This is a genomic window from Aerolutibacter ruishenii (genome assembly GCF_007830115.1).
Taxonomy (GTDB): domain Bacteria; phylum Pseudomonadota; class Gammaproteobacteria; order Xanthomonadales; family Xanthomonadaceae; genus Aerolutibacter; species Aerolutibacter ruishenii.
Genome location: NZ_VLKP01000010.1, coordinates 1 through 55220, shown reverse-complemented (window position 1 = coordinate 55220; position 55220 = coordinate 1). Strand labels below are relative to the sequence as shown.

At 66.4% G+C, this 55220-nt stretch carries 60 protein-coding genes and 1 pseudogene (1 of these 61 running past the window's edge); 11 read left to right on the top strand and 50 right to left on the bottom strand.

Features of this window, described 5'->3' with window-relative positions:
* Together IP93_RS11935 and IP93_RS11930 are read left to right on the top strand one after the other, a co-directional pair.
* Nucleotides 1-852, top strand: partial view of a TonB-dependent receptor gene (locus IP93_RS11935; RefSeq protein ID WP_144815996.1) — the 3' end only. 1341 nt of this gene lie to the left of the window's left edge; 852 of the gene's 2193 nt are visible here — the last part of the coding sequence; its start codon lies beyond the left edge, outside the window; its stop codon occupies nt 850-852.
* A 172-nt stretch (nt 853-1024) separates the two neighbouring features.
* Nucleotides 1025-1576 (top strand): DUF1003 domain-containing protein, encoded by a 552-nt coding sequence (locus IP93_RS11930; protein ID WP_144815993.1) that lies wholly within the window; start codon nt 1025-1027, stop codon nt 1574-1576.
* Nucleotides 1577-1630: 54 nt separating this feature from the next.
* Here IP93_RS11930 and IP93_RS11925 read toward each other — a convergent pair whose 3' ends face one another.
* Together IP93_RS11925 and gltX are read right to left on the bottom strand one after the other, a co-directional pair.
* A complete protein-coding gene (locus IP93_RS11925) occupies nt 1631-2128 on the bottom strand; it encodes a transcriptional repressor (protein WP_144815990.1) in 498 nt (165 codons plus the stop codon).
* Nucleotides 2129-2137: 9 nt separating this feature from the next.
* Nucleotides 2138-3559, bottom strand: coding sequence for a glutamate--tRNA ligase (gene gltX / locus IP93_RS11920; RefSeq protein ID WP_144815988.1), 1422 nt, complete (start codon nt 3557-3559; stop codon nt 2138-2140).
* Nucleotides 3560-3737: 178 nt separating this feature from the next.
* On the opposite strand from gltX, the gene lpxH reads away from it, so the two are divergent.
* Nucleotides 3738-4466 carry a UDP-2,3-diacylglucosamine diphosphatase gene (gene lpxH, locus IP93_RS11915; protein WP_144815986.1) on the top strand — a complete coding sequence of 243 codons (729 nt, stop codon included), beginning with the start codon at nt 3738-3740 and terminating at the stop codon, nt 4464-4466.
* A 57-nt stretch (nt 4467-4523) separates the two neighbouring features.
* On the opposite strand, the gene IP93_RS11910 is transcribed toward lpxH, so the two are convergent.
* The 8 genes from IP93_RS11910 to IP93_RS11875 form a co-directional block, all read right to left on the bottom strand.
* Nucleotides 4524-5324, bottom strand: coding sequence for a ferritin-like domain-containing protein (locus IP93_RS11910; RefSeq protein WP_144815983.1), 801 nt, complete (start codon nt 5322-5324; stop codon nt 4524-4526).
* A 195-nt stretch (nt 5325-5519) separates the two neighbouring features.
* Entirely contained in the window at nt 5520-6989 is a 1470-nt protein-coding gene (gene purF, locus IP93_RS11905; protein WP_144815982.1) for an amidophosphoribosyltransferase, read from the bottom strand.
* A gap of 36 nt (nt 6990-7025) precedes the next feature.
* Nucleotides 7026-7589: a CvpA family protein gene (locus IP93_RS11900; RefSeq protein ID WP_144815979.1), complete on the bottom strand. Its 564-nt coding sequence runs from the start codon at nt 7587-7589 to the stop codon at nt 7026-7028.
* A 36-nt stretch (nt 7590-7625) separates the two neighbouring features.
* Nucleotides 7626-8636, bottom strand: a complete 1011-nt coding sequence (locus IP93_RS11895) for an SPOR domain-containing protein (protein ID WP_144815977.1) — start codon at nt 8634-8636, stop codon at nt 7626-7628.
* Between the two features lie 81 nt (nt 8637-8717).
* Nucleotides 8718-10001, bottom strand: a complete 1284-nt coding sequence (folC, locus tag IP93_RS11890) for a bifunctional tetrahydrofolate synthase/dihydrofolate synthase (RefSeq protein ID WP_144816191.1) — start codon at nt 9999-10001, stop codon at nt 8718-8720.
* Between the two features lie 55 nt (nt 10002-10056).
* Entirely contained in the window at nt 10057-10698 is a 642-nt protein-coding gene (locus tag IP93_RS11885; protein ID WP_144815975.1) for a histidine phosphatase family protein, read from the bottom strand.
* A gap of 245 nt (nt 10699-10943) precedes the next feature.
* Nucleotides 10944-13106 carry a S46 family peptidase gene (locus tag IP93_RS11880; RefSeq protein WP_144815972.1) on the bottom strand — a complete coding sequence of 721 codons (2163 nt, stop codon included), beginning with the start codon at nt 13104-13106 and terminating at the stop codon, nt 10944-10946.
* 237 nt (nt 13107-13343) lie between these two features.
* Nucleotides 13344-15494 (bottom strand): S46 family peptidase, encoded by a 2151-nt coding sequence (locus tag IP93_RS11875; RefSeq protein ID WP_144815970.1) that lies wholly within the window; start codon nt 15492-15494, stop codon nt 13344-13346.
* A 315-nt stretch (nt 15495-15809) separates the two neighbouring features.
* Between IP93_RS11875 and tdh the strand changes: the two genes are divergently transcribed.
* Together tdh and kbl are read left to right on the top strand one after the other, a co-directional pair.
* Entirely contained in the window at nt 15810-16847 is a 1038-nt protein-coding gene (gene tdh / locus IP93_RS11870; protein ID WP_199747201.1) for an L-threonine 3-dehydrogenase, read from the top strand.
* A gap of 149 nt (nt 16848-16996) precedes the next feature.
* Complete coding sequence (gene kbl, locus IP93_RS11865) at nt 16997-18205, top strand: glycine C-acetyltransferase (protein WP_144815968.1); 1209 nt, start codon at nt 16997-16999, stop codon at nt 18203-18205.
* Nucleotides 18206-18483: 278 nt separating this feature from the next.
* Here the strand turns inward: kbl and IP93_RS11860 are convergent, their stop codons facing one another.
* The 3 genes from IP93_RS11860 to IP93_RS11850 form a co-directional block, all read right to left on the bottom strand.
* The gene (locus IP93_RS11860; RefSeq protein ID WP_144815966.1) at nt 18484-19212 is read right to left on the bottom strand and encodes a pseudouridine synthase; all 729 of its coding nucleotides are present in this window, start codon (nt 19210-19212) and stop codon (nt 18484-18486) included.
* Nucleotides 19213-19299: 87 nt separating this feature from the next.
* Nucleotides 19300-19812, bottom strand: coding sequence for a hypothetical protein (locus IP93_RS11855; RefSeq protein WP_144815964.1), 513 nt, complete (start codon nt 19810-19812; stop codon nt 19300-19302).
* A 225-nt stretch (nt 19813-20037) separates the two neighbouring features.
* A complete protein-coding gene (locus IP93_RS11850) occupies nt 20038-21129 on the bottom strand; it encodes an OmpA family protein (RefSeq protein WP_144815961.1) in 1092 nt (363 codons plus the stop codon).
* Between the two features lie 363 nt (nt 21130-21492).
* Here IP93_RS11850 and IP93_RS11845 point away from each other — a divergent pair, with 363 nt between their 5' ends.
* The 3 genes and pseudogenes from IP93_RS11845 (at nt 21493) to IP93_RS11835 (ending at nt 25048) form a co-directional block, all read left to right on the top strand.
* On the top strand, nt 21493-23523 hold the full coding sequence (locus IP93_RS11845; RefSeq protein ID WP_144815959.1) for an NADPH-dependent 2,4-dienoyl-CoA reductase: 2031 nt from the start codon (nt 21493-21495) through the stop codon (nt 23521-23523).
* Between the two features lie 332 nt (nt 23524-23855).
* Entirely contained in the window at nt 23856-24314 is a 459-nt protein-coding gene (locus IP93_RS11840; RefSeq protein WP_144815957.1) for a cell wall hydrolase, read from the top strand.
* 117 nt (nt 24315-24431) lie between these two features.
* A pseudogene (locus IP93_RS11835) lies at nt 24432-25048 on the top strand (glutathione S-transferase family protein).
* A 258-nt stretch (nt 25049-25306) separates the two neighbouring features.
* Here IP93_RS11835 and prpC read toward each other — a convergent pair.
* From prpC to IP93_RS11800, 7 genes are all read right to left on the bottom strand, one after another.
* Nucleotides 25307-26458 carry a bifunctional 2-methylcitrate synthase/citrate synthase gene (gene prpC / locus IP93_RS11830; RefSeq protein ID WP_144815954.1) on the bottom strand — a complete coding sequence of 384 codons (1152 nt, stop codon included), beginning with the start codon at nt 26456-26458 and terminating at the stop codon, nt 25307-25309.
* 252 nt (nt 26459-26710) lie between these two features.
* Nucleotides 26711-27595: a methylisocitrate lyase gene (prpB, locus tag IP93_RS11825; RefSeq protein WP_144815952.1), complete on the bottom strand. Its 885-nt coding sequence runs from the start codon at nt 27593-27595 to the stop codon at nt 26711-26713.
* 132 nt (nt 27596-27727) lie between these two features.
* Nucleotides 27728-29626 carry a propionate--CoA ligase gene (gene prpE, locus IP93_RS11820; RefSeq protein WP_144815918.1) on the bottom strand — a complete coding sequence of 633 codons (1899 nt, stop codon included), beginning with the start codon at nt 29624-29626 and terminating at the stop codon, nt 27728-27730.
* A 364-nt stretch (nt 29627-29990) separates the two neighbouring features.
* Nucleotides 29991-30977, bottom strand: a complete 987-nt coding sequence (locus tag IP93_RS11815; protein ID WP_144815915.1) for a malate dehydrogenase — start codon at nt 30975-30977, stop codon at nt 29991-29993.
* 44 nt (nt 30978-31021) lie between these two features.
* Nucleotides 31022-31378: a glutaredoxin family protein gene (locus IP93_RS11810; RefSeq protein WP_144815913.1), complete on the bottom strand. Its 357-nt coding sequence runs from the start codon at nt 31376-31378 to the stop codon at nt 31022-31024.
* Nucleotides 31379-31393: 15 nt separating this feature from the next.
* Nucleotides 31394-32599, bottom strand: coding sequence for a pyridoxal phosphate-dependent aminotransferase (locus IP93_RS11805; protein ID WP_144815910.1), 1206 nt, complete (start codon nt 32597-32599; stop codon nt 31394-31396).
* Nucleotides 32600-32867: 268 nt separating this feature from the next.
* Nucleotides 32868-33374 carry a peptidylprolyl isomerase gene (locus IP93_RS11800; RefSeq protein WP_144815907.1) on the bottom strand — a complete coding sequence of 169 codons (507 nt, stop codon included), beginning with the start codon at nt 33372-33374 and terminating at the stop codon, nt 32868-32870.
* A 221-nt stretch (nt 33375-33595) separates the two neighbouring features.
* Here IP93_RS11800 and typA point away from each other — a divergent pair, with 221 nt between their 5' ends.
* The 3 genes from typA to IP93_RS11785 all read left to right on the top strand — a co-directional run bounded on the left by typA (nt 33596) and on the right by IP93_RS11785 (nt 37739).
* Nucleotides 33596-35443: a translational GTPase TypA gene (typA, locus tag IP93_RS11795; protein WP_144815904.1), complete on the top strand. Its 1848-nt coding sequence runs from the start codon at nt 33596-33598 to the stop codon at nt 35441-35443.
* A 23-nt stretch (nt 35444-35466) separates the two neighbouring features.
* A complete protein-coding gene (locus tag IP93_RS11790; RefSeq protein ID WP_144816187.1) occupies nt 35467-35937 on the top strand; it encodes a DUF2127 domain-containing protein in 471 nt (156 codons plus the stop codon).
* Nucleotides 35938-36104: 167 nt separating this feature from the next.
* A complete protein-coding gene (locus IP93_RS11785; protein WP_425480051.1) occupies nt 36105-37739 on the top strand; it encodes an amidase in 1635 nt (544 codons plus the stop codon).
* Nucleotides 37740-37815: 76 nt separating this feature from the next.
* Here the strand turns inward: IP93_RS11785 and IP93_RS11780 are convergent, their stop codons facing one another.
* The 30 genes from IP93_RS11780 to IP93_RS11635 all read right to left on the bottom strand — a co-directional run.
* Nucleotides 37816-39204 (bottom strand): class II 3-deoxy-7-phosphoheptulonate synthase, encoded by a 1389-nt coding sequence (locus IP93_RS11780; RefSeq protein ID WP_144815899.1) that lies wholly within the window; start codon nt 39202-39204, stop codon nt 37816-37818.
* Between the two features lie 93 nt (nt 39205-39297).
* Nucleotides 39298-39795, bottom strand: coding sequence for a disulfide bond formation protein B (locus IP93_RS11775; RefSeq protein WP_144816185.1), 498 nt, complete (start codon nt 39793-39795; stop codon nt 39298-39300).
* A gap of 220 nt (nt 39796-40015) precedes the next feature.
* Nucleotides 40016-40387 carry a 50S ribosomal protein L17 gene (rplQ, locus tag IP93_RS11770; protein ID WP_144815896.1) on the bottom strand — a complete coding sequence of 124 codons (372 nt, stop codon included), beginning with the start codon at nt 40385-40387 and terminating at the stop codon, nt 40016-40018.
* Between the two features lie 266 nt (nt 40388-40653).
* Complete coding sequence (locus IP93_RS11765) at nt 40654-41652, bottom strand: DNA-directed RNA polymerase subunit alpha (protein ID WP_144815895.1); 999 nt, start codon at nt 41650-41652, stop codon at nt 40654-40656.
* Nucleotides 41653-41704: 52 nt separating this feature from the next.
* Nucleotides 41705-42334, bottom strand: a complete 630-nt coding sequence (gene rpsD, locus IP93_RS11760) for a 30S ribosomal protein S4 (RefSeq protein WP_144815892.1) — start codon at nt 42332-42334, stop codon at nt 41705-41707.
* Between the two features lie 14 nt (nt 42335-42348).
* The gene (rpsK, locus tag IP93_RS11755; RefSeq protein WP_036137822.1) at nt 42349-42741 is read right to left on the bottom strand and encodes a 30S ribosomal protein S11; all 393 of its coding nucleotides are present in this window, start codon (nt 42739-42741) and stop codon (nt 42349-42351) included.
* Nucleotides 42742-42753: 12 nt separating this feature from the next.
* Nucleotides 42754-43110 carry a 30S ribosomal protein S13 gene (gene rpsM, locus IP93_RS11750; protein ID WP_144815887.1) on the bottom strand — a complete coding sequence of 119 codons (357 nt, stop codon included), beginning with the start codon at nt 43108-43110 and terminating at the stop codon, nt 42754-42756.
* Between the two features lie 315 nt (nt 43111-43425).
* A complete protein-coding gene (gene secY, locus IP93_RS11745) occupies nt 43426-44784 on the bottom strand; it encodes a preprotein translocase subunit SecY (protein ID WP_144815886.1) in 1359 nt (452 codons plus the stop codon).
* Nucleotides 44785-44791: 7 nt separating this feature from the next.
* Entirely contained in the window at nt 44792-45235 is a 444-nt protein-coding gene (gene rplO, locus IP93_RS11740; RefSeq protein WP_199747216.1) for a 50S ribosomal protein L15, read from the bottom strand.
* Complete coding sequence (rpmD, locus tag IP93_RS11735) at nt 45235-45432, bottom strand: 50S ribosomal protein L30 (RefSeq protein ID WP_036137832.1); 198 nt, start codon at nt 45430-45432, stop codon at nt 45235-45237. Before rpmD ends, rplO begins: the two co-directional genes overlap by 1 nt.
* Nucleotides 45425-45964 (bottom strand): 30S ribosomal protein S5, encoded by a 540-nt coding sequence (gene rpsE, locus IP93_RS11730; RefSeq protein ID WP_052108139.1) that lies wholly within the window; start codon nt 45962-45964, stop codon nt 45425-45427. The genes rpmD and rpsE overlap by 8 nt, the downstream gene beginning before the upstream one ends.
* 172 nt (nt 45965-46136) lie before the next feature.
* Nucleotides 46137-46490 (bottom strand): 50S ribosomal protein L18, encoded by a 354-nt coding sequence (gene rplR / locus IP93_RS11725; RefSeq protein ID WP_144815880.1) that lies wholly within the window; start codon nt 46488-46490, stop codon nt 46137-46139.
* Between the two features lie 68 nt (nt 46491-46558).
* The gene (rplF, locus tag IP93_RS11720; protein ID WP_144815879.1) at nt 46559-47086 is read right to left on the bottom strand and encodes a 50S ribosomal protein L6; all 528 of its coding nucleotides are present in this window, start codon (nt 47084-47086) and stop codon (nt 46559-46561) included.
* Between the two features lie 14 nt (nt 47087-47100).
* The gene (gene rpsH, locus IP93_RS11715; protein ID WP_144815876.1) at nt 47101-47496 is read right to left on the bottom strand and encodes a 30S ribosomal protein S8; all 396 of its coding nucleotides are present in this window, start codon (nt 47494-47496) and stop codon (nt 47101-47103) included.
* 111 nt (nt 47497-47607) lie between these two features.
* Nucleotides 47608-47913 carry a 30S ribosomal protein S14 gene (rpsN, locus tag IP93_RS11710; RefSeq protein ID WP_144815873.1) on the bottom strand — a complete coding sequence of 102 codons (306 nt, stop codon included), beginning with the start codon at nt 47911-47913 and terminating at the stop codon, nt 47608-47610.
* 18 nt (nt 47914-47931) lie between these two features.
* On the bottom strand, nt 47932-48474 hold the full coding sequence (gene rplE, locus IP93_RS11705) for a 50S ribosomal protein L5 (RefSeq protein WP_144815870.1): 543 nt from the start codon (nt 48472-48474) through the stop codon (nt 47932-47934).
* Nucleotides 48475-48485: 11 nt separating this feature from the next.
* Nucleotides 48486-48800: a 50S ribosomal protein L24 gene (rplX, locus tag IP93_RS11700; RefSeq protein WP_036137850.1), complete on the bottom strand. Its 315-nt coding sequence runs from the start codon at nt 48798-48800 to the stop codon at nt 48486-48488.
* Between the two features lie 15 nt (nt 48801-48815).
* On the bottom strand, nt 48816-49184 hold the full coding sequence (gene rplN / locus IP93_RS11695) for a 50S ribosomal protein L14 (RefSeq protein ID WP_036137852.1): 369 nt from the start codon (nt 49182-49184) through the stop codon (nt 48816-48818).
* Nucleotides 49185-49198: 14 nt separating this feature from the next.
* On the bottom strand, nt 49199-49468 hold the full coding sequence (gene rpsQ / locus IP93_RS11690; RefSeq protein ID WP_144815868.1) for a 30S ribosomal protein S17: 270 nt from the start codon (nt 49466-49468) through the stop codon (nt 49199-49201).
* 10 nt (nt 49469-49478) lie between these two features.
* The gene (gene rpmC, locus IP93_RS11685) at nt 49479-49664 is read right to left on the bottom strand and encodes a 50S ribosomal protein L29 (RefSeq protein WP_036137857.1); all 186 of its coding nucleotides are present in this window, start codon (nt 49662-49664) and stop codon (nt 49479-49481) included.
* Nucleotides 49664-50077, bottom strand: coding sequence for a 50S ribosomal protein L16 (rplP, locus tag IP93_RS11680; protein WP_144815865.1), 414 nt, complete (start codon nt 50075-50077; stop codon nt 49664-49666). The genes rpmC and rplP overlap by 1 nt, the downstream gene beginning before the upstream one ends.
* Nucleotides 50078-50083: 6 nt before the next feature.
* The gene (rpsC, locus tag IP93_RS11675; protein ID WP_144815864.1) at nt 50084-50830 is read right to left on the bottom strand and encodes a 30S ribosomal protein S3; all 747 of its coding nucleotides are present in this window, start codon (nt 50828-50830) and stop codon (nt 50084-50086) included.
* A gap of 14 nt (nt 50831-50844) precedes the next feature.
* Nucleotides 50845-51180: a 50S ribosomal protein L22 gene (gene rplV, locus IP93_RS11670; protein ID WP_036137913.1), complete on the bottom strand. Its 336-nt coding sequence runs from the start codon at nt 51178-51180 to the stop codon at nt 50845-50847.
* Between the two features lie 10 nt (nt 51181-51190).
* Nucleotides 51191-51457, bottom strand: a complete 267-nt coding sequence (rpsS, locus tag IP93_RS11665) for a 30S ribosomal protein S19 (protein ID WP_144815861.1) — start codon at nt 51455-51457, stop codon at nt 51191-51193.
* Nucleotides 51458-51463: 6 nt separating this feature from the next.
* Nucleotides 51464-52291, bottom strand: coding sequence for a 50S ribosomal protein L2 (gene rplB, locus IP93_RS11660; RefSeq protein WP_144815858.1), 828 nt, complete (start codon nt 52289-52291; stop codon nt 51464-51466).
* A 12-nt stretch (nt 52292-52303) separates the two neighbouring features.
* Nucleotides 52304-52600: a 50S ribosomal protein L23 gene (gene rplW / locus IP93_RS11655; protein ID WP_144815856.1), complete on the bottom strand. Its 297-nt coding sequence runs from the start codon at nt 52598-52600 to the stop codon at nt 52304-52306.
* On the bottom strand, nt 52597-53202 hold the full coding sequence (rplD, locus tag IP93_RS11650) for a 50S ribosomal protein L4 (protein WP_144816183.1): 606 nt from the start codon (nt 53200-53202) through the stop codon (nt 52597-52599). The genes rplW and rplD overlap by 4 nt, the downstream gene beginning before the upstream one ends.
* A 14-nt stretch (nt 53203-53216) precedes the next feature.
* Entirely contained in the window at nt 53217-53870 is a 654-nt protein-coding gene (rplC, locus tag IP93_RS11645; RefSeq protein ID WP_144815853.1) for a 50S ribosomal protein L3, read from the bottom strand.
* A 10-nt stretch (nt 53871-53880) separates the two neighbouring features.
* Complete coding sequence (gene rpsJ, locus IP93_RS11640; protein WP_036137876.1) at nt 53881-54192, bottom strand: 30S ribosomal protein S10; 312 nt, start codon at nt 54190-54192, stop codon at nt 53881-53883.
* A 522-nt stretch (nt 54193-54714) separates the two neighbouring features.
* Nucleotides 54715-55220 (bottom strand): EF-Tu C-terminal domain-related protein (locus IP93_RS11635; RefSeq protein ID WP_242006853.1); only part of this gene is annotated, 506 nt, incomplete at its 5' end.

Sequence of the window (55220 nt, the reverse complement as noted above, 5' to 3'; positions counted from 1 at the left end):
CCCGACCGCGACTTCGACACCACCAGTTTCTCCGCCGGCCTGAAGTGGGAGCCCACCGACCCGGTGCACGTGATGTTCGGCCTGGACCGCGCACAACGCGCCCCGTCCGCCGAGGAGCTGTACTCCAACGGCCTGCACGTGGCCACCGCCAGCCTGGAACTGGGCACCCCGACGCTGGACGTGGAAACCGCCAACCGCGCCGAGCTGGGCGTCCATTGGCACCACGGCCCGTTCAAGGCCAGCGCGTCGGTGTACCACGTGCGCTTCGACGACTACATCTACCTGGCCGACACGGGCCTGGTGGAGCACGAGGTGCCGGTGCGCCTGTGGACGCAGGGCGATGCCCGCTTCAACGGCGCCGAAGCCGAGGCCAGCTGGGCCTTTGCCGACAACGCCAGCGGCCAGTGGGACCTGCGCGTGTTCGGCGACGTGGTCCGCGCCAAGCTGGCCGGCAGCGGCACCCGCGAGGTGGCGTTCACGCTGGAGCACGAAGGGGAACTCGAGGAACTGGTGGCCGCACTGCCGCAGGGCGGCAACCTGCCACGCATCGCGCCTTCGCGCGTCGGCGGCGAACTGCGCTGGGAGCTGGGCCAATGGCGCGCATCGCTGGGCGCGGTGCGCTATGCCGAGCAGGACCGCGTGGCCGCGCACGAGCGGCCCACCGATGGCTACACGCTGGTGGACGCGCACGTGGCATGGCACGTGGATACCGCCGGCGGCAACGGCCTGGAAGTGTTCGTCGATGGCAGCAACCTGCTGGACGAGGAAGCCCGATCCCACACCTCGTTCCTGAAGGAACTGGCGCCACTGCCCGGACGCGGCGTCGTGGTGGGCGTTCGCGCGTTCTTCTGACCGAAGGGCCGGAAGGCATGCCGCCGTGGCATGCCCCCGCACGCTGCATGACAAGGCCCGCCCAATGACGCCGCGACGGTTGAGGGCGGGTATCCGACGGGCCAGGCCGTGGTTCATGCACACGGCCTCGTGGCCGTTCTAGACTGGTCACCACCTGCGGAAGGGCTTGGCCATGAGCGAACAGATCCGCCAGCTTGCCCAGTCATTGCTGGAACACGGGCACCAGGAACTCACTGCACTGGAACGCGGCCTGCTGGAACGCCTGTCGCGCCGTCAGCCGCTGTCGCGCGACCCACATGCGGATTACGAGGAAGGCCTCACATTCGGCCAGCGGCTGGCCGACCGCATCGCGCGTTTCGGCGGCTCCTGGAGCTTCATCATTCTGTTCATGCTGGTGCTGGTGGCGTGGGTGGCGCTGAACACGATCGTGCTGCTGCGCCATCCATTCGACCCCTACCCGTTCGTGTTCCTCAACCTGATCCTGTCGATGCTGGCGGCGGTGCAAGCGCCGGTGATCATGATGTCGCAGAACCGGCAGGCGGAAAAAGACCGCGTCACCGCCGCGCACGACTATGAGGTCAACCTCAAGGCGGAACTGGAGATCATGTCGCTGCATGAGAAAATGGACCGCATGCGCGATGAACAAATGGCATCGCTATTGGTGCAACAGCAGCAGCAACTGGCGATGATCGAGCGGTTGCTGCACGAGCGAACCGCGCGCTGACGGAAGTGGCGGGATGGTCCGGCACCGGGCGAGCCACCCCACCCCGCAGGCCGATCAGCCGATCGACTTGTCCACGGAAGCACACTCCGCGCATACGCCATGCACTTCCAGCGTCTGGCTGCGCGGCGTGAATCCCAGTGCGCGCGCACGCGCATCCAGCGTCTGCACGATGCGTTCGTCTTCCAACTCGGTGGCCGACTGGCACAGGTCGCAGATCAGGAACGGGACCGCGTGCGCCGGCGCGCCGGGGTGGTGGCAGGCGACAAACGCATTGATCGACGCCAGCTTGTGGATGAAGCCGTGTTCCAGCAGGAAATCCAGCGCACGGTATACCGTCGGCGGCGCGGCGGCATCGTGGGTCTGCTTCATCCGGTCCAGCAGGTCGTAGGCCTTCATCGGCCGGCCTGCATCGGCGATCAGTCGCAGCGCGTTCGCGCGGATGGCGGTGAGCCGCAACCCACGCGCTTCGCACACCCGCTCCACCTCGGCCACGTAGGCATTGCCGTCGTGGACGTGGTGCTTGGGGTCGGTGCAAACGTGGGTGTGGCTCATACCCCTGATTTAGGCGCTTGCCGGCAGCTTTGCAAGCGCGGCATCGATGCGCTTCACCGCTTCGGCCTGGCCGGCCAGGTACACCGTATGCGAGATGTCCGGGCTGACCTGGGTGCCGGTGATGGCCACGCGCATCGGCTGCGCCACCTTGCCCATGCCCACGCCGCAGGCTTCGGCGGTATCGTGCAGCGCGGTGGACACCGCTTCGGCCGACCACGTTGGCAACGCGGCCAGGCGCGCGCGCGCGTCAGCCAAGGGCGCCTGCGCGGCGACGGTCAGGTGTTTGGCGACGGCTGCATCGTCATAGGCGATCAACGGCTGGAACCACACCGCCGCACGCTCGGCCATCTCCTTCAGCGTCTGCACGCGGTCGCGCAGCGCGATGACGATGTCCGCCGCCTTCGGGCCATTGGCCAGATCGTAGCCCTGTGCCTTGAGGTGCCACTCCAGGTGCTTGGCCACGGCCTCGGGAGCGTCGGCCTTGAGGTACTGCTGGTTCAGCCAGCCCAGCTTGGCCGGGTCCAGGCGCGAGGCCTTGGAGTTGACGTCCTTCAGGTCGAACAGCTGCGTCATCTCGGCGATGGAGAACACTTCCTGATCGCCGTGCGACCAGCCCAGCCGCACCAGGTAGTTCAGCAGCGCGTGCGGCAGATAGCCCATGTCGCGGTACTGCATGACGTCGGCGGCACCGGTGCGCTTGGACAGCTTGGCGCCTTCCGGGTCGAGGATCATCGGCAGGTGCGCGAAGTGCGGTACCGGCGCGCCCAGCGCCTGGTACAGGTTGATCTGGCGCGGGGTGTTGTTGATGTGGTCGTCGCCCCGCACCACGTCGGTGATCCGCATGTCGAGGTCATCGACGACCACCGCGAAGTTGTACGTGGGGTACCCGTCCGGGCGGAAGATCACCAGGTCGTCGAGCTCGCTGTTGGCGATCTCGATGCGGCCCTTCACCTTGTCCTCCCACGCGACCACGCCGTCCTGCGGGTTCTTGAAGCGGATGACGCGGTTGGGGTCGTCGCAGCGTGCCTCATGGAAGCCGGGCGCGTTCTGCTCGCGGTAGGCGCCGTTGTAGCGCGGCTTCTCGCCCTTGGCCATCGCCGCTTCGCGCATCGCGTCCAGTTCGTCCTTGGACTCGTAGGCGTAGTAGGCCTTGCCGGCCGCGATCAGCTGCTCGGCGACTTCCTTGTAGCGGTCGATGCGGTGGGTCTGGTAGATCGGGCCTTCGTCGTAGTCCAGCTCCAGCCAGTCCATCGCCAGCAGGATGGCGTCGATGGCCTCCTGGGTGCTGCGCTCGCGGTCGGTGTCCTCGATGCGCAGGATGAACTGGCCGCCGCGGCGGCGCGCCTCCAGCCAGCAGTACAGCGCGGTGCGGGCGCCGCCGATGTGCAGGTATCCGGTGGGGCTGGGGGCGAAGCGGGTGCGGCAGGTCATGCGGGGGTGGCTCGGGCGGAAAGGGGGCATTTTACCCGGAGTTGGGTTGGGGTCCTGACCCGGCCATACAGGTGTCCTGGATCGCTTCCCGCATGACGGCGCGCGCCGCCCGACGCTTCCGGTCGTCACCAGGACTTCAAAGGGGCACGTGGATAGCCGAAACTTCTACAATTGCCCGATGACCACCCTGTTCATCTCCGACCTGCATCTGGACGCCGAGCGTCCCGCCGTCACCGAGTTGTTCCTGCGCTTCCTGCGCGAAGAGGCAATGCGGGCCGATGCGCTGTACATCCTCGGCGACCTGTTCGAGGCGTGGGTGGGCGATGACGATCCGTCCGAGGTGGGCACCGCGGTCGCCGCGGGCACGCGCGCGATGCGCGATGCGGGCGTGCCGGTGTACTTCATGCGCGGCAACCGGGACTTCCTGCTCGGCGCGGCGTATGCACGTCGTGCAGGCATGACACTGCTGCCTGATCCGGCGGTGGTGATGTTGCATGGCAAACCGACCCTGCTGATGCACGGCGACCTGCTGTGCACCGACGACACTGCCTACCAGGCATTCCGTGCGCAGACCCGCAATCCAGGCTGGCAACGCCAGTTCCTGTCACAGCCGTTGGCGGCGCGTATCGCCTTCGCACAGCAGGCACGCGCGGCGAGCAAGGCGCACCAGGCCGGCATGCATGGGCAGATGGAGACGATCACCGACGTGGCACCGGCCACGGTGGAGGGCACGCTGGCGCGCTACGGCGTGGATACGCTGATCCACGGCCACACCCACCGCCCTGCGGTCCACGCGCTTCGCGTGGGCGCGCAGGATTGCAGGCGCGTGGTGCTGGGCGACTGGTACGAGCAGGGCTCGGTGCTGCGCGTGGACTCAGCGGGCATGCAACTGGCCACGCTGGCCTGAGCAGGCTGCCAACGGCTTCCCTGGCAGCCCTCCAAACCGCGACCGACCGCAAGCCAGTCAATTGGCATACTGGCTCAACGCCGCCAACTCGTCCTCGTCAAAACCGGCTGCCGCACGCGCCTCCACGTTGAACGGCCCGTAGAGCACCGCACGCGCGTACTCGGCCAGGAGCGCGCGGAACGTGGTGCGCGGTTCCACGCCGGCGCGCTCGCAATACCAGCGGAACCAGCGCGAACCCGCGGCCACGTGGGCCACCTCCTCGCGCAGGATCACCTCGAGGATGGCGACCGTGGCCTCATCACCCATCGACCGCAGCTTGACGATCATCCCCGGCGTCACGTCCAGGCCGCGCGCTTCCAGCACCCGCGGCACCAGCGCCATCCGCGCCAGGCCGTCGTGCGCGGTCTTCTCGGCCATTTCCCACAGGCCGTTGTGCGCGTCGAAGTCGCCGTAGTCGTGGCCCAGTTGCTGCAGCCTCGTGCGCAGCAGTTCGAAGTGCCGGGCCTCGTCGCGCGCCACGCCAACCCAATCCGCATGGAACTCATGCGGAAGGCCGCGGAAGCGGTACACCGCATCCCACGCCAGATCGATGGCATTGAACTCGATGTGGGCGATGGCATGCACGAACGCCGCCCGCCCCTCAGACGTACCGAGTCCACGCTTGGGCAGATTGCGCGGATGCACCAGCAACGGCCGCTCTGGCCGTCCCGGCATGCGGATCGGCTCTGGCGCGGGGGCATCGCCCGGAATTTCCAGATCCCCCCGCTCGAACGCGTCGGCCGCAGCGAACGTGGCGGCCACCTTCTCCCCGGGAGTGGCGGCATCCAGACACCCACGGGCAGCTTCAAACAAGTTCATGCAGACAAAACCAGAAAGACCGGGGAGCACACTGACATCGAGCAGGCAACGTCTGACCGAAGCGCCATTTCTCCGCAGCAGAGCCCAGCTTGAACAACGACGATCTGTCCAATGCGGGTATCGGATTGCGATTCAACCGAGCGAGTATCGGGGAGCGAATTGAATCGCAATCCGATACCCGCCGCCAGCAGCCCATCAAGCCGAGCGCCGCACCTTCTTGGCCTCATCCGAGCGCTGCTGCTTGATCCGCTCGAAATACCCGTCCTCGATGCCGGTCACATACTCGCCGTTGAAACACGACGAATCGAAGCTCTCGATGCGGTGCTTGGGCCCCGACACCGACGCCTCAAGTGCGTCCAGGTCCTGGTAGACCAGCCAGTCGCAACCCAGCAGCTTCTGTACCTCTTCCTCGGTGCGGTTGTGCGCCACCAGCTCCTCGGCCGACGGCATGTCGATGCCGTAGATGTTGGGATAGCGCACCGGCGGCGCGGCCGAGGCCAGGTACACCTTGCGCGCACCCGCGTCGCGCGCCATCTGCACGATCTGCTGCGACGTGGTGCCGCGCACGATCGAGTCATCCACCAGCAGCACCACGCGGTTGCGGAATTCCAGCGGGATCGGGTTGAGCTTGCGGCGCACCGACTTCGCGCGCTGGCCCTGCCCCGGCATGATGAAGGTGCGGCCCACGTAGCGGTTCTTGATGAAGCCCTCGCGGTACTTCACCCCGATCACGTTGGCGATCTCCAGCGCGGCGTCGCGCGAGGTATCCGGGATCGGGATCACCGTGTCGATGTCGTGGTCGGGCATCAGCCGCAGGATCTTCTCGCCCAGCGCCTGGCCCATGCGCATGCGCGCCTTGTGCACCGACACGTCGTCCATCATCGAGTCCGGACGGGCGAAGTACACGTACTCGAAGATGCACGGCGCGAACTTGCCCGGCTCGGCGCACTGGCGGGTGTGCAGCTGGCCATCGGTGGTGATCACGATGCCCTCGCCCGGGCGCACGTCGCGCACGCGCTCGAAGCCGATCAGGTCCAGCGCCACCGACTCCGACGCCACCGCGTATTCGTCGCGGCCGTTGCTCACGCGCTTGCCCAGCACCAGCGGGCGGATGCCGTTGGGGTCGCGGAACGCCACCAGGCCCAGGCCCAGCACGGTCAGCACCACCGCGTAGCCACCCACGCAGCGACGCGTCACGCCCTCGATCGCCTTGAACGCGGCTTCCGGCGTCAGCGCCTTCTGCATGTCCAGCTCATGGGCGAAGACGTTGAGCAGCACTTCCGAGTCCGACTCGGTGTTGACGTTGCGGCGGTCCTGCTCGAAGACCTCGCGGCGCAGCGCCTCGGTGTTGATCAGGTTGCCGTTGTGCGCCAGCGCGATGCCGAACGGCGAATTGACGTAGAACGGCTGCGCCTCGTCCGACCCTTCGCTGCCCGCCGTGGGGTAGCGGCAGTGGCCGATGCCCATGTGGCCTTCCAGCAGGCCCATGGCGTCCTCGTCGAACACGTCGCTGACCAGGCCGTTGCCCTTGTGCACGCGCAGCTTCTTGCCGTCGGCGGTGGCGATGCCCGCCGCGTCCTGGCCGCGGTGCTGCAGCACCGTCAGGCCGTCATAAAGCTGGGCCGCGACGTCGTTCTGGCCGACGATACCGATGATGCCGCACATGGAAGATGATCCTGATGAACTGAAATGAGTGCGGACTCAGCCGCTGATTGCCGGCGCCGGCAGGGCCGCCGCCTTGTCCTGCGAAACCGGCGCCGACGCACCGCCTTCGCCATTGAAATCCACCTGCGCCGCCACCCAGTCGGGCAACCAGCCGCGCAGCCATTGCGCGCCGGGCACCAGCACCGGCACCACCGGCGAGGCACGCCATTGTGGCTCGCGCGGCAGCGAGGTCAGCGCCAGGATGAGCACCAGCGCGCACGCCACGAACCCGCCACGCACCAGGCCCAGCATGAAGCCGAGCATCCGGTCCATGCCGCCCAGGCCCGCTGACTGCACAAGCTTGCGCACCAACCAGCCGACCACGCCCACCACCACCATCACCGCGATGAACGCCAAGGCGTACCCACCGAACAGTTCCGCCGCACCGGGCTCGCCGTTGGAAGCGAGCAGCAGCGCGACGTCACCGCCATGGCGGAACGCCACCCAGGCACCCAGCAGCCACGCCACCAGCGAGGCCACCACACCGATGAAGCCGCGCATCACCCCCAACAGGGCCGACGCGCCAATAATGGCCAGCAACACCCAGTCAACTGCACCCATCGGTCCGCGCGCCTCGAGATTCCGACCAAGGCAATGTCACGGGTGCGGGCGGACGATGCCGCTCACGCCCAGCTTCGCGGCCACCTGCGCCTGCAGGCGATCGGCGGCGGCGCGGTCGGCAACGGGCCCGACGCGCACGCGGCTGAGCGTGCCCTTGTCGGTCCGTACCGATTCGACGAAGGCGCTGAATCCCGCGGCACGCGCGCGGTCGCGCAGGCGCGTGGCCTCCTCCGTATTGCTGAAGGCACCCAACTGCACGGCAAAGCCGACGTTGGACGCGGCCGGCTTGGGCGTGGGCACCGGGACCGGGGTTGCCTGCGCCGGCTTCGAGGCCGCCGCGGTCGGCTTGGACGCGGCTTCCTGCAGGCGCACCGCGGTCGCAGACCTCGTTTCGCCCAGGGCAACCGGCTTGGAAACGGACGTCGACGCCAGCGGTACGGGCTGTGACGCCGGTGCGGACGCAGGCGCGTTGGTGGTGGCGACCTCCTCTGCGCTGGCATCGAGCACGATCACCTTCGCCGCCACGTCGTCGCGTACGTGGGCCGCGCGCAGGCGCGCCGATTCCGCGATGGCCTGGGTGGCGTAGGGCCCGATCAGCACGCGGTACAACGTGCGGCCGCTGGCCGTCTTCATCGGTGTCTGGTAGCCGGGCAGCTGCGATGCGGTCAATGCGGCCACGACGCGATCGGCGTCGGCGGCGGAGGCATAACTGCCGAATGTCACTGCATGGCTGCCGCCCGCGGTCGGAGCCGGCATCATCCCCTGCACGGCCGGGGCCAGCATGGCGGCATCGGCATCGACCGTTGGCAGCTTGTCGGGGGCGGCCCCGTCCATGCCCACGGCGCCACCGGCGGGCACATCGCCCGGCGACACAAGCGGCAGTTCACGGGTTTCGTAGTCGCCTTCCGGCGTATCGGGAAGTTGCAGCGGCACGTCCGAAACGCCGCTTTCCGGCGCAGGCCCCTTGATCAGCATCGGCAGGAAGATCACTGCGAGGGCAACGAGCACCGTTGCGCCGATCAGTCGCTGTTTCAGGGCAGGTTCCATCGGATCTCGCACGCCACGGGCGGAAATGCTGGGCGAATTATACCCGGGCACGGCGGCCGGACCGGCCCGCCGGGTGCGGCTTCATTCAGCCGGCAACACGGCCAACGCGTCCGCCACGGTATGGAACGAGCCGAACACCAGGATCCGATCCCCTGGCTTGGCCGCGACGCGGGCCGCGGCCAACGCGCTGGCCACGTCCTCGAAGCTCGGCGCCGTGGCAGCCACGGTTCCCACCAGGCGCGCGGCCAGCCCTTCGGCCGTGGTGCCGCGCGGCCCATGGCCGGCCAGCCCCGCGAGATACCAGGCATCGACCTCGCCCGCCAAGGCCTCGATCACGCCGGCGGCGTCCTTGTCTGCCAGCGCCGCGTATACCGCGTGGACGGTGCCAGGACTCGTCCACCCGCCCCGCCCCAGCCTCAACCAGTCGGCCAGCGCAGCCGCGGCCTGCGGGTTGTGGCCCACATCGACCACGATCTCCACGCCATCGCGTTCAAACCGCTGCAGGCGGCCTGCCACCCGTGCGTTGGCGATGCCCGCCACCAGCGCCTGGCGCGACGGCGGCCTGGGCAGCGCCCGCACCGCCGCAATGGCTGCCGCCGCGTTGCGCAGTTGCACTGGTGCGGCCAGCTGCGGGCGCGGCAAGGTCACCTGGAAGCCGACCTCGCGCCACCGCCACTGGTCCGCATCCATCGGTTCGAAAAAATAGTCGCAACCCGCGCGGATCGCGGACGCGCCAACGAGGTAGGCACGCGCCAGCACGCTGGACGGCGGGTCGTCGTCACCCAGCACCAGCGGCTTCCAGGCGCGTGCGATGCCCGCCTTTTCCGCGCCGATGGCCTCGCGGTCATCGCCCAGATAGTCCTGGTGATCGAGGGCGACGGTGGTGATGACCGCCACGTCCGGATCCACGAGGTTGGTCGCGTCCAGCCGTCCGCCCAGCCCCACCTCCAGCACCGCCAGGTCGAGCCTGGCGCGCTCGAACACCCACAGCGCGCACAGCGTGCCGTACTCGAAATAGGTCAGGGGCACATCGCCGCGTGCCGCCTCCACGGCCTCGAAGCCGGCGACCAGCGCCGCGTCGTCGACGTCTTCGCCGTCGATCCGCACGCGCTCGTTGTAGGCCAGCAGGTGCGGCGAGGTATAGGCGCCGATCTTCCAGCCCGCCGCGCGACCGATCGACTCGATGAACGCCACGGCGGAGCCCTTGCCATTGGTGCCCCCAACGGTGATCACCCGCTTGGCCGGCCGCTTGAGGCCCATGGCGGTGGCAACGGAACGCACTCGCTCCAGCCCCATGTCGATGGACCTGGGGTGCTGGCGTTCGATGTAGGCCAGCCAGTCGGCCAGCGTGTTGGGCTTGCTCAAGGTCACGAACCCGCCTGTTGGTGGCGGGCGACGGCGTTGCGGGGCGCCTATTGCATCACAACGCCCGATGTACTGCTTCCCCGAACAGCGCGGTGTGGTGGCTGCAGTCGTTCAGGCGCACCACCTCGAGGTGGTCCACATCGGGGCCTTCGAGCAGGTTGAGGGTGGTCGGGGCCTGGCGGAACCCCCACAGCTGCGCCAGCGGAATGCCGAGGATCTTGCACAGCAGGACGCGGTTGACGGCGTCGTGGGCGACCACCAGCAGGGTGTCGTCGTCACCCAGCCCCTCGGTGGCACGGGCGAAGGCGGGCCAGGCGCGGTCAAGCACGTGCTGCAGCGATTCGCCTTCGGGCATCAGCACCTCGTGCGGGGCCTCGCGCCACAGGCGCAGGCGCTCCGGGTCGGCCTCGCGGATCTCGCTGGCCAGCAGGCCTTCCCAGGTGCCGTGGGCGATTTCCATCAGGCCCGGATCGAGCGTCAGCGGCAGGTCGCGCTGGCCGAGGGCGAGTTCGGCGGTATGGCGCGCGCGGCGCAATGGCGAGGCCACGGCGCGGGTGATGGGTACGTCGCGCAGGCGCTCGCCCAACGCGCGGGCCTGGCCTTCGCCCACGGGCGACAGTGGAATGTCTTCCTGGCCCTGGTAACGGCCTTCGGCGTTCCACGGGGTTTCGCCGTGGCGTGCAAGCAGGATGCGCATGTGGAGTCTGGTGCTGGGACGCGGGGACATCGGAGCCTAGCAGACAGCCAACGCGCTGCAACCGTTGCAACAGCAACCGTGTGCGCCATTGGCGCGGCACGTCGTACTGCCGTCCCTGCGCCATGCATTCTCGGCATGCAGCGGTCGAGCCACCCCCACTCGCCATCACGGCCCGGCGGCCACCGCCAACGAAAAACGCCGGCGCGGGGCCGGCGTTCCTCGTGTTGCAGGCGCAACGTGCGCGCTTACTTGCCCTTCGGCGCCACGTTCATTTCCTTCAGCAACGCCGGGGCCGGGAACACCTCCCGCATGATCCAGCGCATGTAGCGCTGGTCGACGGCGATCATGCGGGTCATGACCGGGTCGAACACCCAGTTGGAGCTGACCGATTCCCAGTTGCCGTCAAACGCCAGGCCGACCAGCTTGCCCTGTGCATCCAGCACCGGCGAGCCCGAGTTGCCGCCGGTGATGTCCAGGTTGGACAGGAAGTTGACCGTCACCGTACCCAGGCGCTTGTCGGCCAGTCCGCTGTAGCGCTTGGCGGCAATGGCTTCCAGCTGCACCTTCGGTGCGTCGAACGGGTCCACGCCGGTGTCCTTGGCGGGAATTTCCTCCAGCAGGGTGAAGGGCTTCTGCTTGCTGCCGTCCAGCTTGGTGTAGCCGGTCACGTTGCCGAAGGTGATGCGCAGGCTGGAATTGGCGTCGGGATAGACGAACTCGCCCTTGCTCTTCTTGTAGTCGGCAATCGCCTGAAGGTAGGCCGGGCGGGCCAGCAGGGAATCACCGGCACGCGTCTTGGCGGTTTCTTCCAACTGCAGCACGGTCGGCATCACCGCCACGGCGAACTGGATGGCCGGATCCTGGCTGGCCTCGAACGCCGCGCGGTCGCTGCCGATCAGCGCCATACGCTTGTCGGCGTTGCGCAGCTCGCTCTTGGCCAGGTTGTCCAGCGCGCGCTGGATGGCCTTCTCGTCATTGCCGCCCAGCCACTTGTCCACCGCCGCCACGCGCTGCGCCTGCGGCAGCTTCACGTATTCACGCAGCCAGTACTGCTGCAGCTCGCGGTCCATGTCCGGGTGGTAGCGGCGCTCCATCTGCTTCATGCCGCCTTCCAGGGCCGGCATGTCGCGCTGCTGGTAGCCCTGCTCGCGCTCGGCATCGGGCTTGGCCTTCTCGATCGACAGGCGGTACAGCTGCGAGGCCGCGCCCAGCACGCCGGTGCCGCGCAGGCTGCCGAACACCAGGTCGCGCTCGCGGGTGGCACGGGCGATATCACCCAGTTCCACCAGCTTGGCGTGCGCGTCCAGGCCTGCCTTGCCGGCATCGCCCTGCGTGCGCAGCCACGCCAGCACGGCGGCCTCCTCCTTGCGCTTGGTCTCGGCGGCGCCGATGCGCTTGAAGCCGTCGAGCTGACCCTCGTAGTTCTTCATCGTGTTGTTGAGGCTGGCCAGCGTCGCGGCGTACTTCACCGCGATGTCCGGGTTCTTCTTGCCCGCCGCCTCGATCATCGCGATCGTGTTCTTGTAGTGCTTGCCCACGGTCGGATAGGTCCAACCGGCGGTGTCGTCGAACTCGGTGGCCAGCGCGTAGCGCGCGGTGCGGCCCGGATAGCCGGCCACCATCACGAAGTCACCCTCGCCCAGCGGCTTGTCGGCCAGTTTCAGCCAGTGTTTGGGCTGGTACGGCACGTTGTCCGGCGAGAACGCGGCCGGCTTGCCATCCTTGCCCACGTAGGCACGGTAGAACGAGAAGTCGCCGGTGTGGCGCGGCCACATCCAGTTGTCGACGTCGCCGCCGTACTTGCCCACGCTGCTGGGCGGCGCGTAGGACAGCCGCACGTCCTTGATCTCGAGGTTGCGGAACAGGCGGTAGACGTTGCCGCCGGAGAAGCTGTACACGCGGCAGCGGAAGCCGGCTTCGGCCTCGCAGTCCGCGACCAGCTTCTTTTCCAGCGCGTCGGCAGCCTTGGTGCGGGCCAACGCGTCCGGTGCGGCGGCAATGGCCGCCTTGAACTGGTCGGTCACGTCGGTGATCGCGTCCAGCACGTAGATGCGCGCGTTGGGGCCGGCGGACAGCTCATCGCCCGGGGTGGCAGCATAGAAGCCGTCACGGATCAGGTTCTTCTCCGGGGTGGAGTTGAGCTGGATGGCACCGTACGCACAGTGGTGGTTGGTGGCGACCAGGCCCTGCGGCGAGACGAAGCCGGCGGTGCAGCCGCCCAGCGAAACCACCGCACCCAGCGGGTCACCGGTCAGGTCCGAGAGCTGCTTGGCGCTCAGCTCGAGGCCAGCTTTCTTCAGCGGACCGGCAATCTCGGGCAACTGCTGCGGCACCCACATGCCCTCGCCCGCTACCGCGGTCCCCATGCCTGCCAGCGAGATGGCGGCGGCCAACACCGTATGACGCATGCCTCTACTCCGTCTGCAAAATGCGAAAGGGCGAGTCTAACGGGGTTGGGGCGGGCGCGCCCATGACTTGCGACAAAACCCCACCCCTCGAGGCGCCGATGAGGGAGGTGACCTCAGCGGGTATTGCGCAGAAGCGCGCCATGGATGGCGCGCGGCGCGACTCCGCGCAGGACTGCGCGGACGGAGCGCCGGAGCAATGCCCGCTGAGGTCACCTCCCGCCCCGGCCGAAACTCACCTCACTCCGCCGGCAATCCCATCTCCCGCAACAGATGCGGCGCCGGATACACCTTCGCCATCAGCCAGCGCATGTAGCGCATGTCCACGTGGATCGCGCGCTTGTACCGCGGATCAAACATCCAGCTGGCGCTGACCGCCTCCCAGTTGCTGTCGAAATTCAGGCCGATCAGCCTACCCTTCGCATCCAGCACCGGTGAACCGGAGTTGCCGCCGGTGGTGTCCAGGTTGGTGAGGAAATTGACCGTCTGCGTCTTCAGGCTGGGCTCCGCGGTGGTCCCGAAGTCGCCCTTTGCAATCGCATCCAGCAGCGGCGCGGGTGCAATGAACGGCTCCACGCCGGTGTGCTTCTCGACGATCCCCTGCACCGTGGTCAGCGGCGTGTAGTGGATGCCATCACGCGGATCCATCGACTGGATGCGGCCATAGCTCACGCGCAGGGTGGAGTTTGCATCCGGGTACACCGCACGACCCTGCGATTCGCGGAAGCCGATCAGCGCGCGCATGTAAGCCGGGCGCAGCCGCAGCAGTTCACCCGCGCTGGCCTTGGACTCCCCGTCCAGGCGCAGGATCGCGGGCAGCAGCGTCTTCGCGGCCTGCAGCAGCGGATCGCTGGAGGCACCCAAGGTCGCTGCGTCGGCCTGCATCGCCTGCAGGCGGTTGGCCTCCCCACCCAGACCGGTGCCCGCATACAGGGCATCCAGGCGTGCGGTCAATTGCTCCCGCGTCGTGCCGAACAGCGCATCGTATTCGGGCACGTGCTGGTCGGCCGGAAGCACCTGGTACTGCGCCACCAGATGCGCCAGCAGCGCCTTCTCCACCACCGGCGAATAACGCCGTTGCACCTGCTTCAGCTGCCCGGTGATCAACACCTCGTCACGCTGCTGGAAGCCGGACTCGCGCTGCGCATCGGGCTTGGCCCGCTCATGCGCCAGGCGCTGCAGGGTGATTGCCGAACGCAGCAATTGCGCCTGGCCGTTGATCGCCCCCAGCAACTGGTCCCGCTCGCGCATCGCGACCCCGCGGTCCAGTACCGCCTGCGCCGCCGCGATGTCGGCGCGGATCGCCGCCGCGTCGGACTGACGCTCCAGCCAGCCGTACATTGCGTTCTCGTCCTCGCGCCGGACGGCGACGGCGTCGCTGCGACGCAGGCCATCCAGTTCACCCTGCGCACGCTTGAGTGAATTCTTGAAGCTGCGCACCTGCGAGGCATAGCGCACGCGCGCGTCCTCGTCGTCCGCGCTGGCGGTCTCGATGGTCCTGATCATCCCGTCGAACAGCGCGACCCGCGACGGCAGCTGCCACCCCACCTGGTTGGCGAACTCCGAGGCCATGCGGTGGCGGAACGTCACGCCGGGATAGCCGGCCAGCATCGCGTAATCGCCTTCCTTGACGTTGCGCGTGGATACCTGCAGATGCGCGGGCGGCACGTAAGGGATGTTGTCGGGCGAATGGTCGGCAGGCTTGCCATCCCTGCCCACGTAGGCACGCAGCAGGGTGAAGTCACCGGTGTGGCGCGGCCACATGAAGTTGTCGACTTCGCCGCCGTAGTTGCCGATATCGTTGGGTGGTGCGTACACCAGCCGGATATCGCGCAGTTCCAGCTGCTTCACCAGGTAGAAATCGGTGCCGTAGTACATGTTGGCCACGCTGCAGCGGTACCCCACGTCGAGTTCGCATTCGGCGACCACGGCCTTGGTGGCGGCATCGACGGCATCGTAATAGGCCTTGCCCTGCTTGCCACGCGCATCGGCCAGGATGCGGTCGGTGACCTTGTCGAAGCCGGTGGTGACCAGCACGCGGTAGTCGGGATTGGCCGGCAGCTCGGCCATGCGGTCGGCGGCGATGTACCCGTCCTGGATCAGGTCACGTCCCGGCTTGCTGTTGTATTGGACGACGCCGAAGGCCACGTGGTGGTTGGTCAGCACCAGTCCGTCCCCGGAAACGAACGCACCGGTCCCGCCCCCCACCTTGACCACCGCATTCATTGGCGGCCGTGCAAGCCCGGCCAGTTCGCCGGGCTTGCCCTGGAAGCCGGCCTGGCGCAGCTGCCTGGCAATGTCGGGCAACTGCGACGGCATCCACATGCCCTCGTTGGCAAGGGCACTGTTGGCGGCCAGGGAGAGTGACAGGGCAAGCAGACGGCGGCGCATGGTCGTTCCGGTTGAAGCGGGAATGGAACGATAGGCCACCATCCGGGCGTACGGCAAACCACTCCCCGGCCACCGTCTGCGGCCAGCCTCTCCCGCCAACACCGGCAAACGTGCGGGCGACAGGCGCGCAAGCGAAGGCCCGGCGACCGCCGGATGGGACATGCCCCACCTTGTCGCGCGCGGGTTTCCTGCTGGTCCCACGGAAGCTGGCCATGCCTGCGCCATTCCTCATTCCGCGTCGGCCGCACCTGAAGAGCCCGCGTATAATTGTCGCCCTTGGCGCCACCCTCTGGACGCCACCGAAGGACCCTCTCCATGACGCAGACGATGATGAAGGCGCTGGTCAAGCGCGAAGCCACCAAGGGCATCTGGATGGAGGAGGTCCCGGTTCCCGCGCCCGGCCCGAACGAGGTGCTGGTGAAGCTTGAGAAAACCGCGATCTGCGGCACCGACCTGCACATCTACCTGTGGGACGAGTGGAGCCAGCGCACCATCAAGCCCGGCCTGGTCATCGGCCATGAGTTCGTCGGCCGCGTGGTCGAACTCGGCGCCGGTGTCACCGGCTACAAGGTCGGCCAGCGCGTGAGCGCCGAAGGCCACATCGTCTGCGGCCACTGCCGCAACTGCCGCGCCGGCCGCCAGCACCTGTGCCCCAACACCGTGGGTATCGGCGTCAACCGCAACGGCGCCTTCGCGGAATTCATCGTGATGCCGGCCAGCAACCTGTGGCCGATCCCCGACCAGATCCCCAGCGAGCTGGCCGCGTTCTTCGACCCATACGGCAACGCCGCGCACTGCGCGCTGGAATTCGACGTCGTGGGCGAGGACGTGCTGATCACAGGCGCTGGGCCCATCGGCATCATTGCCGCGGGCATCTGCAAGCACATCGGTGCGCGCAACGTGGTGGTCACCGACGTCAATGACTATCGCCTCAAGCTGGCCGCGGACATGGGCGCCACGCGGGTGGTCAACGTGGCCAATACCTCGCTGAAGGACGTGATGTCCGACCTGCACATGGAAGGCTTCGACGTGGGCCTGGAAATGAGCGGCAACCCACGCGCCTTCAACGACATGCTCGACTGCATGTACCACGGCGGCAAGATCGCGATGCTCGGCATCATGCCCAAGGGCGCGGGCGCGGACTGGGACAAGATCATCTTCAAGGGCCTGACCCTGCACGGCATCTACGGCCGCAAGATGTACGAGACCTGGTACAAGATGACGCAACTTGTGCTGGGTGGCTTCCCGCTGGGCAAGGTGCTGACGCACCAGCTGCCGATCGACGCCTTCCAGGAAGGTTTCGAGCTGATGGAATCGGGCAAGGCCGGCAAGGTCGTGCTCAGCTGGAATTGAGACCCGGATGACCGCCGCGGCGCTGGGTTCGGTGGTGGCCGTGCTACTGCTCGGCCTGGTCGCCACGGTGGTCCGCGGCGCACGCAGCCGTCCCAAACGGCGCATTGACTAGAATGCGCCCCGCCCTCGCGCCCCACACGGAATCCACCATGTCCGACGTCACTGCCTCCCTGACCGCCCGCTACGCCGACGAACTCGACGCGATCCGCGCGCAGGGGCTGTTCAAGTCCGAGCGCATCATCACCAGCCCGCAGTCGGCGGAGATCACCCTCGCCGATGGGCGCACGGTGCTGAATTTCTGCGCCAACAACTACCTGGGCCTGGCCGATCACCCCGACGTGATCGCCGCCGCGAAGGAAGCGCTGGATACCCACGGCTTCGGCATGGCGTCGGTGCGCTTCATCTGCGGCACGCAGGACCTGCACAAGCAGTTGGAGAAGACCATCGCCGACTTCTTCGGCACCGAGGACACCATCCTCTATGCCGCCTGCTTCGACGCCAACGGTGGCCTGTTCGAACCGTTGCTGGGCGAGCAGGACGCGATCATCTCCGATGCGCTCAACCATGCCTCGATCATCGACGGCGTGCGCCTGTGCAAGGCCAGGCGCTACCGCTACGCCAACTGCGACATGGCCGACCTGGAGAAGCAGCTGCAGCAGGCCAAGGCCGACGGCGCGCGCACCATCATGGTCACCACCGACGGGGTGTTCTCGATGGACGGCTTCATTGCGCCGCTGGATGAGATCACTTGCCTGGCGAAGCAGTACGGCGCGCTGGTGCACATCGACGAATGCCACGCCACCGGCTTCCTCGGCGCCACCGGCCGCGGCTCGGCCGAGGTCAAGGGCGTGATGGACAAGATCGACATCTTCACCGGCACCCTGGGCAAGGCCATGGGTGGCGCGCTGGGCGGCTTCACCACCGCCAAGCGTGAAGTGATCGAGATGCTGCGCCAGCGCTCGCGCCCGTACCTGTTCTCCAACTCGTTGCCGCCGCACGTGGTGGCCGCGGGGATCAAGGCGTTCGAGATGCTGTCGGCGGCCGGCGACCTGCGCGAGCGCCTGCAGGAGAACACCCGCTACTTCCGCGAGCGGATGACGGCCGCTGGCTTCGACATCAAACCCGGCGTGCATCCCATCTGCCCCGTGATGCTGTACGACGCACCATTGGCGCAGCGTTTCGCCGAGCGTCTGCTCGAGGAGGGCATCTACGCGATCGGCTTCTTCTTCCCGGTGGTCCCGCAGAGGCAGGCGCGCATTCGCACGCAGATGTCGGCGGCCCATACCCGCGAACACCTTGATCGCGCCATCGACGCATTCATCCGCATCGGGCATGAACTGGGCGTGCTCAAGGCGTGAGCATCCGGCCGCGCGCATGTTCGCGCGGCCATGCGGATTGACAGTCCCGGGTCAGTCACCGCGCCTGCGCTTGGGCGCAGGCTTCGCCGCGACCAGGCCGGTGCAGCCGACCACCGGAGAGACCGGCAAGTCTGGCTCATTGATCGCATCGGCATACACCGCTGACATCTCCGCGCGCCAAACATTGCCTTGACGCACAGTCCAGCACTTCTCCCGGGAAAGCACCGATGCCTGCGCCCAGGCGGGTCGCCCTTGGGCGTGATGCGCATCGGCGCGATTCACGCACCGCCCAGCGCCGACACTTCCGCCGCGGTCAACAACCGCCACGCCCCCTTGGCGAGACCGCCCAGGGGCAATTCGCCCACGCGAACCCGGACGAGGCGCAGCACGCCCACATCATGCGCCGCAAGCAAGCGCCGGATCTGGCGGTTCCGACCTTCGTCAAGCACGATCTCCAGCCACGCATTCCTGCCTCCCGCACGCAGCATCTCGACCTGCTTCGCAACCAGCCATTCGCCATCGTCCTCCAACCCGGCATGCAGCGCCTGCAACAACGCAGGGGTAGGCACCGTGTCGACCTGGACGTGATAGGTTTTGTCCAGCCCGTGCCTGGGGTCGGTAATGCGGGCCGCCCATGCCGGGTCGTTGCTGAACAGCAGCAAGCCTTCGCTCGCCTTGTCCAGACGCCCGACAGGGGCCAGCCACGGCAATGTCGTGCCATCAAAGCATCGATACACCGTATCGCGGCCGTGCTCGTCCTTGGCCGTGGTCACCAGACCACGCGGCTTGTTGAGCATCAAGTAGATTCGGGGAGCGCCATCCAGGGCCTGCCCATCGACGTCCACGCGGTGACGGCCGATGACGACCGGGAATTCGGGATTGCGTACAACACTGCCGTCCACCGAAACGCGGCCCGCGAGGATCCACTGGGCTGCCTGGGTCCGCGAACACACGCCGTGCTTGGAAAGCACGCGTGCCAATCCGTGTCGTGGTGCAGTGTTCATCATCACCTAACGGAACGGCCGCTTGCGCGGCCGTCGTTGCTCAGATCTTCTGGAGCGCGGCCTCCGGCGAGTGCCGGACGCCAGCGGAAATCATTTGGCCTCGTTATCGGCGGAGGCCGGCGTGTCGGCCGGCTTGGCCGGTGCCGGCGCACCCTTGGCGACGCGGACGCCGCGCGCCTTCATCCACGCGTCAAACTCCTCGGCCGTCATCCGCTTGCCGTTCTGGCTCATGTCAAAACGCCACGGCGTATTGTCGTCCTTGGTCTTGGGCTTGTAGGTAGCCGGATCGATGGGGGCATCAGCGGTAGCGGCCGGTGCCGCGGACGACGCGGCAACCTTGGTGGATTTGGTTCGTTTGGCGGCCACCTCACGGCATTCACCCACGCGCAGGCGGTTCAACACGCTGTCCACGGACTGCGAATCGTCATAGGCCTGCGCCAGCACGCCGGCCGGTGCACCCAGGCGCGCGCTACGAGCGGCGAGTTCCGGCGCCACCGCATTTGCCGAAGACTGGGACTGGGCAATGGCATCGCATGCGCCCCCCTGGGCAGCCGCATGTCCCGCCAGCAACACCAGCGGAAGGGCAAGGATGGTACGGCGCATGGAGGACTCCCCGAGTGATGTTGGCAGACTGTAGCTCCGGGCACGCGCTTTGCCCAGCTTGAAACAGTGAAGCGAGCCACAATCCCGACGTATTGTCCGGTCCCGGCATGCGTAACTGCTGACCGGCGTCTCCATTCAGCGGCTCGCAACGAAGAAGCCCGGCGCGTGGCCGGGCTTCAACTCGAGTGGTTGGGGCAGGTCAGTGCCCCAACCCTGCATCCAGGATCAGTTCTGGACGTTCAGCTCGGTGCGGCGGTTCTTCGCACGGCCTTCCGGATTGTCCGAACCATCTTCATTGGTGTTCGGGGCAATCGGACGGCTCTCGCCGTAGCCGTTCGGACCGGCCAGACGCGAGGCGTCGACGCCGTTGCTGGTCAGGTAGTCATACACCGCCTTGGCGCGGCGCTCCGACAGGCCCTGGTTGTAGGCGTCAGTACCCTTCGAGTCGGTGTGACCGGCGACCTCGACCTTCAGCTCCGGATAGCGCTTCAGGATCTCGGTGGCCTCGGACAGGATGGAGACCGCATCCGGACGCAGGTTCGACTTGTCATAGTCGAAGTTCACGCCCTTCAGGTCGATCGACACCGGCACCGGGCAACCGTCCGGACCGATGGTCTGGCCAGCCTGCGAACCCGGGCACTTGTCGTCGCAGTTGTTCACGCCGTCGCCGTCATCATCCAGGTCGGCGCAGTTCGGAGCGGCCGGAGCCGGAGCCGGAGCCGGCGCGGCAGCAGCGGCACCCAGCGGGATGACCACGCCGACCGAGGCCAGCAGGTCGCCAAAGCGATCCTCGTCCGGAGCGGAAATGCTGGAGTCGTCCATGTCGAAGCGGTAGGCCAGTTCAGCACGCACCTTCGCGCGCTCGCCACCGCCCTGCATGCCCAGGCCGACCTTGGCGGCCAGGTTGCCGTCTTCGCGCTCACCCGGGGAATCCGGGTTCGGGAAGGCGTTGAATTCTTCCTCCGAGCGCTGGTAACCCAAGCCCATCAGCGCATACGGATTCCAGTTGCGGCCTTCCTGCATGAAGTGGCGGCGCAGATCGAGCGAGATGCCGTACTGGCTCCAGTTCAGGTTCTGGTTGGCGTCGTTGTTCGGATTCTGATAGTTCAGCTCGCCATCGAGCGACCAGTTCGGGCTGATCATCTTGCCCAGGCCCAGGCCCACGAACGGGGCATTGCGGGTGCCGCGCGCATTGTCCTGGACGTTGAAACCGGCGGAACCGGTCAGGTACCAGCGGTCGTCAAACTCCTGCGCACCCGCGACGTGGGCAATCGACAGACCACCCAGCAGGGCGGCACAGAGAAGCTTCTTGTTCATTCTCATCTCTCCTTGGATCAAAAATGGAAACCGCGTCTACGAGGTTCCTTGCCGTTCGAGACGGCGACCAGTACGACGCCATCCCGCGCAGGTTAAGTTTACAGGTGTGAAAGCCGTGTTAACACGTGTCTAACAATCCGCCAAGTTCCATCGATACGCAATGGTATCTCAGCAACGGTTCATGTTTGGTCCCGCCAAGGCTGCGGGACGGGTGATGCCAGCACGCTCCCTTACGCGCTGGCGGCGTCCCCGTTCAACGTAAAGCACATCGCCCGGCGTCCACCCATCCGGGGATGATCGGCTCGCTTGCCTGCGAGCACGATTCCCGGCATCGTGAGCCAATCCATACGCATCCGTACGTCAATGTCCGAGCCACATTCCCTGTACCCCCACCTGTTCCAGCCCCTCGACCTGGGCTTCTGCACCCTGCGCAACCGGGTCCTCATGGGCTCAATGCACACGGGCATGGAAGACCGCGCTCGGGATTTCCCGAAGCTGGCAGCGTACTTTGCCGAACGCGCGGCCGGCGGGGTCGGGCTGATCGTCACAGGAGGTTTCGCTCCCAATATCCAGGGCTGGCTCAAGCCCATGGGGGGCAAGCTGGGGTGGTCGTGGGAGGTGGGCAAGCACCGACAGGTCACTCAGGCGGTGCATGAACACGGCGGCCGCATCTGCCTGCAGATCCTCCACTCCGGACGCTACGGGTACCACCCCCTGCAGGTGGCGCCCTCGAAATTGAAGGCGCCGATCAATCCGTTCACACCGCGGGCGTTATCGGCAGCCGGTATCGAGCGCCAGATCCGCGCTTTCGTCCGCAGCGCCCGCCTGGCCCGCGAGGCCGGCTACGACGGCGTCGAGGTCATGGGCTCGGAGGGCTACCTGCTCAACCAGTTCACCGTACCTCGCACCAACAAGCGCGAGGATGCCTGGGGTGGCGACGCCGCACGGCGCATGCGCTTCACGGTGGAGATAGTGCGCCGCATCCGCGAGGCCTGCGGCCCCGACTTCATCATCGTCTACCGCCTGTCCATGCTGGATCTTGTGGAAGACGGCAATCGCTGGGACGAGGTGGTCGCCCAGGCCAAGGCGGTGGAAGCCGCTGGCGCCACGCTTATCAATACTGGAATCGGCTGGCACGAGGCCCGCGTGCCCACGATCGCCACGTCGGTGCCGCGAGGTGCCTTCACCGCAATTACCGCACGCCTCAAGCCCGAGGTGAGGGTGCCGCTGGTCACCACCAACCGCATCAACATGCCCGACGTGGCCGAAGGCATCCTGGCGCGCGGCGAGGCGGACATGGTGTCGATGGCCCGGCCGCTGCTGGCCGACCCCCAATGGGTGGCGAAAGCGCATGCGGGGCGCGCTGACGACATTAATACGTGTATTGCATGCAACCAGGCCTGCCTCGACCACGTCTTCGAGAACAAGACCGCAAGCTGCCTGGTCAACCCGCGCGCCTGTGCGGAAACCGAACTGGTCTACCGTCCGACGGCCCACCCCCGGCGTGTCGCGGTGGTCGGCGCCGGTCCGGCGGGGTTGGCATGCGCCACGGTAGCCGCCGAGTGCGGCCACCACGTCACCTTGTTCGATGCGACCGACGAGATCGGTGGCCAGTTCAACCTCGCCAAGCGCATTCCCGGCAAGGAGGAGTTCCACGAGACCTTGCGCTATTTCCGCCGGCGGGTGGCCCAGACCGGCGTGGACTTGCGCCTTTCCACCCGGGCTGAGGCCGCCGACCTGACCGGATTCGACCACGTGGTACTGGCCACCGGCATCGTGCCGCGCCGGGTCAACTTCCCGGGCGTCGACCATCCCAAGGTCGTGAGCTACCTGCAGGTCCTGCGAGGCGAGGTGGTTCCGGGCGAACGGGTGGCCATCATCGGCGCGGGCGGGATCGGATTCGACGTGGCGGAATTTCTGGTCCACGACGGCGTTTCGCCCAGCCTGGATCCGGCCCGCTGGCGCGCCGAATGGGGCGTGGACCTGGCTTACGCCGGCAATCGCGGCGGGCTGGCGACCCCCATCCACGCGCCCGCCGCCCGCGAGGTCTGGCTGCTGCAGCGTAGCCCAGGCAAGCCGGGCGCCCGCCTGGGCAGGACCACCGGCTGGATCCACCGCTCGACGCTCAAGACAAAAGGCGTGCACATGCTGGGCGGCGTGGAATACCTCGGCATGGACGACGGTGGCCTGCGTATTCGGGTGGATGGCCAGGAGCAACAGTTGCCCGTGGATCACGTGGTGGTGTGCGCCGGGCAGGAGCCGTTCAGGCCGCTTCAGGCAGCCCTGGAAGGTGGGCCGGCGACCGTCCACGTCATCGGTGGGGCCGATGTGGCCGCGGAACTGGACGCAAAACGGGCCATCGCGCAGGGCAGCCGACTGGCCGCCAATCTGTGACGATGGCCTCGCTCTTGACAGCCCCAAAGCCTTGCCCCGCAAGGCTTCCTGGCTACCAGACCGAATAAAAACTCCAGATTTTTCCGCAGGTTATAATTTCACCATTCACGCAACGTTTATGTTGCCGCCAGTACCTTGCGCCAACTTTTCCGCCCCGACTTGGCGGAACCCACACCGGCCGCGCAACCCCGCGCGGTTTAGGTGAAGGGGCAAAGCGCGCCGAAGAGCCGCCGCCCTCCCCAGTACGCCATGCCGGTCCGAGCAATGGCTTCCGCACCCCCGCAGGGATGGAAGCCGTGAGACGAACGGGCGCAACGGAGCAAGGAGTTCGAATGAAGTTGGCCTGGATCCTGTGGTTGGCCTCCGTGTTGCCGCCACAGACAGCAGACTCGCTGTGTTTGAGTACCACCGTCTATCTGGAAGCCCGCGACCAGTCCGTCCGTGGCCAGAAAGCGGTCGCCGAAGTGGCCCTGCGCCGCCGCGACAGCGGCCTGTGGGGCAACACCGTGTGCGACGTGGTGACTGCCCGCAAGCAGTTCGCCCCGACCCTGGTATCGCCTTCAACCCGCCTGAGCAACACCGAGGCGTGGGCGGAGTCGGTGACCATTGCCCTGGAAGCCGAGCGCAACTGGGCCCTGCCGCCCGGCCAGCGCAAGGAGATCGTGCCAGGCGCGAGCCATTTCATGGCGCATGCCATCGCCAGCCCCAGTTGGCGCAACGCCTACCAGGTGGCGACCATCGGCGACCACACCTTCCTCAAGGTGCAATCGCTCAAGCCGCGCCGCGGCTGAGGCGCACGCAGGCCGCACACAATCGGCGCGGCCGCGACGCAGCGTTGCATGCACGGCATTGAACCACCCCGGCGTAGTCGTCCACCATGGACGATCCATTTCCGTTCCGGAGTCTGAATGAAGCTGTTCACCATGCCCGGCGCCTGCTCGACGGCCGTCCACATCGCCCTGCAGTGGAGCGGACAGCCGTATCAGTTCGAGATCGTGCCGGACCATGCCGCGCTGAAGTCCCCCGCCTTCCTGGCCATCAATCCGGCCGGCGCGGTGCCCGCCATCACCGATGGCGATTTCATCCTGACCCAGAACGCCGCGATCATGGGCTATGTGGCCGACCGCCAGCCGGTGGCGGGCCTGGCCGGCGACGGCAGCCCCCGCCAGCGCGCCGAGGCGACCCGTTGGCTGGCGTTCGTGAACTCCGACCTGCATCCGGCCTACGTGCCCATGTTTGCGCCGGCCGCCTTCCACGCCGACGCCGACCAGCACGACAACGTGCGCGAGGCTGCCCGCAAGCGCCTGCGCGGCCTGTACGAGCGCGCCGACAAGCAGTTGGAAGGCCGCGACTGGCTCGCCGGCTTCCGCAGCTATGCCGACCCCTATCTCTACGTGACGCTGCGCTGGCCGACTTCACCGGCGTTGACCTGTCCGGCCTAGAACGCCTGCAGGCCTTCAAGGCGCGCATGGACCAGGATCCCGGCGTGCAGGCCGTGTTCCAGGCCGAAGGCCTGGCCGCCTGAGCAGTTGGGCGGTCGGGGTCCGCTTCTCGTTGAGGGCAGTGCGCCGCCGAAATCCCCTCCATCTCCGCCAACAGGAAGAGCCACGCGATTGCGTGGCTCTTCTGCTTTCCACCCACAACCTGCCAGCGGGTCGGGGCCCAAGGGGCGTCACAACCAAGCGGATAACGGGCCGCGACTTGTGACGCCCCTTGGGCCGCGGCCCGCTCCACCACCCCATAAAGCAGAAGGGCCATGCAATCGCATGGCCCTTCCAGCACATCAACGCTTCTCGATCGGCACGTAGTCCTGATCCTCCGGCCCCGTGTAGTTCGCACTCGGGCGGATGATCTTGCCGTCCTCGCGCTGCTCGATCACGTGCGCACTCCAGCCGGTGGTGCGCGCGATCACGAACAGCGGCGTGAACATCGGCGTCGGGATGCCCATCATGTGGTACGCGCTGGCGCTGTACCAGTCCAGGTTCGGGAACATCTTCTTGGTGTCCATCATCAGGTTCTCGATGCGCTCGGACACGTCGAACAGCACCTGGTTGCCGCCGTCGGCGCACAGCTTGCGCGAGATCTCCTTGATGATCGGGTTGCGCGGATCGCCGATGGTGTACACCGGGTGTCCGAAGCCGATGACGATTTCCTTGCGCTCCATGCGCGCGCGGATGTCCGCCTCGGCCGCGTCGGCGGTGCCGTAGCGGCTGATGATGTCCATCGCCACTTCGTTGGCACCCCCGTGCTTGGGTCCACGCAACGCGCCAATGGCGCCGGTGATGCAGCTGTGCAGGTCCGAACCGGTGCCGGCGATCACGCGCGCGGTGAACGTCGAGGCGTTGAACTCGTGCTCGGCGTACAGCACGAGCGACTTGTCCAGCGACTCGGCGTGCAGCGCGCTGGGTTCCTCGCCGTGCAACAGGTGCAGGAAGTGCGCCGCGGTGGTCTCGTCGTCGGTCTCCACGTCGATGCGGCGACCGTTGCGGGTGAAATGCCACCAGTACAGCAGCATCGAACCGAAGCTGGCGATCAGCTTGTCGGCGATGTCGCGGGCCTCGTTGGCCGGATGTCCTTCGCGCTCGGGCAGCACGGTGCCGAGCACCGAGCACCCGGTACGCAGCACGTCCATCGGATGCGCATTCGCCGGCACCAGTTCCAGGGCCTCGGCGACGATCGCAGGCAGGCCACGCAGGCGCTTGAGTTTGGTGCGGTAGGCCTTGAGCTGTGAGGCAGTGGGCAACGTGCCGTGCACCAGCAGGTGCGCCACTTCCTCGAACGACGACTTCGTCGCCAGGTCGTGGATGTCGTAACCGCGGTAATGCAGGTCGTTGCCGCTGCGGCCAACCGTGCACAGCGCTGTGTTGCCGGCGGCGGTGCCACTGAGCGCGACGGACTTCTTGGCCTTGGGCAGCACCTGGGTGGAATCAGTCATGGAAGATCACTCCTGGTGGAAAACGCGTTGCGATGGCCAGGACTTGTCCGGTCACCGTGGCGCGCAGCGTTATCAAACGCTAGGGAACACAGTGGAAAACGCCTGTTTTGCGACTGGCAAGTCGCAGCGACCGTGGCGGGCCATATCGAGCCCGCCGCGGTCGGGGGTGGAAGGACGTGCCGGCGGACGAACAGGGGAGCCCGACATCGAGGGGTTCCTGTACGCTCCGTCGGCCGACCATTCCGTGGCCGGTTACCTGTCCCGGGCAAACAGCGCGTCGAGCTTGTCCTCGTACGCGTGGTAGCCCAGGTAGTCGTACAACTCGGCGCGCGTCTGCAGCGTGTCGATGATGTTCTTCTGCGTGCCTTCGCGGCGCACGGTCTCATAGAAGTTGAGCGCGGCCTTGTTCATCGCGCGGTACGCACCGCAGCAGTACAGGGCGATGTCCACGCCGGCACCGCGCAGGTCATCGGTGGTGAAGAACGGCGTGCTGCCGAACTCGGTCAGGTTGGCCAGGATCGGCACCTTCACCGCGGCCTTGAACTTGCGGTAGTCCTCCAGGGTGTTCATCGCCTCGGGGAAGATCATGTCCGCACCGGCCTCCACGTAGGCCACCGCACGCTCGATGGCGCTGTCGATGCCCTCCACCGCGGCCGCGTCGGTACGGGCCATGATCACGAAGCCCGCGTCGGTACGTGCATCCACCGCCGCCTTTACGCGATCGACCATCTCATCCCGGGTCACCACTTCCTTGCCCGGGCGGTGGCCGCAGCGCTTCTGCCCCACCTGGTCCTCCATGTGCACGGCAGCGACGCCGATGCGCTCGAAGTTGCGGATGGTGCGGCCGATGTTGAAGGCGCCACCCCAGCCGGTGTCGATATCGACCAGCAGCGGCATGCCGGTGGCGTCCACGATGCGGCGCGCGTCGGTGAGCACGTCTTCCATGGTGCTGATGCCCAGGTCGGGCATGCCCAGCGAGTTGGCGGCCACGCCGCCGCCGGACAGGTACAACGCCTTGTAGCCCACGCGCCTGGCCATCAGGCCGGCGTAGGCGGTGATGGCGCCCATCACCTGCAACGGGGTCTCTTCGGAGAGGGCGGCGCGGAAGCGCGCGCCGGCGGACGGTGCAAGGGCCATGATGTCTCCTTTGTTCAGCCCGTTATGTTAGCCGAGCGCGTGCCCGGGTTTCCGACCGGCGTGCGCCCTGCGGCCACCCGGTTCGCCGGGATACCGGGGCGGGACGAACGACGCGTCCCCGGCCCCGTGGATTCAACTCCCGGCATCTGCCCCACGCCCCAGCGCCCGACGCACCTCCTCCAGCGCACCGGGGTCATCCAGCGTGGACAGGTCGCCGGGGTCGCGCGCCTCCGCCAGCGCCTGGATGGAACGGCGCAGCAGCTTGCCTGAACGGGTCTTGGGCAGCGCGTTGACCACATAGATGCGCGAGGGTCGCGCCACGGCGCCCAGCTGCTCCACCACCCGCTTCTGCATGGCAGCGGCCACCTCCACCGCGCTCATTCCCTCGGCGCCCTGCTTGAGCGTGGCGAACACCACCGGCACCTGGCCCTTGATCTCGTCATGCACGCCCACCACCGCCGCTTCCGCCACCGACGGATGGGTGGATACCGACTCCTCGATCTCCCGCGTGCCCAACCGGTGACCGGCCACGTTGATCACGTCGTCGGTCCGGCCGAGGATGAAGGTGTAGCCGTCGGCGTCGCGGATGGCCCAGTCCAGGGAGCTGTACAGCAGTTCCTTGAAGTGGCTGAAGTAGCTGGAAACGTAGCGCGCGTCGTCACGCCAGATGGTGGTCATGCAACCCGGCGGCAGCGGTGGCACGATCACCAGCACGCCCTTCTCCCCCGGCGCCACGTCTTCGCCGGTCACGTCGTTGATCACGCGCAGGTTGTAGCCGGGCGTGGGCAGGCCCGGCGAGCCGAACTTCACCGGCTTCAGGTCCAGCCCGGGCATCAACGAGAGTACCGGCCAGCCGGTCTCGGTCTGCCAGTAGTTGTCGACGATGGTCTTGCCGATCCCGTCGGTGATCCACTGCGCGGTGGGTTCGTCCAGCGGTTCGCCGGCCAGGAACAGGTATTTCAACGCCGACAGGTCGTGCTGCTTGAGGTAGGCCGCATCCTGTTTTTTCAGCACGCGGATCGCGGTCGGCGAAGAGAACATCGTGCGCACGCCATAGCGCTCGCAGATCTGCCACCAGATGGCGGGATCGGGATTGGTCGGCAGCCCTTCGTAGAGGATGGACGTGGCGCCTGCGATCAGCGGGCCGTACACGTTGTAGCTGTGCCCCACCGCCCAGCCCACGTCGGAGGTGGAGAACATCACCTGCCCGGGCTGGATGTCGTAAATCGCCCACATCGACATCGCCATCGCGACCGCGTATCCACCGACGTCGCGCTGCACGCCCTTGGGCTTCCCGGTGGTCCCGGACGTATAAAGCAGGTAGCTTGGCTCGTTGGATTCCAGCCACGCCACGTCCACCTCGGCGCCCTCGTGCTGCGTTCGCAACGTGGCGTAGTCGACGTCGCGTCCCTCGACACGGGACAGATCCGCATCCAGCCCGCGATTGACGATGAGCACGTGCGCGGGAGGCGACGATGCCTCGGCACAGGCCGCGTCCACCAGCGGCTTGTACGGGATGACCTTGCCGCCACGCATGCCCGCATCGGCGCAGATCAGCAGCTTCGGTTCCGCATCGTCGATGCGCAGCGCCAGGTTGTGCGAGGCGAAGCCGCCGAACACCACCGAATGCACCGCACCGATGCGTGCACACGCGAGCATCGCGAACACCGCCTCGGCCATGTTGGGCATGTAGATCACCACGCGATCCCCGCGCCCCACGCCGAGCGACTGGATCACTGCGGCAAACGTGTTCACCTCGCGGTGCAGCTCGCGGTAGCTGATTTCACGGGTGAGGCCGGTCTCGGTGGATAGGGTGACCAGCGCGAGTTGCTCTGCGCGTGCCTCCAGGTGCCGATCCACCGCGTTGTAGCAGAGGTTGGTCTCGCCACCGACAAACCACCGGCGGAACGGCGGCCGCGAATCGTCCAGGATCGCATCCGGCGCGCGATGCCAATGGATGGCCCGCGCCTGCTCCGCCCAGAAGGCTTCCGGCTGCTCGATCGACCGGCGATGGAACTCCTCGTACCGCATTGTCCGACCCTCCACGACGATGCATCGAGGCTATCGCGGCGACGCACGGAATCGCGCTAAGACATTGGTCGAAAAATTGCCGGACGCGCGTCGGGGTTGGCTTTCGGCGGTGAGGAGTACCGTGGATCGCGTCGATCACGGGGGCAATTGCTGCAGCGCGCCATGCCATTCCACGCGCGCTGCAAATGAGATGCACCACCGTTTCGGCTTCGATGCGAGCCGGTCACTCGCTCCCCGCGTCAGCGCAACGGTCACCGCGAGTCCGGGTCAACCCCCAGAAAAAAACGGGGCGACCCGAAGGCCGCCCCGTTTCGTGCTTTTCGTATCGGCCGCACCGTTCCTAGGCGCGGACGAGCGCCTTGGATCAACCCAGCAGGTGCGCCACGCCAGCGCGCTCTTCCTCAAGCTCGGCGAGGGTCTTGTCCATCGCCGCGCGGCTGAACTCGTCGACCGGCAGGCCTTCGATGCGGGTGTATTCGCCGTTGGCGCAGGTCACCGGCACGCCGTAGATCACGCCTTCCGGGATGCCGTAGCTGCCGTCCGACGGCACGCCCATGGTCGCCCACTTGCCGTTGGTGCCCAGCACCCAGTCACGGATGTGGTCGATGGCGGCGTTGGCGGCCGACGCGGCCGAGGACAGGCCACGCGCCTCGATGATCGCCGCGCCGCGCTTGCCCACCTGCGGGATGAAGGTGTTGGCGTTCCAGTCGGCGTCGTTGATCTTGTCCTTCAGCGACGCGCCGTTGACGGTGGCGAAGCGGTAGTCAGGGTACATGGTCGGGCTGTGGTTGCCCCACACCACCAGCTTCTCGATATCGGCCACGGCCACGCCGGCCTTGTTGGCCAGCTGCGACAGCGCGCGGTTGTGGTCCAGGCGCAGCATCGCGGTGAAGTTCTTCGCCGGCAGGTCCGGCGCCGACTTCATGGCGATGTAGGCGTTGGTGTTGGCCGGGTTGCCGACCACCAGCACCTTCACGTTGCGGCTGGCGACCTTGTTCAGCGCGGCGCCCTGGGCGGTGAAGATCTTGGCGTTCTCCAGCAGCAGGTCCTTGCGCTCCATGCCCGGGCCGCGCGGACGCGCGCCGACCAGCAGGGCGATGTCGGCATCCTTGAACGCCACTTCCGCGTCGTCGGTGCCGACCATGCCGGCCAGCAGCGGGAACGCGCAGTCTTCCAGCTCCATCATCACGCCCTTCAGCGCGGCCTGGGCCTTCTCCATCGGCAGCTCGAGCATCTGCAGGATGACGGGCTGGTCCTTGCCCAGCATCTCGCCGGAAGCGATGCGGAACAGCAGCGAGTAGCCGATCTGGCCGGCAGCACCGGTAACGGCAACGCGGACGGGGGTCTTCATGGAAGTTTCCTTGCGTAACAGGTTGGGGTGGGGCGGCCAGCGCGTCAGAACACGCGATAGCCCAGGGGGGCAAGCTTGTCTTTCAGTTCAGCGGTGTTGTAGCCATACACCACGTGTTGGCCAACCACCGTGGTGGGCACGCCACGCGCACCCAGTGCCTGCATGGCGCGGTCGCCTTCCGGCGTATCGACGTCGAGGATGCGGTAACGCACGTTCGCAAGCTCGAATTCCTTCTGCTGCTTGCGGCAGTACCCGCACCACTCGGCCGCCATCATCACGATCCGGTCATCGCCGGTCGCCACGCGCGGATCATCCGGGTGCAACGTGGGCGCGCGATCGCCGCGGAAGTGCATCCATCCGCCAATCGCCGCCAACACCACCAGCACCCAGGCCATGCGCATGACCGACGCTCCTGATCAGACCAGTTCCGCGAAGAACTCCTGGAACCGCTGCAGGCCCGGGGCCAGCTGCGGCGTCGGGCAGGTGTAGCTGATGCGCAGCGCGCGCGGCTCGCCGAAGGCCGAACCCGGCACGCAGGCCACGCCCTTGGCTTCCAGCAGCGCGTTGCAGAAGTCGACGTCGTTCTCGATCTTCGCGCCCGTCGGGCCGTGGGTCTTGCCGAAGGCGACGGAGATGTCCGGGAACACGTAGAACGCACCCTGCGGACGCGGGCACACCACGCCCGGGATGGCGTTCATCACGTCCATCACCTGGTCGCGCTTGGCCTGGAACTCCACGCGCTTCTGGTCCGGCACGTCCTGCGGACCGGTCAGCGCGGCGATGCCGGCGGCGTTGACCACTTCCGGCACGTTGGTGATGTGGTTGGAGTTGAGCGTCACCAGCGCCTTGGCCACCTGTTCCGGACCCACCATGAAGCCCAGGCGCCAGCCCGGCATGCCGTAGGTCTTGGACAGCGAGTCGAGGAAGATCACCCGGTCGCGCAGCTCCGGACGGGCCAGCACGAAGTTGTAGTACTCCAGCCCGTCGAACAGCATGCGGTTGTAGATGTCATCGGCGATGATCCAGGTGTCCGGATACTTCACCAGCACGTCGGCCAGCGCGATGATCTCGTCCTTGGTGTACACCATGCCCGTCGGGTTGGACGGATTGTTGAACAGGAACACCTTGGGCTTCTTCGCCATCGCCTCGTCAAGCTGCTGCGGGGTCAGCTTGTAGTTCTGGCTGGCCGGGCACGGCAGCAGCTGGACCTTCGCGTTGACGATCTCGGCGATGTCCATGTAGCTGGTCCAGTACGGCACCGGGAAGGCGATCGTGTCGCCCTCGTCCAGCAACGCCTCGGCCAGGTTGTAGATCACGTGCTTGGCGCCGATGCCGGTCGCGCAGTTGGCGCGCGTGTAGCCGGTCAGGCCGATCTTCTCGATGTGCAGCAGCAGCGCATCCAGCAGCGCATCCGGGCCGCGGTTGCTGCCGTACTGGCCGCTGTCCTTCTCCACCGCCTGGCGTGCGGCTTCGTACACGTGCGGGCCCGGCAGGAAGTTGGGCACGCCGATGGAGAAACTGATGATGTCGCGGCCTTCGGCCTTCAGGCGCTTGGCCTTCTCGGCAACGGCCATGATGGCGCTGGGCTTGGCACGGCCAATGCGCGCGGCGAGCTGGGGCATCGCGGGGAACCTCGTGGAAAGCGTGTGGGGAGGGCGGAAAGCCCGGAATCTAGCCCCGTGATGGTACCACGCGGGTCCAGCCCGGGCCGGGCCGACCATGGTCTCACCCCATCCCGTTTGCGGCTGCAACGACCCTCCTTCGTGACACCCCGCCCGCGCGGCTGAGCGGTCGGTGCGAAGCGAATGAGCGGCGCCCACCAGGCACTGTCAGCAAAACGCCCACCCGGCAACCCGGGTGGGCGTTCGCGTGTCAGCGCGGGCCGCGGACTCAGGCGCGCGCGTTGGCATCCAGCGTCTTGTTCCACTCGGCCACGCGGTCGGCCTTGGCGGCAATCGCGGCCGCGGCATCACCCTCGATCTTCACCGAGTTGATCTTGTCGCCCTGCTTCACGCTGTCCACCACGTTCTGGCCTTCGATCACCTTGCCAAACACGGTGTGCTTGCCGTCCAGCCACGGGCAGGCCACGTGGGTGATGAAGAACTGGCTGCCATTGGTCGACGGGCCGGCGTTGGCCATCGACAGCACGCCGCGCTCGTGGCCCAGGCCGTTGCGGGCCTCGTCCTCGAAGCGGTAGCCCGGGCCGCCGCGGCCACTGCCTTCCGGGCAGCCGCCCTGGATCATGAAGTCGGCGATCACGCGGTGAAAATCCAGCCCGTCGTAGTAGCCGCGCTGGGCCAGGTTGACGAAGTTGGCAACGGTCAGCGGCGCCTTGTCGGCGGCCAGTTCAATGCGGATCGGGCCGCGCTCGGTGTCAAAGTGGGCAATCAGGCTCATGGCCGTCTCCTGTCGGGGATGGGGGTATGGATTCGTGGCCCGTCCGGCCCGGCGCCAGGGCCGGAGCCGGCGGCCCATCCAGCGCGAAATGGCGGCGGCCACGGCGCGATACAAGGGGGCCTGCCCGTTCAGCGGATGCCTAACGGCCAAACCGCAGGTTCCGGTATACTGGTCCGCTTCCTTCCAGAAACTGGCGCCACCGACCGTGGTGCCCTTCGCCGATGTCCATCGAACGCCTGCGCAACATCGCCATCGTCGCCCACGTCGACCATGGCAAGACCACCCTCGTCGACCAGCTGCTCAAGCAGTCCGGCACCTTCGACGAGCGCACCCAGCTCGCCGAGCGCGTGATGGACAGCGGCGACATCGAAAAGGAACGTGGCATCACGATCCTGTCCAAGAACACCGCCATCCGCTGGACCAACCCCAATACGGGCGAGGACTGGCGCATCAACATCGTCGACACCCCGGGCCACGCCGACTTCGGCGGCGAGGTCGAGCGCGTGCTGTCGATGGTCGACTCGGTGCTGATCCTGGTCGACGCGATGGACGGCCCGATGCCGCAGACCCGCTTCGTCACCCAGAAGGCGTTCGCGATGGGCTTCAAGCCGATCGTGGTGGTCAACAAGGTCGACCGCCCCGGCGCGCGTGCCAGCTGGGTGCTGGACCAGACCTTCGACCTGTTCGACCGCCTGGGCGCGACCGACGAACAGCTCGACTTCACCACCGTCTACGCCAGCGGCCTGCAGGGCTACGCCGGCATGGACGAGAGCGTGCGCGAAGGCGACATGACCCCGCTGTTCGAAGCCATCTGCGAGCACGTGCCCGCGCCGCCGGTCGATCCGGACGGTCCGTTCCAGATGCGCGTGACCTCGCTGGACTACAACAACTACGTCGGCATCATTGGTGTCGGCCGCATCCAGCGCGGCAAGGTCAAGCCCAACCAGACCGTCACCGTGATCGACCGCGAGGGCAAGACCCGCAGCGGCAAGGTGCTGCAGGTGCTGGGCTTCATGGGCCTGGAGCGGCTCGAGGTGCCCGAAGCGCAGGCCGGCGACATCATCGCGTTCAGCGGCATCGAGGGCATCGGCATTTCCGACACCCTGTGCGATCCGTCGGCCGTGGAACAGCTGCCGGTGCTGGCGGTGGACGAACCCACCATCTCGATGACCTTCCAGGTCAACGACTCGCCGTTCGCCGGCGTCAAGGACCGCAGCGGCGGCAAGTTCCTGACCTCGCGCCAGCTGCGCGACCGCCTGGCCCGCGAGACCGCGCACAACGTGGCGCTGAAGGTGGAGGACACCCAGGACGCCGACAAGTTCAAGGTCTCCGGCCGCGGCGAGCTGCACCTGTCGATCCTGATCGAGAACATGCGCCGCGAAGGCTACGAGCTGGCCGTGTCGCGCCCCGAGGTCATCATCAAGGAAATCGACGGCATCATGCAGGAGCCGTACGAGTCGCTGGTCGTCGACATGGACGAGCAGTTCCAGGGCGGCGTCATGGGCCGCCTGGGCGAGCGCAAGGCGCTGCTGCAGAACATGGAGCCCGACGGCAAGGGCCGCGTGCGCCTGGACTACATCATCCCCGCGCGTGGCCTGATCGGCTTCCAGACCGAGTTCCGCACCCTGACCGCGGGCACCGGCCTGCTGTTCCACGTATTCGACCACTACGGCCCGAAGTCCGAAGGCAGCATCGGCCAGCGCATCAACGGCGTGCTGATCTCCAACGGTACCGGTCCGTCGCCGGCCTACGCGCAGATCGCGATGCAGGAACGCGGCCGCCTGTTCATCGAGCCGGGCGAGGAGATCTACGAAGGCCAGATCGTCGGCATCAACGCCAAGGACAACGACCTCACCGTCAATGCCCTGCGCGGCAAGCAGCTGACCAACTTCCGCGCCTCGGGCAAGGACGATGACGAAGGCCTGATTCCGCCGATCAAGTTCTCGCTGGAACAGGCGCTGGAGTTCATCGACGACGACGAACTGGTCGAAGTCACGCCCAAGCAGATCCGCCTGCGCAAGAAGTTCCGCACCGAGAACGACCGCAAGCGCGCCTCACGCGCGGCTTGACCGCGGCGGTACACGGCACGGCGATGGAGGCGCAGTCGCAGTACAACCCGGATCCGCACGCGCATCCGGGGCTGCATGCCATCGCAGTATTCGAGGCGGCCAAGGGCCTGGTGGCCCTGCTGGCCGCCGTCGGGCTGGTGTGGGCCGGCCCGGCCGTGCTGCAGCATGCCCTCGACGGGCTGGCGGCAAAGCTGCACCTCAACCCCTCGCACGGGCCGGTCGCGTCGCTGTTGCGCGGCATCAACCCCGAATCCATCGGCATCGCCGTCGCCGTCACGCTCGCCTATGCGCTCATGCGCTTCGTCGAGGCGTGGGGTCTGTGGCAGGCCAAGGCCTGGGGCTCATGGCTGGGGTGCATCGGCGCGGCGGTCTACCTGCCCTTTGAGCTGTACGCGTTGATCCGCCGTCCCGGCTGGCTGGAGGTCGCGGTGCTGACCATCAACCTGCTCGTGGTCTGGATCCTGGGCCGCGACCTGGCCAAACGGCGCCGGTAACCCCCTGGCCCCAGCTTGACCGCAGTCGCAATCCACGCACTTGCCTCGCCTCCCCCGCGGCCGGGGCGCTATCCTCGGGTGCGCACTTCCGCGAAAGGGGAATCGCAATGCGAATGCTTGTCCTGGCTGCGCTGGTCGTGGCCACGGCGGCGTGTGACCGCGTGTCCATGCCGAACCTGTCGTTCGAGGACCCGGCCAACAAGGCCAAGGCCGCCGCACCGGCCGGGGACGACTTCGCCTTCGCCGAAATGGACATCGCCAGCCTGCAGGCGCGCATGGCGCGCGGCGAACTGACCAGCCGGGCGCTCACCCAGGCCTATCTGGACCGCATCGCCGCCATCGACGACGCAGGCCCGAAACTCAATGCCGTGCTCGAACTCAACCCGCTGGCCCTGCAGGAGGCAGAGACCCGCGATGCGGAACGTCGCGCCGGTCGGGTCCGCGGACCGCTGCACGGCATCCCGGTACTGCTCAAGGACAACATCGACGCCACCCCCATGGCGAACTCGGCGGGCACGCTGGCGCTGGCCAACCACCAGCCGAAGGCTGACGCCTTCCTGGTGGGCCGCCTGCGGGCGGCCGGTGCCGTGGTCCTGGGCAAGACCAACCTGAGCGAATGGGCCAATTTCCGCTCCAGCCGCTCCACGTCCGGCTGGAGCAGCCGCGGCGGGCTCACGCGCAATCCTTACGTGCTTGACCGCAATGCCTGCGGCTCGAGCTCCGGTACCGGCGTGGCGATCGCCGCCAGCCTGGCCGCCGTCGGTGTCGGTACCGAGACCGACGGCAGCATCATCTGCCCGTCCGCCGTGAACGGCCTGGTAGGCGTCAAGCCAACGGTGGGACTGGTCAGCCGCAGCGGCATCATCCCCATCTCACGGACCCAGGACACCGCCGGCCCGATGGCGCGCAGCGTGGCCGATGCCGCCGCCCTGCTGTCGGTGCTGGTGGGCCGCGACGAACGCGATCCGGTCACCGCCGACAGCAGCGGACGCGCGGTGTTCGATTACGAAGCGCGGCTGCGCCCCGACGCGCTGCGCGGCGCACGCCTGGGCGTGGTGCGGCAGGCCATGGGCTACCACGCCGCCACCGACGCGGCGATGGAACGCGCCATCGCCGCCATGCGCAGGGCCGGCGCGGAAGTAGTCGATGTCATCGTGCCGACCTGGGGACAATGGGACGCCGCCGAATCGCTGGTCCTGCTCCACGAATTCAAGGCAGGCGTGGAGCACTACCTCGCCAGCAGCGGCGCCCCGGTATCCACGCTCGCGCACGTCATCGACTACAACCAGCGCCACTCCCAGGCGACGATGCCGCACTTCGGCCAGGAACTGCTCGAGCAGGCACGGGCGACGAACTCGCTGGGAGATCCGGTTTACCTCAGCGCGCGTTCCGATGCGCGGCGTCTGGCCCGTACCGAAGGCCTGGAAGCCACCTTGGCCGCCCACGGCCTGGATGCCCTCATCGCGCCGGCCACCTCCCCGGCCTGGCGCACCGACCTTGCCCAGGGTGACCGCTTCCTTGGCGCAGGCTACAGCCTGGCAGCAGTGGCCGGCACCCCGAGTGTGACCGTCCCCATGGGCGACGTGAAGGGCCTGCCGGTCGGCGTCATATTCATGGGGCCGGCGTGGAGCGAGCCGCGGCTGCTCGGCCTGGCCTACAGCTTCGAGCAGGCCACTAGGGCGCGCAAGGCACCCCGCTTCGTCGCCAGCATCGGCGCCGATCCTGCACCGCTGCCGGCGGCCATACCGGCACCGGTGGAGCTTCCGTCGGCGGCCACCCCATCGGACGACCGGCCGCGGTAAGCACGTCGCGGGAACGACAAAAGGCCGCAGGACACCCTGCGGCCTTTCGCCCTAATCCGCCATGGCGGAGTGTGGATCACGCCGGCGCGGAAATCTGCTCCTGCTTGCGCACGATCAGCATCGCCACTTCCAGCGCCTGCTCGTAGTTGAGGCGTGGGTCCACGGTCGAGTGGTAGGCGCGCTCCAGATCGCTCTCGGTCAGCTCTCGCGCACCGCCCAGGCACTCGGTCACGTCCTCGCCGGTCAGCTCCAGATGCACGCCACCCAGGCGCGTGCCGGCGGCCGCGTGCAGGTCCAGCGACTGCTCCAGCTCGCTGCGGATGTTGCGGAACCGACGCGTCTTGTAGCCATTGCTGGTGCTTTCGGTGTTGCCGTGCATCGGATCGCACACCCACAGCACGCGCCTGCCATCGCGACGCACCGCCTCCAGCAACGGCGGCAGCTTCTCCTCGATCTGCGTCGCGCCCATGCGGTGGATGAAGGTCAGGCGCCCGGGCTCGTCTTCCGGATTGAGCACGTCGATCACGCGCAGCAGCTGGTCCGGCGTAACCGTCGGTCCGACCTTGATCGCGATCGGGTTGCGGATGCCCCGGAAGTACTCCACGTGCGCGCCGTCCACTGCGGCGGTACGCATGCCGATCCACGGGAAATGCGTGCTGAGGTTGAACCAGCCCCAGTGGCGCGGCACCTGCCGGGTCTGCGACTCCTCGTAGGGCAGCAGCAACGCCTCGTGCGAGGTGTAGAAATCCACCCGGTTGAGGTTGTGCACCTGCGCGCCCGACAACGTCTCCATGAACCGCACCGCGTCACCGATGCCGTTCACCATCCGCCGGTATTCATCGGCCAGCGGCGAGTGCCCCACCCAGCTCAGGTTCCAGTACTCGGGGTGGTGCAGGTCGGCGAAGCCACCATCGATCAGCGAACGCACGAAGTTCATGGTCATCGCCGAACGCGCGTGGCCCTTGATCATCCGCCGCGGGTCGGGCACGCGCGCCTCGGCGGTGAACGCCGGCGCGTTGACCAGGTCGCCACGGTAGCTGGGCAGCGTCACCCCGTCGATGGTCTCGGTATCGGAGGAGCGCGGCTTGGCGTACTGGCCGGCGAAGCGGCCCACGCGCACCACCGGCTTGCGCAGCCCGTGCACCAGCACCAGGCTCATCTGCAGCAGCACCTTGAGCCGGTTGGAGATCACCCCCGACGAGCACGACGCGAAGGTCTCGGCGCAATCACCACCCTGCAGCAGGAAACGCTTGCCGTCCTGCGCCTCGGCGATCTGCTCCTTGAGCGACAGGATCTCCCACGAGGTCACCAGCGGCGGCAACGTGCGCAGTTCCACCAGCGCCTCTTCCAACGCCTCTGCATCGGGATACTGCGGCAGTTGCAGCGCCGGATAAGCACGCCAGGACGACGGGGTCCACTCGCTGGGCAGGTTCACGGATTGCAGGGTGCGGGGGGGATTGGGCATGTTGGTCACGACGGTTGTTGCGGAGCAGCAAGCCCATCATCCGCCCCGCTCCGGCGCGCTGCAACCGTTACGTCGGCAACCTTGGAGGGACCGTCAGGCGCGACGGAACGCCGCGTACAGCGCCCACAGCCCGAGCAGCACGAACCACACCAGGCTCCACCACGGCATCGACAGCCCGAGGAAGGTCCAGTCGATGTCGCCGCAGTTGCCGGTGGCGGTCAGCACCTTGCGGATCACGTCCGTGGTGGACATCGTCTCGCGCATGAACGACAGCGGCACGCCGCAGCTCGCCGTCGGCGACGGGAACATCTGGATCCACACGTGGCGGGCCGCGATACCGATGCCTACCAGTGCGGCCAGCCCTGCCAACACGCCATAACCTCGGCGCCCGGCGCCGCGCGGAGCATGCAATCCGCCCAGCAGGAACACCAACCCCAGCCCCGCGAACGCCAGGCGCTGGAAGATGCACAAATTGCATGGCTCAAGGCCGCCGTGGAGCTGCAGATAGATCGCGTACGCCAGCAACGCCACGCACGTGGCAAAACCGAGCAGGAACTGGGTACGGAACGATCCGCGCAGGAAGGTATTGATCATGCGTGAAGCTTAACCCCTGCATGCAACGGATAGGAATGCACACGATACAGCAAAAAGCTCCGGGCGTCGGCTCATCAAGAGGTTCGGGGGGCTCTCCGGCATGACGCCTGTGCCGAGTCGATCACGCTGGCTCGGCACTGGAAAAGCAAAAGCCCCGGACTGGCCGGGGCTTTGCAGTTACGCCGACGCCAGAGCATCGGTGAGCCAGCGCGTCGGATTACTCCGCTGCCGCCGGACGGTCGAGCAACTCGACGTAGGCCATCGGCGCGTTGTCACCGGCGCGGAAGCCGCACTTCAGGATGCGGGTGTAACCGCCGTTGCGCGCGGCGTAGCGCGGGCCCAGCGTGGTGAACAGGGTGCCCACGGCCTCCTTGTCGCGCAGGCGCGAGAAGGCCAGGCGGCGGTTGGCAACGCCATCGACCTTGGCCAGGGTGATCAGCGGCTCGGCAACGCGGCGCAGCTCCTTGGCCTTCGGCAGGGTGGTGCGGATCAGGCCGTGCTTGATCAGCGAGGCGGCCATGTTGGTGAACATCGCATCGCGGTGGGCGCTGGTGCGGTTGAACTTGCGGCCGGACTTCTGGTGGCGCATGGGTTTGTTTCCTTAAAAGTTAATGTTGTGACGTTGAATTTCGCTGTCGCCATCCCGGCGTTGATGCTTGGACTGCGGATGGTCCGTGCCGGCCCTCCGTGACCGGACATGTCGCGGGCATTTGGCCCGTCGACGAAGTACTGCGTTGTTGCGGTGCTGCGTTCCTACGGTGTTGGCGGGGATCCAGGACGGCCCCCCCCCCTGCCCGGCGCAGCGCGCCGGGCGTTCGCCCAAGCGCGCGGCCGTACCGCGCAAGCGGCTTGGGCTCACCCCATCATGCCGTGCGAGGCAATGCCCGCCGGCGGCCAGTTCTCAAGCTTCATGCCGAGCGAAAGACCACGCTGGGCGAGGACTTCCTTGATCTCGGTGAGCGACTTCTTGCCCAGATTCGGGGTCTTGAGCAACTCGACCTCGGTCTTCTGGATCAGATCGCCGACGTAGTAGATGCTCTCGGCCTTCAGGCAGTTGGCCGAACGCACGGTCAGCTCCAGGTCGTCGATCGGGCGCAGCAGGATCGGGTCGACACCGGCACCCTTCGTCTGCGTTACGCCGCGGTCGCGCTGGGTGAAGTCGCCGAACACCGACAGCTGGTCGGTGATGATCTCGGCCGCGGTGCGGATCGCTTCCTCGGCATCGATCGTGCCGTTGGTCTCGATGTCCAGCACCAGCTTGTCCAGGTCGGTGCGCTGCTCCACGCGGGCCGCTTCCACGGCATACGCGACGCGGCGGACCGGCGAGAAGCTGGCGTCCAGCATCAGGCGACCCAGAGCGCGGGTCTCCTCGTCCGGGCGGCGACGAGTCGCAGCCGGCTGGTAGCCGAAACCGCGCTCGATCTTGAGGCGCATGTTCAGTGCCGTGTCCTTGGTCAGGTGGCAGATCACATGTTCCGGATTGAGGATCTCGACGTTGTGGTCGGTCTTGATGTCACCGGCGGTGACGATGCCCGGGCCCTGCTTGGACAGGGACAGGGTCGACGCATCGCCCGTATGCATGCGGATGGCGACGTCCTTGAGGTTCAGCAGAACCTCCAGCACGTCCTCTTCCAGGCCTTCCACGGTGGTGTACTCGTGCAGCACGCCGTCGATCTCGACTTCGGTGATCGCGAAGCCGGGAATGGACGAGAGCAGCACGCGGCGCAGCGCATTGCCGAGGGTGTGGCCGTAGCCACGCTCCAGCGGCTCGATCACGACCTTCGCACGGTTGCCCGTGAGGCGCTCGATCTGGGGACCGCGGGGGCGCAGTACCTGGTTTGCGGTTACCGTCATTGGGTGGTGTCTCCTGCGTTTCCCCCGGCGGGGGCCGGGGGATTCAAAGTCATTACTTCGAGTACAGCTCGACGATCAGCGCTTCGTTGATGTCGGCCGGCAGGTCAGCACGGTCCGGAACGGCCTTGAAGACGCCCGCGAACTTCTTGCTGTCCACCTCGACCCACGACGGCGACAGGTCCATCTGCTGCGCCACGGACAGGGATTCCTGCACGCGAAGCTGCTTCTGGGCACGCTCGGAGAGCGCGATCGCGTCGCCGGCCTTGACCTGGTACGACGGCAGGTTCACCGACTTGCCGTTGATCGTCACGCCACGGTGCGAAACCAGCTGGCGGGCGGCCGGACGGGTCACCGCGAAGCCCATGCGGTAGACGACGTTGTCCAGGCGGGTCTCGAGCAGCTGCAACAGGTTCTCACCGGTGTTGCCCTTCTTGTTCGAGGCCTTCTTGTAGTAGTTGCGGAACTGGCGCTCCAGCAGACCGTAGATACGCTTGACCTTCTGCTTTTCACGCAGCTGGGTGGCGTAGTCCGACAGCTTGCCCTTGCGGGCGGTCGGACCGTGCTGGCCGGGCTTCTGCTCCAGCTTGCACTTCGAGTCGAGGGCGCGAACGGGCGACTTCAGCGAGAGGTCGGCGCCTTCGCGGCGGGAGAGCTTACACTTGGGACCAATATAACGTGCCATGTCTCTTCAGCTCCTCAGACGCGGCGCTTTTTCGGCGGACGGCAGCCGTTGTGCGGAATCGGCGTGACGTCGATGATGTTGGCGATCTTGTAGCCGACGTTGTTCAGCGAACGAACGGCGGACTCGCGACCCGGACCCGGACCCTTGATACGCACTTCGAGCGTCTTCAGGCCGTAATCGAGGGCGGCACGACCGGCCTTTTCGGCGGCAACCTGGGCCGCGAACGGGGTCGACTTGCGGGAGCCGCGGAATCCGGCGCCGCCCGAGGTCGCCCAGCTCAGTGCATTGCCCTGGCGGTCGGTGATCGTGACGATGGTGTTGTTGAAAGAAGCGTGGACGTGGGCGATGCCGTCGGTGACGACGCGCTTGATCTTCTTCTTTGTCTTGGCTGCAGCAGGCTTGGCCATGATCTATACCCCTTACTTCTTGATGGCCTTGCGCGGACCCTTGCGGGTACGGGCGTTGGTACGGGTACGCTGGCCACGCAGCGGCAGGCCGCGACGATGGCGCAGGCCACGGTAGCTGCCCAGGTCCATCAGGCGCTTGATGGCGATACCGACCTCACGGCGCAGGTCGCCCTCCACGACGTACTTGCCGATCTCGGCGCGCAGGCGCTCGACTTCCGGCTCGGACAGGTCGCGGATCTTGGTGGTCTTGGTGACGCCGGCGGCGTCGCAGACCTGTTTGGAACGGGTACGGCCAATGCCGTAGATGCTTTGCAGCCCGACCCAGACGTGCTTCTGGGCAGGCAGGTTGACGCCAGCAATACGCGCCATAACGCGATCTCCAACTTGGTTTGGCGGCCGGATGAGTTCATCCGGCGGAGTGAATCGACAAGTTTATCAAGGTCTCGGTCCAATAGGAAGCGCTGCGGGGCCCAAGGGCACCGCAGCAACTCCGGCATGGGGAGTGTGCCCATGCTCCGGCGACGAGAGGGAGCTGTCTGGGAGAGGCTGTCTAACCCCTCTCCCGACCCCCCGCGCTACTCTGGCGCGGGGACCGGCTCCAACTCACCCGTGCGCGAGACCGCCGCCCAGGTCGCCCTTCTTGTCGTCAATCCGCCGCTGGTGCGGAGACGCCAAACAACTTTCTCAACCGCGCGGCAGGCCGCGCGAGCCACCCTTCAGGTTGGCCTTTTTCAGCAGGCTTTCGTACTGGTGCGACATCAGGTGGGCCTGGATCTGGGCAATGAAGTCCATCACCACCACCACCACGATCAGCAACGAAGTACCGCCAAAGTAGAACGAAGTGCCCATCTGGGTACGCATCACTTCCGGCAACAGGCAGACCACCACCAGGTAGATGGCACCGGCCGCCGTCAAGCGGGTCAGCACGCCATCGATGTAGTCCGCCGTGGCCTTGCCCGGACGAATGCCCGGGATCAGCGCGCCCGACTTCTTCAAATTATCCGCCGTTTCCTGGGAGTTGAACACCAGTGCGGTATAGAAGAAAGCAAAGCCGGCGATCAACCCCGCGTACAACACCATGTGCAGCGGCTCACCAGGGTTCAACATGTTGCTGAGCTTGAGCAGCCACGAGTTGGAGCTGCCTTGGGCAAACCAGGTCGCCGCGGTCGCCGGGAACATCACGATGCTGGAGGCGAAGATGGCGGGGATCACGCCCGACATGTTCAGCTTGAGCGGCAGGAACGAGGATTGGTTCATGTACGCGTTGCGCCCACCCTGGCGCCGCGCGTAGTTCACCGTGATCCGCCTCTGACCGCGCTCGACGAACACGACCAGGTATGTGAAGCCCAGCACGATCAGCACCACCAGGATGGCAACGATGGGACTCATGTCGCCGTTGCGGATCTGCTCGAACATGCCGATCAGCGCTGACGGGAGTCCGGCCACGATGCCGGCGAAGATGATGAGCGACACGCCGTTGCCGACGCCACGCTCGGTCACCTGCTCACCCAGCCACATCAGGAACATGGTACCGGCGGTCAGCGCGATCACTGCGGTGATGACGAAACCCGGGCCCGGGTTGTACACCACCGGGATGCCCTGGCTGGCGCCACCGGCCTGCAGCGCCGTCGCGATACCCCACGCCTGGAAGATGGCGAGCGGAATCGCGCCCATGCGAGACCACTGGTTGATGCGCTTGCGGCCCGATTCGCCTTCCTTCTGGATGGCCTTCAGGCTCGGCATGATCTGGGTGAGCAGCTGGACGATGATCGACGACGAGATGTAGGGCATCACGTTCAGCGCCAACAGGCTGAAACGCTCCAGCGCACCACCGGAGAACATGTTGAACATGTCCACGATGGTGCCCTGCTGGGTCTCCATCAGGCGGAGCATCGCTTCCGGATTGACGCCCGGCACCGGGATGTAGCAACCGATGCGGTAGACGATCAGAGCACCGATTACAAACAACAGACGTTGGCGGAGCTCGGTGAACTTACCGAGCCCGCCGCCTACGCCGGCCATCGCGTTGCCGCTCCGCGCCATGCGTCGATTACTCCCCGACCTTGCCGCCAGCCGCTTCGATCGCGGCCTTGGCACCGGCGGTCGCCAGCAGGCCCTTCAGCACGAAGGCCTTGCTCAGCTCGCCCTTCTTCACGATCTTGGCCTGCTTGGCGGTGCTCGGCACCAGCTTGGCAGCGCGCAGGGCCGCGAAGTCGACCTCACCGGCCTCCAGCTTGTCCAGCTGGTACAGCAGCACTTCGGCGGTGTCGTTCTTCAGCTTGGAGCGGAAGCCGACCTTCGGCAGGCGCATGTACATCGGCATCTGGCCGCCTTCGAAGCCGGCCTTGATCTTGCCCTTGCCGGCACGTGCGAACGAGCCCTTGTGGCCGCGGCCGGCAGTCTTGCCCAGGCCCGAACCGATACCACGACCGACGCGGGTACGCTCCTGGCGGGCGCCCTCGGCGGGTTGCAGAGTGTTGAGACGCATGATGATTACTCCTCCACGCGGACGAGGTAGTGGAGCTGGTTGATCAGGCCGCGAACCTGCGGGCTGTCCTTGAGCTCACGGACGCTGTTCAGCTTGCCCAGGCCCAGCGCCTTCACCGACAGGCGGTGACGCGACTGGGTACCCCGCAGGCCCTTGACCAGGCGCACCTTGATGGTGCCGCCGGCAGCTTCGTTCTTAGCCATTGATCAGATCCTCCACCTTCTTGCCACGCTTGGCCGCGATCTGCGACGGCGAGTGCATGTCGGTCAGGCCCTTGATGGTGGCGCGGACCAGGTTGATCGGGTTGCGCGAGCCGACGGCCTTGGCCAGCACGTTCTTCACGCCCACGGCTTCGAGCACGGCGCGCATCGCGCCACCGGCGATCACGCCGGTACCTTCCGAAGCCGGCTGCATGAACACGCGCGCGGCGCCATGGCCGGACTTGACGGCATGCCACAGGGTGCCGTTGTTCAGGTCGACGTTGTTCATCGCCTTGCGGGCATATTCCATCGACTTCTGGATGGCAACCGGCACTTCGCGCGCCTTGCCATAGCCAAAGCCGACCTTGCCGTTGCCGTCGCCGACAACGGTCAGCGCAGTGAAGGTGAACTGGCGACCGCCCTTGACGGTCTTGCTGACGCGGTTGACCGCGATCAGCTTCTCGATCATGCCGTCGTCGATCTCTTCGCGGTTACGGTCGCGATCACGACCCCGCGGTGCACGTTCTTCTGCCATTTTCGAATGCTCTGTAGTTGAGGGATTTGCGGCTTGGCCGCTTATGGTTGTGGGTACTTCGGGCGTTCCGCGCTCCCGGCAACCCGGAGGGCACGTCCGACGAAAGGCCTCGTCGGCGGCGAAATGCTTGCAATGCAGGAGGCGTGGGGACGAATCCCCACGCCTTCAAGCATCAGAACTGCAGGCCACCTTCACGGGCAGCTTCGGCCAGCGCCTTGATGCGACCGTGGTAGCGGTAGCCCGAGCGGTCGAAGGCGACCTTCTCGATGCCGGCGGCCTTGGCGCGCTCGGCGACCAGGCGACCGACCTTTGCGGCGGCATCGGCGTTCTTGCCGTTCTTCAGGCCTTCCTTGACGTCGGTCTGCAAGGTCGAGGCCGAAGCCAGGACTTTGGAGCCGTCGGCGGTGAAGACCTGGGCGTACAGGTGCTGGCCGGTGCGCAGCACCGACAGGCGCGGCACGCCGAGTTCGCGGATGTGTGCACGGGTCGACTTGGCGCGACGCAGGCGAGCGGTGTTCTTGTTCATGATCTGGTCTCCGAAAGCTGAAGGCTTCGCTGAGCGGACCGACCGTTACCGGTCGGATCCGGTCCGCATTAGGCCTTCTTGGCTTCCTTGCGGATGATGACTTCGCCGGCGTACTTCACGCCCTTGCCCTTGTACGGCTCCGGCGGACGGAAACCGCGGATCTTGGCGGCGACCTCGCCGACCAGCTGCTTGTCGGCGCCGGTCACCACGACTTCCGTCTGGGTCGGCGTGGCGATGGTGATGCCTTCCGGCGCCGGGAACAGGATCGGGTGCGAGTAGCCCAGCGACAGGTTCAGGTCCTTGCCCTGCATCGCGGCGCGGTAACCCACGCCCACCAGCTCGAGCTTGCGCTCGAAGCCTTCGGACACGCCCTTCACCATGTTGGCGAGGATGGCACGCAGGGTGCCGGTCAGCGGGATCAGCGCGGCATCTTCGGTCGAGAACACGGCGTGACCGTCTTCGACCTTCACTTCGATGGCGGCCGGCTTGGCGATCGACAGGGTACCCTTCGGGCCCTTGGCGGCGATCGATTCGGCCTGGATGTTCAGTTCAACGCCCTTGGCCAGGGCGATCGGCTTCTTGGCAACACGGGACATGGTTCAGTTCTCCCTTAGGCCACGAAGCACAGGACTTCACCGCCGACGCCCTGCTGGCGCGCCTGCGCATCGGTCATGATGCCCTTGGAGGTGGAAATGATGGCGACGCCCAGGCCGCCCAGGACCTTCGGCAGTTCGCTCTTGCCGCGGTACTGGCGCAGGCCCGAACGGGAGTAGCGCTGGAGGCGCTCGATCACCGGCTTGCCTTCGAAGTACTTCAGCACGATCTCCAGCTCGGCCTTGGCGCCGTCCTGGGTCACGCGGAAATCAGCGATGTAGCCTTCGTTCTTCAGAACGGTGGCGATCGCGGCCTTGATCTTGGACGACGGCATCTTCACCGTCTGCTTCCGGACAGCGGCCGCATTCTTGATGCGGACCAGCATGTCGGCGATGGGATCAGTCATGCTCATGGATGTTTCCTTATGAGTGCACCGATATCCGCAGTATGCGAATTCAGTTGTAACAACGAGTTCCCCGCCCTGGGGCGGGGAACTCGCAATGGTACAAGAACCGGCTGGGGTTTACCAGCTGGCCTTGCGCAGGCCCGGCACGTCGCCACGCATGGTGGCTTCGCGGAGCTTGTTGCGGCCCAGACCGAACTTGCTGTACACGGCGCGCGGACGGCCGGTCAGCGCACAACGGGTGGTCTGGCGCGAAGCCGAGGAGTCGCGCGGCAGCTTCTGCAGCTTGGTCGCGGCATCCATCTTCTCTTCGTACGAAGCGGTCTGGCTGGAGACGATCTTCTTCAGCGCTTCGCGCTTCGCACCGTGCTGCTTGGCAAGCTTGGCCCGCTTGATCTCACGGTTGACCATGGAGGTCTTGGCCATTGTGTCAGTCCTCGAGTATCAGTTGCGGAACGGGAAACGGAAGGCTTCGAGCAGCGCCTTGGCCTCGGCATCGGTCTTCGCGGTCGTGGTGATCGCGATGTCCATGCCACGGACCGCGTCGACGGCGTCGAAGTCGATTTCCGGGAAGATGATCTGTTCCTTCACGCCCATGTTGTAGTTGCCACGGCCGTCGAACGCGCGACCCGACACGCCACGGAAGTCGCGGACGCGCGGCAGCGAGATGTTGATCAGGCGATCGAGGAACTCGAACATCTTGGCGCGACGCAGGGTCACCTTGCAGCCGATCGGCCAGCCGTCGCGGATCTTGAACGACGCAACCGAGACGCGGGTCTTGGTCACGATCGGCTTCTGACCCGAGATCTTGGTCATGTCGGCCACGGCGTTCTCAAGCACCTTCTTGTTGGTGGCCGCTTCGCCCACGCCCATGTTCAGCGTGACCTTGACGAGGCGCGGCACTTCCATCGGGTTCTTGTAGCCGAACTTCTTGGTCAGCTGCGGAACGACTTCTTCCTGGTAGAACTTTTCAAGCCGGGTGGTCATTTATGCATTCCTCAGGCGTCAACCGCCTCACCGCTGGAGCGGAACACACGCAGTTTGCGTCCATCCTCCAGCACCTTGAAACCGACGCGTTCACCCTTGCCAGTGGCCGGGTTGAAGAGCATCACGTTGGAAATGTGGATCGGCGCTTCGCGCTCGACCACGCCGCCCGGCTGGCCAGCCTGGGGGTTCGGCTTGGTGTGGCGCTTGATGATGTTGATGTTGGACACGACGACCTTGTCGCCGGCCACGCGCACCACATCACCCTTCTTGCCCTTGTCCTTGCCGGAGATTACGACGACCTGGTCGCCCTTGCGGATACGGTTCATTTTCTATTCCTCCGCTCAGAGCACTTCAGGCGCCAGCGAGACGATCTTCATGAACTTCTCGGAACGCAGCTCGCGGGTCACAGGCCCGAAGATACGGGTACCGATCGGTTCCTGCTTGTTGTTCAGGAGCACGGCGGCGTTGCCGTCGAAGCGGATCAGCGAGCCGTCCGGACGGCGCACGCCCTTGCGGGTACGCACCACGACGGCGTCATAGACGTCGCCCTTCTTGACCTTGCCGCGCGGGATCGCGTCCTTCACGGTGACCTTGATGATGTCGCCAATCGCGGCGTAACGGCGCTTGGAGCCGCCGAGCACCTTGATGCACATCACTTCCTTGGCACCGGAGTTGTCGGCCACGTCGAGGTAGCTTTGCATCTGGATCATGGTTAGCTCTCCTCTTACTCGGCCACGCGGCTGACGATCTCAACCACGCTCCAGTTCTTGGTCTTGGACATCGGCGCAATCTCCTTCACGCGCACGACATCGCCTTCCTTGCAGGCGTTGTCGGCGTCGTGGGCGTGGAGCTTGGTCGAGCGACGGATGTACTTGCCGTACAGCGCGTGCTTGACCTGGCGCTCGACGAGCACGGTGACGGTCTTGTCCATCTTGTTGCTGACGACCCGGCCTTCAACCGTGCGAATCGCCTTCTCTGTATTGTTGTCGGTCATTGCAGGGTCCTTACTTCTTGTCGCCCAGCAGCATGTTGACGCGAGCGATCTCGCGGCGCACGCGGCGGACGTCATGGGTCTTGGCGAGCTGGCCGGTCGCCTTCTGCATGCGCAGGGCGAACTGCTCCTTCTGGAGGTCCAGCAGGTGGGACTTCAGCTCGTCAGCCGACTTTTCGCGCAGTTGCTTGAGTTCCATTAGCGCACCGTACGGGTAACGAAAGTGGTGGTCACCGACAGCTTGGCGGCGGCCAGGCGGAACGCCTCGCGTGCCACTTCCTCGCTGACGCCCTCGATCTCATAGATCATGCGGCCGGGCTGGATCTGGGCCACCCAGTACTCGACGCTGCCCTTGCCGGAGCCCATGCGGACTTCGATGGGCTTCTTGGTGATCGGCTTGTCCGGGAACACGCGGATCCACATCTTGCCGCCACGCTTCACGTAACGGCTGATGGAACGACGCGCGGCCTCGATCTGGCGCGCGGTCAGCTGACCGTGCGCCGTCGCCTTCAGGCCGAATTCGCCAAAGCTGACGGCATTGCCGCTCCAGCTCAGGCCTTCGTTGCGGCCCTTGTGTACCTTGCGGTACTTGGTTCGCTTGGGTTGCAGCATGTTGGGTTACCTCGCTTCGCGGGCCGGGCGGGCCGGACGGTCGTTGCGATCACGACGGTCACCGCGGTCGCCGCGCTCAGCGCGCGGGGCGGCGTCGTCCTGCTTCTCCTGGCCAACCTGGGAGAAATCGAAGATTTCACCGCGGTAGACCCACGTCTTGATGCCGATGATGCCGTAGGTCGTCTTGGCTTCAGCGAAGCCATAGTCGATGTCGGCACGCAGCGTGTGCAGCGGCACGCGGCCTTCGCGGTACCACTCCGAACGGGCGATTTCCGCACCGTTGAGGCGGCCAGCGACGTTGACCTTGATGCCCAGGGCGCCCAGGCGCATCGCGTTGCCGACCGCACGCTTCATGGCGCGACGGAACATGATGCGGCGCTCCAGCTGCTGCGCGATCGACTCGGCGACCAGCTGCGCGTCGAGCTCCGGCTTGCGGACCTCGGTGACGTTGATGTGCGCCGGAACGCCCATCACGTCGGAGACTTCCTTGCGCAGCTTCTCGATGTCCTCGCCGCGCTTGCCGATCACCACGCCCGGGCGGGCGGTGTGGATCGTGACGCGGGCGTTGTTGGCCGGACGCTCGATGAAGATCTTCGAGATGCCGGCCTGCGCCAGCTTCTTGCGCAGCATTTCGCGGACCTTGAGGTCAGCCGCCAGGAACTCGGCGTACTGCTTCTTGTTGGCAAACCACTTGGAATTCCAGTCCTTGGCGATGCCCAGGCGGATGCCGGTCGGATGAACTTTATGACCCATTGTCTGACTCCGCCTTACTTGCCCGCGCCCACGACCACAGTGATGTGGCTGGTGCGCTTGAGGATGCGGGTGCCGCGGCCCTTCGCTCGCGCCATGAAGCGCTTCAGCGTCGGACCCTCGTCCACCATGATGGTCTTGACCTTGAGCTCGTCGATGTCGGCGCCCTGGTTGTTCTCGGCGTTGGCGATGGCGGACTCCACGACCTTGCGGATCATGTGGGCAGCCTTCTTGTCCGAGAACTTCAGCAGGTTGACGGCGCGTTCAGCCGACAGGCCACGGACCTGGTCGGCGACCAGGCGGGCCTTCTGCGGGGAGATGCGCGCGGTGCGCAGGATTGCTTTCGCTTCCATGGTCATCTCCTTACTTCGACTTCTTGTCGCCGCCATGACCCTTGAACGTCCGGGTCAGGGCGAACTCGCCGAGCTTGTGGCCAACCATGTTCTCGTTGACAAGCACGGGGATGTGGTTCTTGCCGTTGTGCACGGCAATCGTGAAACCGATCATCTCGGGGAGGATCGTCGAGCGACGCGACCAGGTCTTGATCGGCTTCTTGTTGTTGCCCGCGGTCTCCACCTTCTTGGCGAGGTGGTGATCGATGAACGGGCCCTTCTTGAGTGAACGTGCCATGGCCGATTAGCTCCTACGATCGCGCACGATGAACTGCTGGGTGCGCTTGTTCTTGCGGGTCTTGTAACCCTTGGTCGGCACGCCCCACGGGGTGACCGGATGCGGGTTGCCCTGGCCGGCCTTGGCCTCACCACCGCCGTGCGGGTGGTCGACCGGGTTCATGGCCGCGCCGCGGACGGTCGGCTTGACGCCGCGCCAGCGCTTGGCACCGGCCTTACCCAGCTTCTCGAGGCTGTGCTCGTCGTTGCCGACTTCGCCGATGGTGGCGCAGCACTCGACCGGCACCTTGCGCATTTCGCCGGAGCGCAGGCGCAGGGTGGCGTAGCCGTGCTCACGCGCGACCAGGTACACGCCGGCACCGGCCGCACGGGCCATCTGGGCGCCCTTGCCCGGCTTCATCTCGACGCAATGCACCGTGGTGCCGACCGGGATGTTGCTCAGCGGCAGGGTGTTGCCGGTGCGGATGGGGGCGTCACGGCCCGCGATCACCTGGTCGCCGGCCTTCAGGCCCTTCGGCGAGATGATGTAGCGACGCTCGCCGTCCACGTAGCACAGCAGCGCGATGTGCGCGGTGCGGTTCGGGTCGTACTCGACGCGCTCGACGCGGGCGGGGATGCCGACCTTGTCGCGCTTGAAGTCGATGATGCGGTAGTGCTGCTTGCTGCCACCACCGATATGACGGGTGGTGATGCGGCCGTAGTTGTTGCGGCCACCGGTCTTGTTCTGCTTTTCAAGGAGCGGCGCGTGCGGCGCGCCCTTGTGCAGGTCCGGCGTCACCACGCGGACCGCGCTGCGGCGGCCGGCGGAGGTGGGCTTGAAAGTCATCAATGCCATGGGTGTCTATCCTCAGGCCTTGGCCATCACGTCGATCGACTGGCCATCGGCCAGCTTCACGTACGCCTTGCGCCAGTCGTTGCGACGACCTTCGCGGAACTTGAAGGACTTGGTCTTGCCCTTGACGTTCACGACGTTGACCGCTTCAACCTTGACGTCGAACAGCTTTTCCACGGCGACCTTGATGTCGGCCTTGGTAGCGTCCGTCGCGACTTCGAAGACGTATTGGTTGGAAACTTCCTGCAGGCGAGCGGTCTTTTCGGACACGCGCGGCGCACGGATGATGTTGTAGAGCTTGGCGTCGTTCATGCCAGCCACTCCTCGATCTTCTTCACCGCGTCGGCGGTGACCACGACCGTATCCGCACCCACGAGGGCGACCGGATCCAGGCCCTGGACATCACGCACCTGGACATACGGCAGGTTGCGGGCCGAGAGGTACAGGTTCTCGGTGGCGTCTTCGGTGACGATCAGCGGACGCTGGCCGACTTCCAGACCCTTGAGCTTGGCGACCAGGCCCGAGGTCTTCGGAGCATCGAGCTCGAAGTTCTCGACGACCATGATGCGGCCCTGGCGGTTGAGCTCGGACAGGATCGCGGCGATCGCGGCGCGATACATCTTGCGGTTGACCTTCTGCGCGAAGCTGCGCGGCTTGGCCGCGAAGGTCACGCCGCCGCCGACGAAGATCGGAGCCGTCAGCGCGCCATGACGCGCACCGCCGCCCTTCTGCTTCTTCGACTTCTTGGTCGTGCCGTTGACTTCCGCACGGGTCTTCTGCGCCTTGGTACCGGCGCGACCGGCGTTGCGGTAGGCAACGACCACCTGGTGGACCAGGTCTTCGCTGAATTCGCGGCCGAAGATCGCGTCGGAGACCGAGACGGTCTTGCTGCTGTTATTGATGGCGAGTTCCATCGTCATCGTCTCCCTTATGCCTTGCTCGTCGGACGGACGATCACGTCGCCACCCGGAGCGCCCGGCACCGCGCCCTTGACGGCGATCAGGCCGCGCTCGGCGTCGACCTTGACCACTTCCAGGCCCTGGGTGCTCTGCTGCACGGCGCCCATGTGACCGGCCATCTTCTTGCCCGGGAACACGCGACCCGGGGTCTGACGCTGACCGATGGAGCCCGGTGCGCGATGCGACAGCGAGTTACCGTGGGTGGCGTCGCCCATGGTGAAGTTCCAGCGCTTGATGGTGCCCTGGAAGCCCTTGCCCTTGGTCACGCCCTGCACGTCGACGGTCTGGCCGACTTCGAAGATGTCGGCCTTGATCTCGCCGCCGACTTCGAAGCCACCGATCAGTTCGTCGGCAACGCGGAACTCCCACAGGCCACGACCGGCTTCGACCTTCGCCTTGGCGAGGTGGCCGGCTTCCGGCTTGTTGATCAGCGCGGCGCGCTTGGCACCGACGGTGACCTGCACGGCGCTGTAGCCGTCGGTGTCCTGGGTCTTGATCTGGGTGATGCGGTTCGGAGTGGCCTCGATGAGGGTCACGGGAACCGACTTGCCGTCCTCGGTGAAGAGGCGGCTCATGCCGGCCTTGCGACCGACGATGCCCAACGAATACTTCTTCGCGGTCATGGTGGTGGCCTCAGGTCAGCTTGATCTGGACGTCAACGCCCGCCGCGAGTTCGAGCTTCATCAGCGCGTCCACGGTCTTGTCGTTGGGGTCGACGATGTCGAGCACGCGCTTGTGCGTGCGGGTCTCGTACTGGTCGCGCGCATCCTTGTCGGCGTGCGGCGAAACGAGAATGGTGTAACGCTCGATCTTGGTCGGCAGCGGGATCGGGCCCTTGACCTGGGCACCGGTACGCTTGGCCGTCTCAACGATCTCGCTGGCCGAGCGATCGATCAGACGATGATCGTACGCCTTCAGCCGGATTCGGATCTTTTGGTCCGCCATGACGGTATTCCTTCGTTAAAGAGCGACGGGCCGGCCTCCGGGTGTGCCGAACCCCATGAAAACGCAAACACCCCGGGGCTACACCCTCGCCCCGGAGCCTCCTTGCCAGAAAAGCAAAGGCAGATCGGTTTCCCGACCCGCCCAGACTGAGCAGAACGCACGAAAGGCCCCGTTTAGCGTTCCTTGGTTGCCCTGAACTCAACAAGTTCGGGGCCCGGAACGTACGGAGCTCGCCGTGCGACATATCCCTGTCTGGCGAATACGAGGCGCATCCTGCTCCTCATTTCGCTGGTTGCGACCCCTCGAATGAACGAGTTGCCGCAGTGGTCGTGCATTCTAACCGGATATCCACAACCAGTGCAAGCACGGCTGCAACAAACCCTGGAACTGCTCCGACCGGTTCAGCATTGGCGACTAGCACCGCCAATACCGCCCCACGTCCTCCCCGGCGTTATCCGGCCCCGAAGGGCCGGATGATCGGCGGGAGTCAACTCGACAGCAACGCTGTCGTGTTAACCGTTCTTACTTGAGGATCTTGGCGACGACGCCGGCGCCGACGGTGCGGCCGCCTTCGCGGATCGCGAAACGCAGGCCTTCGTCCATCGCCACCGGGTTGATCAGGGTGACCACCATCTTGATGTTGTCACCCGGCATCACCATCTCCACGCCTTCCGGCAGTTCCACCGCACCGGTGATGTCGGTGGTGCGGAAGTAGAACTGCGGACGGTAGCCCTTGAAGAACGGGGTGTGGCGGCCGCCTTCGTCCTTCGACAGCACGTACACCTCGGCCTCGAACGTGGTGTGCGGGGTGATCGAACCCGGCTTGGCCAGCACCTGGCCACGCTCCACGTCGTCACGCTTGGTGCCGCGCAGCAGCAGGCCCGCGTTGTCGCCCGCCTGGCCCTGGTCCAGCAGCTTGCGGAACATCTCGACGCCAGTGACGGTCGTCTTCTGGGTCGGACGGATACCGACGATTTCGATTTCGTCGCCGACCTTGATGATGCCGCGCTCGATACGGCCGGTCACCA

Bases quoted from the DNA above. Each gene is read 5' to 3' on its own strand.
- IP93_RS11900 (WP_144815979.1), bottom strand. From the start codon at position 7,589: ATGGGTGCAGTTGACTGGGTGTTGCTGGCCATTATTGGCGCGTCGGCC.
- rplR (WP_144815880.1), bottom strand. From the start codon at position 46,490: ATGAACAAGAACACCGCTCGCCTGCGTCGCGCCAAGTCGACCCGTGCA.
- IP93_RS11885 (WP_144815975.1), bottom strand. From the start codon at position 10,698: ATGCGCATCCTGCTTGCACGCCACGGCGAAACCCCGTGGAACGCCGAA.
- rplV (WP_036137913.1), bottom strand. From the start codon at position 51,180: ATGGAAGCGAAAGCAATCCTGCGCACCGCGCGCATCTCCCCGCAGAAG.
- rplQ (WP_144815896.1), bottom strand. From the start codon at position 40,387: ATGCGCCACCAGAAGTCCGGCCGCAAGTTCAACCGCACCAGCGCCCAC.
- IP93_RS11765 (WP_144815895.1), bottom strand. From the start codon at position 41,652: ATGACGGTAACCGCAAACCAGGTACTGCGCCCCCGCGGTCCCCAGATC.
- IP93_RS11790 (WP_144816187.1), top strand. From the start codon at position 35,467: ATGGAGGCGCAGTCGCAGTACAACCCGGATCCGCACGCGCATCCGGGG.
- rpmD (WP_036137832.1), bottom strand. From the start codon at position 45,432: ATGGCTAAGAACGAAGCTGCCGGCGGCACCATCAAGGTGCGCCTGGTC.
- rplP (WP_144815865.1), bottom strand. From the start codon at position 50,077: ATGCTGCAACCCAAGCGAACCAAGTACCGCAAGGTACACAAGGGCCGC.
- rplE (WP_144815870.1), bottom strand. From the start codon at position 48,474: ATGACCACCCGGCTTGAAAAGTTCTACCAGGAAGAAGTCGTTCCGCAG.
- rpsC (WP_144815864.1), bottom strand. From the start codon at position 50,830: ATGGGTCATAAAGTTCATCCGACCGGCATCCGCCTGGGCATCGCCAAG.
- IP93_RS11805 (WP_144815910.1), bottom strand. From the start codon at position 32,599: ATGCCCCAGCTCGCCGCGCGCATTGGCCGTGCCAAGCCCAGCGCCATC.
- IP93_RS11845 (WP_144815959.1), top strand. From the start codon at position 21,493: ATGTCCGAGCCACATTCCCTGTACCCCCACCTGTTCCAGCCCCTCGAC.
- rpsQ (WP_144815868.1), bottom strand. From the start codon at position 49,468: ATGACCGACAACAATACAGAGAAGGCGATTCGCACGGTTGAAGGCCGG.
- rpmC (WP_036137857.1), bottom strand. From the start codon at position 49,664: ATGGAACTCAAGCAACTGCGCGAAAAGTCGGCTGACGAGCTGAAGTCC.
- rplN (WP_036137852.1), bottom strand. From the start codon at position 49,184: ATGATCCAGATGCAAAGCTACCTCGACGTGGCCGACAACTCCGGTGCC.
- IP93_RS11875 (WP_144815970.1), bottom strand. From the start codon at position 15,494: ATGCGCCGCCGTCTGCTTGCCCTGTCACTCTCCCTGGCCGCCAACAGT.
- IP93_RS11840 (WP_144815957.1), top strand. From the start codon at position 23,856: ATGAAGTTGGCCTGGATCCTGTGGTTGGCCTCCGTGTTGCCGCCACAG.
- tdh (WP_199747201.1), top strand. From the start codon at position 15,810: ATGACGCAGACGATGATGAAGGCGCTGGTCAAGCGCGAAGCCACCAAG.
- IP93_RS11930 (WP_144815993.1), top strand. From the start codon at position 1,025: ATGAGCGAACAGATCCGCCAGCTTGCCCAGTCATTGCTGGAACACGGG.
- IP93_RS11855 (WP_144815964.1), bottom strand. From the start codon at position 19,812: ATGCGCCGTACCATCCTTGCCCTTCCGCTGGTGTTGCTGGCGGGACAT.
- prpB (WP_144815952.1), bottom strand. From the start codon at position 27,595: ATGGCCCTTGCACCGTCCGCCGGCGCGCGCTTCCGCGCCGCCCTCTCC.
- IP93_RS11785 (WP_425480051.1), top strand. From the start codon at position 36,105: ATGCCGAACCTGTCGTTCGAGGACCCGGCCAACAAGGCCAAGGCCGCC.
- rpsK (WP_036137822.1), bottom strand. From the start codon at position 42,741: ATGGCCAAGCCTGCTGCAGCCAAGACAAAGAAGAAGATCAAGCGCGTC.
- IP93_RS11895 (WP_144815977.1), bottom strand. From the start codon at position 8,636: ATGGAACCTGCCCTGAAACAGCGACTGATCGGCGCAACGGTGCTCGTT.
- lpxH (WP_144815986.1), top strand. From the start codon at position 3,738: ATGACCACCCTGTTCATCTCCGACCTGCATCTGGACGCCGAGCGTCCC.
- IP93_RS11850 (WP_144815961.1), bottom strand. From the start codon at position 21,129: ATGAACAAGAAGCTTCTCTGTGCCGCCCTGCTGGGTGGTCTGTCGATT.
- rplW (WP_144815856.1), bottom strand. From the start codon at position 52,600: ATGAACGACGCCAAGCTCTACAACATCATCCGTGCGCCGCGCGTGTCC.
- IP93_RS11810 (WP_144815913.1), bottom strand. From the start codon at position 31,378: ATGCGCATGGCCTGGGTGCTGGTGGTGTTGGCGGCGATTGGCGGATGG.
- IP93_RS11910 (WP_144815983.1), bottom strand. From the start codon at position 5,324: ATGAACTTGTTTGAAGCTGCCCGTGGGTGTCTGGATGCCGCCACTCCC.
- IP93_RS11800 (WP_144815907.1), bottom strand. From the start codon at position 33,374: ATGAGCCTGATTGCCCACTTTGACACCGAGCGCGGCCCGATCCGCATT.
- rplC (WP_144815853.1), bottom strand. From the start codon at position 53,870: ATGACCGCGAAGAAGTATTCGTTGGGCATCGTCGGTCGCAAGGCCGGC.
- prpE (WP_144815918.1), bottom strand. From the start codon at position 29,626: ATGCGGTACGAGGAGTTCCATCGCCGGTCGATCGAGCAGCCGGAAGCC.
- rpsH (WP_144815876.1), bottom strand. From the start codon at position 47,496: ATGAGCATGACTGATCCCATCGCCGACATGCTGGTCCGCATCAAGAAT.
- gltX (WP_144815988.1), bottom strand. From the start codon at position 3,559: ATGACCTGCCGCACCCGCTTCGCCCCCAGCCCCACCGGATACCTGCAC.
- kbl (WP_144815968.1), top strand. From the start codon at position 16,997: ATGTCCGACGTCACTGCCTCCCTGACCGCCCGCTACGCCGACGAACTC.
- rplD (WP_144816183.1), bottom strand. From the start codon at position 53,202: ATGGAACTCGCCATCAATAACAGCAGCAAGACCGTCTCGGTCTCCGAC.
- IP93_RS11815 (WP_144815915.1), bottom strand. From the start codon at position 30,977: ATGAAGACCCCCGTCCGCGTTGCCGTTACCGGTGCTGCCGGCCAGATC.
- secY (WP_144815886.1), bottom strand. From the start codon at position 44,784: ATGGCGCGGAGCGGCAACGCGATGGCCGGCGTAGGCGGCGGGCTCGGT.
- rpsD (WP_144815892.1), bottom strand. From the start codon at position 42,334: ATGGCACGTTATATTGGTCCCAAGTGTAAGCTCTCCCGCCGCGAAGGC.
- rpsJ (WP_036137876.1), bottom strand. From the start codon at position 54,192: ATGGCGGACCAAAAGATCCGAATCCGGCTGAAGGCGTACGATCATCGT.
- IP93_RS11780 (WP_144815899.1), bottom strand. From the start codon at position 39,204: ATGCCCAATCCCCCCCGCACCCTGCAATCCGTGAACCTGCCCAGCGAG.
- IP93_RS11925 (WP_144815990.1), bottom strand. From the start codon at position 2,128: ATGAGCCACACCCACGTTTGCACCGACCCCAAGCACCACGTCCACGAC.
- IP93_RS11860 (WP_144815966.1), bottom strand. From the start codon at position 19,212: ATGATGAACACTGCACCACGACACGGATTGGCACGCGTGCTTTCCAAG.
- rpsM (WP_144815887.1), bottom strand. From the start codon at position 43,110: ATGGCGCGTATTGCTGGCGTCAACCTGCCTGCCCAGAAGCACGTCTGG.
- rpsS (WP_144815861.1), bottom strand. From the start codon at position 51,457: ATGGCACGTTCACTCAAGAAGGGCCCGTTCATCGATCACCACCTCGCC.
- rplX (WP_036137850.1), bottom strand. From the start codon at position 48,800: ATGAACCGTATCCGCAAGGGCGACCAGGTCGTCGTAATCTCCGGCAAG.
- IP93_RS11880 (WP_144815972.1), bottom strand. From the start codon at position 13,106: ATGCGTCATACGGTGTTGGCCGCCGCCATCTCGCTGGCAGGCATGGGG.
- rpsN (WP_144815873.1), bottom strand. From the start codon at position 47,913: ATGGCCAAGACCTCCATGGTCAACCGTGAGATCAAGCGGGCCAAGCTT.
- rplF (WP_144815879.1), bottom strand. From the start codon at position 47,086: ATGTCCCGTGTTGCCAAGAAGCCGATCGCCCTGGCCAAGGGCGTTGAA.
- typA (WP_144815904.1), top strand. From the start codon at position 33,596: ATGTCCATCGAACGCCTGCGCAACATCGCCATCGTCGCCCACGTCGAC.
- rplB (WP_144815858.1), bottom strand. From the start codon at position 52,291: ATGGCATTGATGACTTTCAAGCCCACCTCCGCCGGCCGCCGCAGCGCG.
- prpC (WP_144815954.1), bottom strand. From the start codon at position 26,458: ATGACTGATTCCACCCAGGTGCTGCCCAAGGCCAAGAAGTCCGTCGCG.
- purF (WP_144815982.1), bottom strand. From the start codon at position 6,989: ATGTGCGGCATCATCGGTATCGTCGGCCAGAACGACGTCGCGGCCCAG.
- rpsE (WP_052108139.1), bottom strand. From the start codon at position 45,964: ATGGCAGAAGAACGTGCACCGCGGGGTCGTGATCGCGACCGTAACCGC.